The sequence below is a fragment of the Brevibacterium sp. S22 genome (genome assembly GCF_004745485.1).
Taxonomy (GTDB): Bacteria; Actinomycetota; Actinomycetes; order Actinomycetales; family Brevibacteriaceae; genus Brevibacterium.
The window spans coordinates 1-55331 of record NZ_RHFG01000015.1 but is presented as its reverse complement, the minus strand read 5'-3'; the positions used below and the strand labels follow the sequence as shown (position 1 = coordinate 55331).

The 55331-nt window shown below is 63.5% G+C and carries 63 protein-coding genes (1 of these 63 running past the window's edge); 45 read left to right on the top strand and 18 right to left on the bottom strand.

Annotated features, from left to right (window positions below):
- From EB835_RS13030 to EB835_RS13010, 5 genes are all read left to right on the top strand, one after another.
- On the top strand, positions 1-791 hold the 3' portion of the coding sequence (locus EB835_RS13030) for a glycosyltransferase (RefSeq protein WP_135809896.1). It extends 490 nt beyond the left edge of the window; only the last 791 of its 1281 coding nucleotides appear in the window; its start codon lies off the left edge, out of view; it ends in the stop codon at positions 789-791.
- The gene (locus tag EB835_RS13025) at positions 784-2802 is read left to right on the top strand and encodes an ArnT family glycosyltransferase (protein ID WP_168216728.1); all 2019 of its coding nucleotides are present in this window, start codon (positions 784-786) and stop codon (positions 2800-2802) included. Before EB835_RS13030 ends, EB835_RS13025 begins: the two co-directional genes overlap by 8 nt.
- Positions 2803-2817: 15 nt before the next feature.
- Positions 2818-3534, top strand: a complete 717-nt coding sequence (locus tag EB835_RS13020; RefSeq protein WP_135809894.1) for a response regulator transcription factor — start codon at positions 2818-2820, stop codon at positions 3532-3534.
- Complete coding sequence (locus EB835_RS13015) at positions 3531-5081, top strand: sensor histidine kinase (RefSeq protein WP_135809893.1); 1551 nt, start codon at positions 3531-3533, stop codon at positions 5079-5081. The genes EB835_RS13020 and EB835_RS13015 overlap by 4 nt, the downstream gene beginning before the upstream one ends.
- A 154-nt stretch (positions 5082-5235) precedes the next feature.
- Positions 5236-5655, top strand: coding sequence for a hypothetical protein (locus tag EB835_RS13010; RefSeq protein ID WP_135809892.1), 420 nt, complete (start codon positions 5236-5238; stop codon positions 5653-5655).
- Between the two features lie 211 nt (positions 5656-5866).
- Here the strand turns inward: EB835_RS13010 and katG are convergent, their stop codons facing one another.
- Positions 5867-8074, bottom strand: coding sequence for a catalase/peroxidase HPI (gene katG, locus EB835_RS13005; RefSeq protein WP_135809891.1), 2208 nt, complete (start codon positions 8072-8074; stop codon positions 5867-5869).
- A 121-nt stretch (positions 8075-8195) separates the two neighbouring features.
- Positions 8196-8672: a Fur family transcriptional regulator gene (locus EB835_RS13000; protein WP_135809890.1), complete on the bottom strand. Its 477-nt coding sequence runs from the start codon at positions 8670-8672 to the stop codon at positions 8196-8198.
- Between the two features lie 532 nt (positions 8673-9204).
- On the opposite strand from EB835_RS13000, the gene rpsL reads away from it, so the two are divergent.
- From rpsL to map, 27 genes are all read left to right on the top strand, one after another.
- Positions 9205-9579, top strand: a complete 375-nt coding sequence (gene rpsL / locus EB835_RS12995; protein WP_025777935.1) for a 30S ribosomal protein S12 — start codon at positions 9205-9207, stop codon at positions 9577-9579.
- Positions 9579-10049 carry a 30S ribosomal protein S7 gene (gene rpsG, locus EB835_RS12990; RefSeq protein ID WP_039206341.1) on the top strand — a complete coding sequence of 157 codons (471 nt, stop codon included), beginning with the start codon at positions 9579-9581 and terminating at the stop codon, positions 10047-10049. Before rpsL ends, rpsG begins: the two co-directional genes overlap by 1 nt.
- Positions 10050-10148: 99 nt before the next feature.
- Positions 10149-12254 (top strand): elongation factor G, encoded by a 2106-nt coding sequence (gene fusA / locus EB835_RS12985; protein WP_135809889.1) that lies wholly within the window; start codon positions 10149-10151, stop codon positions 12252-12254.
- Positions 12255-12370: 116 nt separating this feature from the next.
- Entirely contained in the window at positions 12371-13564 is a 1194-nt protein-coding gene (gene tuf, locus EB835_RS12980; protein WP_135809888.1) for an elongation factor Tu, read from the top strand.
- Positions 13565-14072: 508 nt separating this feature from the next.
- Positions 14073-14381, top strand: a complete 309-nt coding sequence (rpsJ, locus tag EB835_RS12975; RefSeq protein WP_009379191.1) for a 30S ribosomal protein S10 — start codon at positions 14073-14075, stop codon at positions 14379-14381.
- Between the two features lie 11 nt (positions 14382-14392).
- Positions 14393-15067 carry a 50S ribosomal protein L3 gene (gene rplC, locus EB835_RS12970; protein ID WP_135809887.1) on the top strand — a complete coding sequence of 225 codons (675 nt, stop codon included), beginning with the start codon at positions 14393-14395 and terminating at the stop codon, positions 15065-15067.
- 5 nt (positions 15068-15072) lie between these two features.
- Positions 15073-15726 carry a 50S ribosomal protein L4 gene (rplD, locus tag EB835_RS12965; RefSeq protein ID WP_135809886.1) on the top strand — a complete coding sequence of 218 codons (654 nt, stop codon included), beginning with the start codon at positions 15073-15075 and terminating at the stop codon, positions 15724-15726.
- Positions 15723-16022, top strand: coding sequence for a 50S ribosomal protein L23 (gene rplW, locus EB835_RS12960; RefSeq protein WP_135809885.1), 300 nt, complete (start codon positions 15723-15725; stop codon positions 16020-16022). The genes rplD and rplW overlap by 4 nt, the downstream gene beginning before the upstream one ends.
- 30 nt (positions 16023-16052) lie before the next feature.
- Positions 16053-16889, top strand: coding sequence for a 50S ribosomal protein L2 (gene rplB / locus EB835_RS12955; RefSeq protein ID WP_135809884.1), 837 nt, complete (start codon positions 16053-16055; stop codon positions 16887-16889).
- A 15-nt stretch (positions 16890-16904) separates the two neighbouring features.
- Positions 16905-17186, top strand: a complete 282-nt coding sequence (gene rpsS, locus EB835_RS12950) for a 30S ribosomal protein S19 (protein WP_025777927.1) — start codon at positions 16905-16907, stop codon at positions 17184-17186.
- A 42-nt stretch (positions 17187-17228) separates the two neighbouring features.
- Complete coding sequence (gene rplV, locus EB835_RS12945) at positions 17229-17615, top strand: 50S ribosomal protein L22 (RefSeq protein WP_025777926.1); 387 nt, start codon at positions 17229-17231, stop codon at positions 17613-17615.
- The gene (gene rpsC / locus EB835_RS12940; RefSeq protein ID WP_135809883.1) at positions 17615-18430 is read left to right on the top strand and encodes a 30S ribosomal protein S3; all 816 of its coding nucleotides are present in this window, start codon (positions 17615-17617) and stop codon (positions 18428-18430) included. The genes rplV and rpsC overlap by 1 nt, the downstream gene beginning before the upstream one ends.
- 3 nt (positions 18431-18433) lie before the next feature.
- Positions 18434-18850, top strand: a complete 417-nt coding sequence (gene rplP / locus EB835_RS12935; RefSeq protein ID WP_025777924.1) for a 50S ribosomal protein L16 — start codon at positions 18434-18436, stop codon at positions 18848-18850.
- Positions 18851-18852: 2 nt separating this feature from the next.
- Positions 18853-19104 (top strand): 50S ribosomal protein L29, encoded by a 252-nt coding sequence (rpmC, locus tag EB835_RS12930; protein WP_135809882.1) that lies wholly within the window; start codon positions 18853-18855, stop codon positions 19102-19104.
- Positions 19104-19391 (top strand): 30S ribosomal protein S17, encoded by a 288-nt coding sequence (gene rpsQ, locus EB835_RS12925; protein WP_092015652.1) that lies wholly within the window; start codon positions 19104-19106, stop codon positions 19389-19391. The genes rpmC and rpsQ overlap by 1 nt, the downstream gene beginning before the upstream one ends.
- Before the next feature lie 144 nt (positions 19392-19535).
- A complete protein-coding gene (gene rplN, locus EB835_RS12920; RefSeq protein WP_025777921.1) occupies positions 19536-19904 on the top strand; it encodes a 50S ribosomal protein L14 in 369 nt (122 codons plus the stop codon).
- A 2-nt stretch (positions 19905-19906) separates the two neighbouring features.
- Positions 19907-20275: a 50S ribosomal protein L24 gene (gene rplX, locus EB835_RS12915; protein ID WP_135809881.1), complete on the top strand. Its 369-nt coding sequence runs from the start codon at positions 19907-19909 to the stop codon at positions 20273-20275.
- Positions 20275-20844 carry a 50S ribosomal protein L5 gene (gene rplE, locus EB835_RS12910; protein ID WP_135809880.1) on the top strand — a complete coding sequence of 190 codons (570 nt, stop codon included), beginning with the start codon at positions 20275-20277 and terminating at the stop codon, positions 20842-20844. The genes rplX and rplE overlap by 1 nt, the downstream gene beginning before the upstream one ends.
- Before the next feature lie 67 nt (positions 20845-20911).
- On the top strand, positions 20912-21310 hold the full coding sequence (gene rpsH, locus EB835_RS12905) for a 30S ribosomal protein S8 (protein WP_135809879.1): 399 nt from the start codon (positions 20912-20914) through the stop codon (positions 21308-21310).
- A 17-nt stretch (positions 21311-21327) separates the two neighbouring features.
- Complete coding sequence (gene rplF, locus EB835_RS12900) at positions 21328-21864, top strand: 50S ribosomal protein L6 (protein ID WP_135809878.1); 537 nt, start codon at positions 21328-21330, stop codon at positions 21862-21864.
- 2 nt (positions 21865-21866) lie between these two features.
- Positions 21867-22247 carry a 50S ribosomal protein L18 gene (rplR, locus tag EB835_RS12895; RefSeq protein ID WP_135809877.1) on the top strand — a complete coding sequence of 127 codons (381 nt, stop codon included), beginning with the start codon at positions 21867-21869 and terminating at the stop codon, positions 22245-22247.
- Positions 22244-22927: a 30S ribosomal protein S5 gene (rpsE, locus tag EB835_RS12890; RefSeq protein ID WP_240688729.1), complete on the top strand. Its 684-nt coding sequence runs from the start codon at positions 22244-22246 to the stop codon at positions 22925-22927. Before rplR ends, rpsE begins: the two co-directional genes overlap by 4 nt.
- A complete protein-coding gene (gene rpmD / locus EB835_RS12885; protein ID WP_025777914.1) occupies positions 22927-23109 on the top strand; it encodes a 50S ribosomal protein L30 in 183 nt (60 codons plus the stop codon). Before rpsE ends, rpmD begins: the two co-directional genes overlap by 1 nt.
- A gap of 1 nt (position 23110) precedes the next feature.
- Positions 23111-23563, top strand: coding sequence for a 50S ribosomal protein L15 (gene rplO, locus EB835_RS12880; RefSeq protein ID WP_135809876.1), 453 nt, complete (start codon positions 23111-23113; stop codon positions 23561-23563).
- Between the two features lie 281 nt (positions 23564-23844).
- A complete protein-coding gene (gene secY, locus EB835_RS12875; protein WP_135809875.1) occupies positions 23845-25146 on the top strand; it encodes a preprotein translocase subunit SecY in 1302 nt (433 codons plus the stop codon).
- Between the two features lie 49 nt (positions 25147-25195).
- On the top strand, positions 25196-25762 hold the full coding sequence (locus EB835_RS12870; protein WP_135809874.1) for an adenylate kinase: 567 nt from the start codon (positions 25196-25198) through the stop codon (positions 25760-25762).
- On the top strand, positions 25759-26595 hold the full coding sequence (map, locus tag EB835_RS12865) for a type I methionyl aminopeptidase (RefSeq protein ID WP_135809873.1): 837 nt from the start codon (positions 25759-25761) through the stop codon (positions 26593-26595). The genes EB835_RS12870 and map overlap by 4 nt, the downstream gene beginning before the upstream one ends.
- Positions 26596-26604: 9 nt before the next feature.
- Here map and EB835_RS12860 read toward each other — a convergent pair whose 3' ends face one another.
- A complete protein-coding gene (locus EB835_RS12860) occupies positions 26605-26844 on the bottom strand; it encodes a hypothetical protein (RefSeq protein WP_135809872.1) in 240 nt (79 codons plus the stop codon).
- A gap of 78 nt (positions 26845-26922) precedes the next feature.
- Here EB835_RS12860 and EB835_RS12855 point away from each other — a divergent pair, with 78 nt between their 5' ends.
- Positions 26923-27807 carry a PaaX family transcriptional regulator gene (locus EB835_RS12855; RefSeq protein WP_135809871.1) on the top strand — a complete coding sequence of 295 codons (885 nt, stop codon included), beginning with the start codon at positions 26923-26925 and terminating at the stop codon, positions 27805-27807.
- Between the two features lie 35 nt (positions 27808-27842).
- On the opposite strand, the gene EB835_RS12850 is transcribed toward EB835_RS12855, so the two are convergent.
- The gene (locus EB835_RS12850) at positions 27843-28988 is read right to left on the bottom strand and encodes a MalY/PatB family protein (RefSeq protein WP_135809870.1); all 1146 of its coding nucleotides are present in this window, start codon (positions 28986-28988) and stop codon (positions 27843-27845) included.
- 368 nt (positions 28989-29356) lie between these two features.
- On the opposite strand from EB835_RS12850, the gene infA reads away from it, so the two are divergent.
- The 6 genes from infA (at position 29357) to rplQ (ending at position 32535) form a co-directional block, all read left to right on the top strand.
- Positions 29357-29578, top strand: a complete 222-nt coding sequence (gene infA, locus EB835_RS12845; protein ID WP_009379245.1) for a translation initiation factor IF-1 — start codon at positions 29357-29359, stop codon at positions 29576-29578.
- A 59-nt stretch (positions 29579-29637) separates the two neighbouring features.
- Entirely contained in the window at positions 29638-29751 is a 114-nt protein-coding gene (gene rpmJ, locus EB835_RS12840; RefSeq protein WP_009884960.1) for a 50S ribosomal protein L36, read from the top strand.
- A gap of 215 nt (positions 29752-29966) precedes the next feature.
- Positions 29967-30335: a 30S ribosomal protein S13 gene (gene rpsM / locus EB835_RS12835; RefSeq protein ID WP_025777905.1), complete on the top strand. Its 369-nt coding sequence runs from the start codon at positions 29967-29969 to the stop codon at positions 30333-30335.
- Positions 30336-30386: 51 nt separating this feature from the next.
- Complete coding sequence (rpsK, locus tag EB835_RS12830) at positions 30387-30791, top strand: 30S ribosomal protein S11 (protein WP_025777904.1); 405 nt, start codon at positions 30387-30389, stop codon at positions 30789-30791.
- A 152-nt stretch (positions 30792-30943) separates the two neighbouring features.
- On the top strand, positions 30944-31942 hold the full coding sequence (locus tag EB835_RS12825; protein WP_135809869.1) for a DNA-directed RNA polymerase subunit alpha: 999 nt from the start codon (positions 30944-30946) through the stop codon (positions 31940-31942).
- A 23-nt stretch (positions 31943-31965) separates the two neighbouring features.
- Positions 31966-32535 carry a 50S ribosomal protein L17 gene (gene rplQ / locus EB835_RS12820; protein WP_135809868.1) on the top strand — a complete coding sequence of 190 codons (570 nt, stop codon included), beginning with the start codon at positions 31966-31968 and terminating at the stop codon, positions 32533-32535.
- A 542-nt stretch (positions 32536-33077) separates the two neighbouring features.
- Here rplQ and putP read toward each other — a convergent pair.
- The 6 genes from putP to purU form a co-directional block, all read right to left on the bottom strand.
- Entirely contained in the window at positions 33078-34598 is a 1521-nt protein-coding gene (gene putP, locus EB835_RS12815) for a sodium/proline symporter PutP (protein WP_135809867.1), read from the bottom strand.
- 119 nt (positions 34599-34717) lie between these two features.
- Complete coding sequence (locus EB835_RS12810) at positions 34718-35971, bottom strand: hypothetical protein (RefSeq protein WP_135809866.1); 1254 nt, start codon at positions 35969-35971, stop codon at positions 34718-34720.
- Positions 35968-37119, bottom strand: a complete 1152-nt coding sequence (locus tag EB835_RS12805) for a GNAT family N-acetyltransferase (RefSeq protein ID WP_135809865.1) — start codon at positions 37117-37119, stop codon at positions 35968-35970. The genes EB835_RS12810 and EB835_RS12805 overlap by 4 nt, the downstream gene beginning before the upstream one ends.
- An 11-nt stretch (positions 37120-37130) precedes the next feature.
- Positions 37131-37553, bottom strand: coding sequence for a hypothetical protein (locus EB835_RS12800; protein WP_135809864.1), 423 nt, complete (start codon positions 37551-37553; stop codon positions 37131-37133).
- Complete coding sequence (locus tag EB835_RS12795; RefSeq protein WP_135809863.1) at positions 37540-39153, bottom strand: phenylacetate--CoA ligase family protein; 1614 nt, start codon at positions 39151-39153, stop codon at positions 37540-37542. Before EB835_RS12795 ends, EB835_RS12800 begins: the two co-directional genes overlap by 14 nt.
- A gap of 205 nt (positions 39154-39358) precedes the next feature.
- Positions 39359-40210, bottom strand: a complete 852-nt coding sequence (gene purU / locus EB835_RS12790) for a formyltetrahydrofolate deformylase (RefSeq protein WP_135809862.1) — start codon at positions 40208-40210, stop codon at positions 39359-39361.
- Positions 40211-40378: 168 nt separating this feature from the next.
- On the opposite strand from purU, the gene glyA reads away from it, so the two are divergent.
- Positions 40379-41653, top strand: coding sequence for a serine hydroxymethyltransferase (gene glyA / locus EB835_RS12785; protein WP_135809861.1), 1275 nt, complete (start codon positions 40379-40381; stop codon positions 41651-41653).
- Positions 41653-42531: a bifunctional methylenetetrahydrofolate dehydrogenase/methenyltetrahydrofolate cyclohydrolase gene (locus EB835_RS12780; protein WP_135809860.1), complete on the top strand. Its 879-nt coding sequence runs from the start codon at positions 41653-41655 to the stop codon at positions 42529-42531. Before glyA ends, EB835_RS12780 begins: the two co-directional genes overlap by 1 nt.
- An 83-nt stretch (positions 42532-42614) precedes the next feature.
- Here EB835_RS12780 and EB835_RS12775 read toward each other — a convergent pair whose 3' ends face one another.
- Entirely contained in the window at positions 42615-43103 is a 489-nt protein-coding gene (locus EB835_RS12775) for a GNAT family N-acetyltransferase (protein ID WP_135809859.1), read from the bottom strand.
- A gap of 86 nt (positions 43104-43189) precedes the next feature.
- Here EB835_RS12775 and EB835_RS12770 point away from each other — a divergent pair, with 86 nt between their 5' ends.
- Positions 43190-44005 (top strand): exodeoxyribonuclease III, encoded by an 816-nt coding sequence (locus EB835_RS12770; RefSeq protein WP_135809858.1) that lies wholly within the window; start codon positions 43190-43192, stop codon positions 44003-44005.
- Positions 44006-44204: 199 nt separating this feature from the next.
- Here EB835_RS12770 and EB835_RS12765 read toward each other — a convergent pair whose 3' ends face one another.
- Both EB835_RS12765 and EB835_RS12760 read right to left on the bottom strand, forming a co-directional pair.
- Complete coding sequence (locus tag EB835_RS12765; RefSeq protein ID WP_135809857.1) at positions 44205-44441, bottom strand: CstA-like transporter-associated (seleno)protein; 237 nt, start codon at positions 44439-44441, stop codon at positions 44205-44207.
- Positions 44438-46660 carry a carbon starvation CstA family protein gene (locus EB835_RS12760; RefSeq protein WP_135809856.1) on the bottom strand — a complete coding sequence of 741 codons (2223 nt, stop codon included), beginning with the start codon at positions 46658-46660 and terminating at the stop codon, positions 44438-44440. The genes EB835_RS12765 and EB835_RS12760 overlap by 4 nt, the downstream gene beginning before the upstream one ends.
- A gap of 222 nt (positions 46661-46882) precedes the next feature.
- On the opposite strand from EB835_RS12760, the gene trpS reads away from it, so the two are divergent.
- Entirely contained in the window at positions 46883-47881 is a 999-nt protein-coding gene (trpS, locus tag EB835_RS12755) for a tryptophan--tRNA ligase (protein WP_135809855.1), read from the top strand.
- 2 nt (positions 47882-47883) lie between these two features.
- On the top strand, positions 47884-48933 hold the full coding sequence (locus tag EB835_RS12750; protein WP_135809854.1) for an App1 family protein: 1050 nt from the start codon (positions 47884-47886) through the stop codon (positions 48931-48933).
- A 101-nt stretch (positions 48934-49034) separates the two neighbouring features.
- Here the strand turns inward: EB835_RS12750 and EB835_RS12745 are convergent, their stop codons facing one another.
- From EB835_RS12745 to EB835_RS12725, 5 genes are all read right to left on the bottom strand, one after another.
- Complete coding sequence (locus EB835_RS12745; protein ID WP_240688728.1) at positions 49035-50006, bottom strand: NAD(P)H-dependent flavin oxidoreductase; 972 nt, start codon at positions 50004-50006, stop codon at positions 49035-49037.
- 242 nt (positions 50007-50248) lie between these two features.
- Positions 50249-51025, bottom strand: a complete 777-nt coding sequence (locus tag EB835_RS12740) for an enoyl-CoA hydratase (protein WP_135809852.1) — start codon at positions 51023-51025, stop codon at positions 50249-50251.
- A complete protein-coding gene (locus EB835_RS12735) occupies positions 51022-52077 on the bottom strand; it encodes an enoyl-CoA hydratase/isomerase family protein (RefSeq protein WP_135809851.1) in 1056 nt (351 codons plus the stop codon). The genes EB835_RS12740 and EB835_RS12735 overlap by 4 nt, the downstream gene beginning before the upstream one ends.
- 1 nt (position 52078) lies before the next feature.
- Positions 52079-53245, bottom strand: a complete 1167-nt coding sequence (locus EB835_RS12730; RefSeq protein WP_135809850.1) for an acyl-CoA dehydrogenase family protein — start codon at positions 53243-53245, stop codon at positions 52079-52081.
- A gap of 196 nt (positions 53246-53441) precedes the next feature.
- Positions 53442-53957, bottom strand: coding sequence for a MarR family winged helix-turn-helix transcriptional regulator (locus EB835_RS12725; protein WP_135809849.1), 516 nt, complete (start codon positions 53955-53957; stop codon positions 53442-53444).
- Between the two features lie 34 nt (positions 53958-53991).
- On the opposite strand from EB835_RS12725, the gene EB835_RS12720 reads away from it, so the two are divergent.
- Positions 53992-54684 carry an SOS response-associated peptidase gene (locus EB835_RS12720; RefSeq protein ID WP_135809848.1) on the top strand — a complete coding sequence of 231 codons (693 nt, stop codon included), beginning with the start codon at positions 53992-53994 and terminating at the stop codon, positions 54682-54684.
- Positions 54685-55331 lie beyond the last annotated feature (647 nt).

Below are 55331 nucleotides of genomic sequence, written 5' to 3'. Positions count from 1 at the left end.
ACCGCCTGCTCAGGATCAGCCTCGGCGTCAGATTCAGCGACGCCCAATGCGCGTTCAAAGCGATGTCAGCGCGTGCGGCACAGGAACTTCTGCCACAGATCGAAGACACCGAATGGTTCTTCGACACGGAGCTGCTCACCCGCGCAGAATGGGCCGGATACCGCATCCACGAGTTCGGCACGGATTGGACGGACGATCCGGATTCCTCCGTCGACGTCATCAGCACGGCGTGGAAGGACATCAAAGGCATTGTCAGGCTGCGCAAGGACGACCGTGCCCACGTCTCGGCCGAACCTCCGGCACCGAACACAGGTGCTCAGATCCTCCACTTCATCGACGTCGGAATCATCAGCACCGTCCTCTACGCGATGATTCTCCTCTTCGGCTCCCAGATCGTCTCCGCCGTCACGGCGAACATCATCGCCCTGTTCCTGTCGACGGTGGCCAATACGGCGCTCAATCGCAGCCACACCTTCGGGGTGCGAGCCCCGCACCACCGACTGACCTCCCAGCTCAAAGGCTTGGCGGCCTTCGGTCTGTGCCTGGCCTTCACCTCGGCGGGGCTGGCCGTCGCCGACGGGTTCACCGGTCCGTGGGCGAGCGTCGGCACGCTCGGGGTGCTGACGCTCGCGAACCTCGCCGCCACTGTGGTCCGCTTCGTGCTCATGCGCACCTGGGTCTTCGCCCGGGGAACACGTCTGGGCGCGTCGAATGCTGACAGGCAGACGACGACGTCCGAATCCGGACGCAGCACCGACCACCTCCCGAAGGCAGGACCCGGCCATGACTGAAAGCCGCAAGTCAACGAGTCCGGACGGATCCCACACCGGCAGACTCCGCCGCAGTTGGTACCCGGCGGTGCTGACCACCCTCACCCTCGGCACGATCGCCGCCTTCCTCGCCGACCTCAGTGCCAACGGCTGGGCGAACTCCTTCTATGCGGCGGCCGTGCAGGCCGGCGCGGAGAACTGGGAGGCCTTCCTCTTCGGCTCCCTCGACTCGGCGAATGCGATCACCGTCGACAAACCGCCGGCCGCCCTGTGGCTGATGGCTCTGAGCGCCCGCGTCTTCGGGTTCTCGTCGTTCTCGATGCTTCTGCCCCAGGTCTTGCTGGCCGGAGTGAGCGTGCTGCTCATCGTCCATTCGGTACGGCTGAGCCTGCGTTCTCGCGTCGGACCGGGCATTGAGAAGGCTGCGGCGCTGGGGGCCGGTGGAATCTTCGCCGTCTCCCCGGTGGTGGCACTGATGTTCCGGTTCAACAACCCGGATGCCCTGCTCGTGGTCCTGATGATCGGCGCGGTCGTCGCGACGCAGCATGCACTGCGCGACCTGACCGAAAACCAGCCGCACCGCCATATCGCCGGTTGGCTCGTCCTTGCCGGAGTCTGCCTCGGCCTCGGGTTCCTGACCAAGGCGTTCCAGGTCCTGCTCATCGTCCCCGGCCTCGCCCTGGCCTGGATGTTCTTCGCCCGCACCTCCTGGCCGCGCCGCCTGCTGTGGCTGCTCGTGCCGGTCGGAGCGATGATCGTCAGCGCCGGCTGGTGGATCGCCCTCGTCGAACTCACCCCTGCAGGCTCCAGGCCCTACGTCGGCGGCTCCCAGTCGAACTCGTTCCTCGAGCTCACCTTCGGCTATAACGGCTTCGGACGTCTCACCGGCAACGAGACCGGGTCCGTCGGTGGGGGAGGCGGCGGAGGATGGGGCGAAACGGGCATCACCCGGCTGTTCACCGGCAGCTTCGGCCAGCAGGTGTCGTGGTTCCTGCCCACCGACCTGTTCCTCCTCGTCGTCACGATCGTTCTTCTCATCCTCGCCGAGGTGGCCCGCCGTCGCCGTGTCCCCACCGTCACGGGCGGTGACCGTGCGGTGCCCGCATCCGGGGCCTCCGATACGGCTGACTCATCCGGTGCGGGCAATTTCGGTGCGGGACTGTTCATGTGGAGTGCGTGGCTCGTCATCACCTGGCTCGTGCTGTCGAACATGAATGGGATCGTGCACGAGTACTACACGGTTGCGCTCGTTCCTGCCATCGCGGCCGTCATCGGTCTCGGCTGCGCGGTCCTGCTCGATCGGCCCGGATCCCTCCCGCGACTGCTGCTGGCGGTCGCGTGGGCCCTGACCGGGGCGTGGCAGTTCGTCCTCAGCTCACAGATGACCGGAATCCCGGGTGTCCTGTGCTGGGCTGTGCTCATCGTGGCGATCCTCGGTGCACTGGTTCTCATCATCACCGCACACCGCAGGCTCGGAACGGCGCTCGCCTCGGTGCTCATTGCGCTGGCCGTCCTCGGCAGCGCCGCGATTCCAGCTCAGCTGGCCGTGCGCACAATCGCCGGCACGACGCAGGGATCGATCGTCACGATCGCCGGCACGAGCTCGGGCATGGGCAGTGGGCCCGGCGGCGGAGGAATGCCAGGCGGCGGAGGCGGAATAGGCGGTCTGCTCAACGGCTCCGAACCCTCCGACGAGCTCACAGAGCTGCTCGGACAGGACGCCTCGGACTACACGTGGGTGGCCGCGACGACCGGGGCGAACCAGGCTGCCGGATACCAACTGGGCCTTGACGAGCCCGTCATGGCGATCGGAGGGTTCAACGGCACCGATCCTTCGCCGAGCCTCGCACAGTTCAAACAGCTCGTGGCTGACGGCAAGATCCACTACTACATCGGATCGGGCTCCAGCGGACAGGGCCCCGGCGGTGCAGACTCGGACTCGTCGTCGTCTCAGATCGCAGCCTGGGTCGAGGCGAACTGCGAGGCGACCACCGTCGACTCCGTTTCGCTCTACGATCTCAGCGCCGGATGAGAGGATAATCGACCTATGAACCCGACAGCGAATCCGCCGGCGCGCATCCTCATCGTCGACGACGAGGCGAACCTCTCCGAACTCCTCGTCATGGCCTGTCACGTCAGAGGGTGGGAGGCCGAAGGGGTCGGCACGGGCCGTGATGCCGTCGCGCTGGCCAGGAGTCAGCGCTTCGACGTGATCGTCCTCGACGTCATGCTGCCCGACCTCGACGGGTTCGCCGTGATCGAGAAGATCCGCAGGGAGGGAATCGACACTCCGGTGGTCTTCCTCTCTGCCCGCGACGAGGTCGACGACCGGCTGACGGGCCTGCGGCTGGGCGGGGACGACTATGTGACGAAGCCGTTCAACCTCGATGAGGTCATCGCCCGCATCGAGGTGCGTCTGCGCCGTGGGGCATCGGCCGGTCCGGTCGACGAAGACGATGTTCTGCGCGTGGGCGATCTCGAACTCGACGAACGCTCTCACGAGGTCAACCGCGCCGGACAGCCGATCGAACTCACCGCCCGCGAATACGAGGTGCTGCTGCTGTTCATGCGCAACCCGCGAGCGGTGCTGTCGGAATCCCAGATCCTCGACCGAGTGTGGGACTACGACTTCGGCGGCAACGGCAACATCGTCGAACTCTACGTCTCCTACCTGCGGAAGAAGATCGACACTCCATTCCCGGACCTGCCGAACCTCTTCCACACCAAGCGCGGAGCCGGATACATCCTGCGAGCGCAGCAGTGACACTGCGCCGGTGGCGACTGCAGACGAGGCTCATCGTCCTCGCCGGCCTCGTCCTCCTCCTCGTCGGGGCCGGGATCGGAACCGCCTCTTGGCTGAGCGTACGCAGCTCGCTGATGTCCGACCTCGATGCACGGCTGACGTCGATGACGTCGCATGCGCGTTCGGGCGACGGACCCGGCGCGGGCCCCGTGTCGACCGGGAACCCGGGAACCTCGGGTGGGGGTGACGAACCGTCGGCGGCGGTCGATTCGGCTCTGCGCTACCTCTTCCAGCCGGGGGTCGGCGACGGTGCCCTCGTCGCCGTCGACTCCGGCGATGGGGGAGAAGGACTCATCGCCGAGGCGGGGCTGACCCGCCCGCGGGCCCTGTCCCCGGCGGCGATCGACGCACTGCTCGACGTCGAACACGGCGGGGGTGAGTCCGGCGGCGATGCGTCCGCCCACGAGTCCGTGCGAGTGCCCGGGTTCGGTGCCTACCGTGTCGTCGCTTTCGACGACGGCGGAACCACCACCGTGTATGGCGTTCCACAGGGCAGCGTCGACGGTGCCCTCGAACGCACCGCCTGGACCACCGCGTCTGTGGTCATCATCGGCGTCATCGCCACGGCCGCGCTCATGGCCGTGATCATCCACCGTCAGCTGCGTGACCTGCGTGAGGTCGCCCGCACCGCGAGGGAAGTCACCGATCTCGAGCTCAGCGCCGGCGAACCCGAGCTCGCGCTCCGGGTCCCCGCCGAACTCGCAGAGCCAGGCACGGAGGTCGGCGACGTAGGCGCCTCGGTCAACAGGATGCTCGACCATGTCGGCTCCGCCCTCGAGGAGCGTTATCGGGGCACGGAGCAGATGCGCCGCTTCGACGCCGATGCCTCCCATGAGCTGCGCACCCCGATCGCGACGATCCGCGGCTGGGCCGACCTCACCCGCCCGTACCGCGACGATCTGCCCGCCGAGGTGACCACCTCCTTGGGCAAGATCGATTCCGGAGCGATGCGGATGTCCTCCCTGGTCGATGACCTCCTCCTCCTCGCACGACTCGAAGCCGGCCGCCAGCCGACGAGTGAGGACACCGTTGACGTCTCCTCTCTGCTCGTCGAGCTCGTCGAGGACGCCCATGTGGTCAATCCCGATCACTCGATCTCACTTGATGTCCCTCCGGAGGCTCTCGAAGTGCGCGGCGAGGTCGACCAGGTGCGCCGGGTCGTGTCGATCGTGCTCACGAATGCCTGCGTGCACACGCCCCCGGGCACCAGGGCGCACGTCGAGGCGCAGGTGACGCGCAAGCCGGTCTCGGGGCAGCTGCCCAGCGATATCGTGGCGATCCGCATCAGCGACGACGGGCAGGGCATTCCGCCTGATATCCGCGACAGGGTCTTCGACCGCTTCGTCCGCGGGGACGCCTCGCGGGCGCGGCAGGACGGAGTCAAGGGAGGTTCCTCGGGCCTGGGGCTGGCGATCGCATCCGGCCTCGTCGACCTCATGCACGGCAGCATCGCGATGTCGAGCACGGACGCGGGCACGACCTTCGAACTCCGACTGCCCGCCGTCTGAGCAGAATCGCACAGGTTGACCACAGGTACCGCTGGGAAGGGCTACAGCGCGGGGTCTGAGAGTGGAGTCATCGATAATCAGAGGAGATCCCATGACCGAAAACTAGAACCCCAACGAGAACCTCAACCAGGTCACGCAGTTCGGAAGCACCGCAATGCCGCGAAAGCAGAAGCGTCGCGTCCCGCTGGTTCCCACAGTGCTCGCCGGTTCGGCACTGTTCGTCGTCGGTGGACTCGCTGGGGGAGCGATCGGAGCATCAGCGGCCGATGCGTCGAACGATTCAGGTACGAGTCAGGGTCCGGGTGGCCAGAACGGGCCGGGAGGAATGGGCAGCCAGGAGGGCGGCGGAATGCCTGGCGGGCAGTCGGACGGCGGCGATATGTCCGGTGGCCGATCCAACGGCATGCCGGGCAATCAGAACGGCTCCAGCTCGGACGGAAGCTCCGCTGGTGGTACGAACTCGAGCGAAGACAGCGCCTCGGCGAGCACCGATGACACGACGATCGACAACGCCGCCGTCATGCACTTCGAGCAGATCTTCTCCGGATTCGCCGTCCTCAATCGGGACGAGTGAGACCCCGCTCGCATCCCTGCCGTGCCGGTTCGGACGGGCCTGCCTGGGCCATCGTCGTCCGTGACCTCATTGCCGGCGACAGCACCGCGGTGATGCGAAACCGTCGCAGTGCCTACCGCATTCCGGACACGACGATGCCCCCACCGAAACCGGTGGGGGCATCGTGCTGTCAGCCTGAGAACTCTTCAGATCTCAGAGCTCATCACGCGGTTCAGCGCTGGAGATCGTAGCGATCGGCTTCGACCAGTTTGGTCCAGACCTTGACGAAGTCGGCAACGAACTTGGCCGCGGCATCATCGGAGCCGTAGACCTCGGCGATGGCACGCAGTTCGGAGTTCGCGCCGAAGAGCAGGTCGACGCGGCTGCCGGTCCACAGCTTCTCACCTGCGGGCGAGAAGCATTCGTATTCTTCGGCAGTCTCGGAGTCGCCGACCGGCTTCCACGCGTTGCCGAGCTCGAGGAGGTTGACGAAGAAGTCGTTCGTCAGCTCTCCCGGACGATCGGTGAAGACACCGAGCTCGGAGTCTCCGTAGTTGACGCCGAGGACGCGCAGCCCGCCGATGAGCACGGTCAGCTCCGGCGGGGTCAGCCCGAGCAGGCTGGCCTTGTCCAGCAGCAGGTACTCGGCCTTGAGCGGAAGGCCCTCGGTGAGATAGTTGCGGAAGCCGTCGTGGGTCGGCTCGAGGAATCCGAAGGAATGGACATCCGTCTGCTCCTGGGTGGCATCCCCACGTCCGGTGGACACCGGCACGGTGACCTCATGTCCGGCCGCCTTCGCTGCGGTTTCGACTCCGACGGCACCGGCGATGGCCAGCACATCAGCGAACGAAGCGCCGGTCGACTCGGCGATGCCTTCGAGGACGGGCAGCACCTGCGCCAACTTGGCCGGTTCATTGGCGTCCCAGCTGCGCTGCGGTTCGAGGCGGAGACGTCCGCCGTTGATGCCGCCGCGCATATCCGAGACACGGTGCGATGAGGCGGCTGCCCAGGCGGTCGAGACCAGCTGGGACACCGTCAGACCCGAATCGGCGACTGCAGCCTTGACGGCGGCGAGCCCGGCTTCGTCGAGCGCAGTGCCCGCGGGAACAGGGTCCTGCCAGATGAGTTCTTCGGTGGGAGCCTCGGGCCCGAGATAGCGAGTGGCCGGTCCCATGTCGCGGTGGGTGAGCTTGAACCAAGCGCGAGCAAAGGCGTCCTCGAATGCCTTCTGGTCATCCTTGAAGCGGCGCGAGATCTCTCCGTAGATCGGGTCGAAACGCAACGCCAGGTCGGTCGTGAGCATGCGGGGCTCCCGACGTCCCGTGCCCTGGGCCATCGGCACCATGTCGTCGCCGCCGCCGTCGATGGGGCGCCACTGGAGGTGACCGCCCTCGTTCTCGAAGACCTCCCACTCGTAGGCGAAGAGGATGTGGAAGAACTCGTTGTCCCAGCGCGTGGGATGGTAGGTCCAGGTGACCTCGATGCCGCTTCCGACGGTGTCGTTGCCCTGACCGGACCCGAAGTCGCTGCGCCAGCCCAGGCCCTGCTCTTCGAGGGGAGCTGCCTCGGGGTCGGCCGCCTTGTGGGACTCGGGAGCCGCACCGTGGGTCTTTCCGAAGGTGTGGCCGCCGGCGATGAGAGCGACGGTCTCCTCATCGTTCATCGCCATCCGGCCGAAAGTCTCGCGGATCTCGACCGCCGACTTCAGCGGATCGGGCTCGCCCTCGGGGCCTTCGGGGTTGACGTAGATGAGGCCCATGGTGGTCGCAGCCAGCGGCTTCTGCAGCTCACCGTTGCCGACATAGCGCTTGTCGGTGCCCAGCCACTCGTTCTCCGACCCCCAGTACACGTCGTTGTCGGGCTCCCACACGTCGGTGCGACCGCCGGCGAAGCCGAAGGGTTCGAATCCCATCTGCTCGAGGGCGACATTGCCGGCCAGGATGAACAGGTCGGCCCAGGAGATCTTCTTGCCGTACCTCTTCTTCACCGGCCACAGGAGGCGACGGGCCTTGTCCAGCAGGACGTTGTCGGGCCACGAGTTCAGGGGAGCGAAGCGCTGCTGGCCCTCTCCGCCTCCGCCGCGTCCGTCCTGGACGCGGTAGGTGCCGGCCGAGTGCCAGGCCATACGGATCATGAAGGGGCCGTAGTTGCCGAAGTCAGCAGACCACCACTCCTGGTTCTCCTTCTGCAGCGCTTCGATATCGGCCTTGAGCGCGAAGTAGTCGAGGCTGTTGAACTCCGCTTCGTAGTCGAAATCCAGATCCATGGGGTCGCGAGCCGGCTGGCCCTTGGCGAGGATCTTGAGGTTGAGGCGATTGGGCCACCACTGAGCATTGGCATCGCCCTGGACGGGGTTGACCAGCTGGCCGGAATCCGGCGCCGTCGCCGGCTCCGTGGTGGTGTGGCCGACTGGGCAGCCGCCGGTGGTCGGGTTGGTCATTGTGTTCCTTTCACAGTCGAGCCGCTGTCGACGACTCGGATGACGGGATGGGCCACCCTCGCTAAAAGGGCATAGTCATGTCCTCGCGAGAAGACGGATGGTGTTGAACGGCAGTCGGGAATCACACGACCGATGGCTGGCTGTCGCCGGCCGCCTGTACACCGACATGAGCACAGTCGGGGCACAGGCCCCAGAACGTCACTTCGGCCTGTTCGATGACGAAGCCGGCATCGTGGGACGGAGTCAGGCACGGGGCTTGCCCGATCGTGCAGTCGACATCGACGATGAGATTGCACGATCGGCACACCAGATGGTGATGATTGTCCCCGATCCGACGCTCGTACCGAGCCACGGAGCCCGAAGGCTGGATGCAGCGGACGAGCCCTACCTCGGTGAGTGTGTGCAGCGAGTCATAGACGGCCTGGTGGGAGACCGCCGGCAGCGACTCGCGGACGGAGCGGATGACGGTTTCGGTATCCGCATGCGGGTGGTCCCGCACGGCGTCGAGGACTGCGATCCGCTGTTTCGTCACGCGCAGCGACGTCTGCCGCAGAGCCGCGGCAGCGTCTTCGTCGTGTTCATACTTCGTCCCGTTCACAGCACCAGAATGCCTGGTTCTTTTGAATCAGTCAAGGAAAGGTTCGCGGACCCTCGCCGAGGCGGCCGACCCGATCGCATTGAAGCGGGGCTGATCCGTGAGGTTGGTTCGCGTACGGTTGAGCAGAGTGTTTCCGGCCCGTGATTTCAGGTGATGGGGCGTCCACGTGATTTCAGCAGCGGGGCGAGGTAGGATCGTTGATTGCCATTTTGACCAGACGTGCTCGAGAGAGATATTCTGGTAGGCGACTGATTGTGTTAACTGCGTCGTCGATTGATCCTGCCGGGTGTTCTGTGAGGCCCGGAACCTCTGAGAGAAGTCGTCGCTGCAGGCCGCCGAGAAGTCGTCTCTGCGCTTCCGTGTCCTTGCGACACACCCGGGCGCAGGGGTCGATGACTCGCGTGGTTACTGGCATCGGGAGCCAAGCTTCACCCGGTGTCCGGTCGGATATGTCCCACGGTTCATAGAGGCGACTGCGGTCGTGGCCGAAATTGGGAATTAGGTCTATCGAGAAGCAAATGGAGAACGCTTAGTGCCGACAATCCAACAGCTCGTCCGCAAGGGACGGCATGTCAATACAGCAGGATCGGACGCTCCTGCCCTCAAGGGCAGCCCGCAGCGTCGCGGAGTGTGCACCCGCGTGTACACCACTACCCCCAAGAAGCCGAACTCGGCTCTTCGCAAGGTCGCTCGTGTCAAGCTTTCGAGCCAGATCGAGGTGACCGCCTACATCCCGGGCGAGGGACACAACCTGCAGGAGCACTCGATTGTGCTCGTGCGTGGTGGCCGCGTCAAGGATCTGCCCGGTGTTCGCTACCGGATCGTCCGCGGTTCGCTCGACACCCAGGGCGTCAAGGGTCGCCAGCAGGCCCGCAGCAAGTACGGTGCGAAGAGGGAGAAGAAGTAATGCCACGTAAAGGTCCTGCACCCAAGCGACCGATCGTCGTTGACCCGGTCTTCAGCTCACCGCTCGTCACGCAGCTGATCAACAAGATCCTGCTCGACGGCAAGCGCTCGACCGCCGAGCGGATCGTCTACGGTGCCCTCGAAGGCACTCGTGAGAAGAACGGCAACGATCCCGTTGTCAACCTGAAGAAGGCTCTCGACAACATCCGTCCGTCCCTCGAAGTCCGCTCCCGCCGTGTCGGCGGTGCGACCTACCAGGTGCCGATTGATGTTCGTCCGGCTCGTTCGACCACCCTGGCTCTGCGGTGGCTCGTGGGATACTCCCGCCAGCGTCGTGAGAAGACCATGACCGAACGACTCATGAATGAGATCCTCGATGCCGGCAACGGCCTCGGTGCAGCAGTCAAGCGCCGCGAGGACACTCACAAGATGGCCGAGTCCAACAAGGCCTTCGCCCACTACCGCTGGTAATCGCCTGCCCTGGCCTCTGGCCGGCGGAACTCGTGCGCGAGTTCTGCCGACCGGCAGTCCGGGGGAGTCGAGCAAATCATCGATTGAGAGAGAGACACCGTGGCACTTGACGTGCTCAGCGACCTGAACAAGGTCCGTAATATCGGCATCATGGCCCACATCGATGCCGGTAAGACAACGACGACCGAACGCATCCTCTTCTACACCGGCGTCAACTACAAGATGGGCGAGACCCACGACGGCGCCGGCACCATGGACTGGATGGACCAGGAGAAGGAGCGCGGCATCACGATCACGTCCGCCGCGACGACCTGCTACTGGCACGACAACCAGATCAACATCATCGACACCCCCGGCCACGTCGACTTCACGGTCGAGGTCGAGCGCTCCCTGCGCGTCCTCGATGGTGCCGTTGCTGTGTTCGACGGCAAGGAGGGCGTTGAGCCCCAGTCCGAGACCGTGTGGCGTCAGGCCGACAAGTACGACGTTCCGCGCGTGTGCTTCGTCAACAAGATGGACAAGCTCGGTGCCGACTTCTACTTCACCGTCGACACCATCAAGGAGCGCCTCGGCGCGAAGCCGCTGGTCATCCAGCTGCCGATCGGTGCCGAAAGCGAATTCGCCGGTGTCGTCGACCTGCTTGAGATGAAGGCCTACACCTGGCCCGACGAATCCAAGATGGGCCAGGACATGACCGAGATCGAGATCCCCGATGATCTCAAGGAGAAGGCTGTTCAGTACCGTGCGCAGCTCGTCGAGGACGTCGCCGAGAGCTCGGAAGAGCTCATGGAGAAGTACCTCGAAGGCGAAGAGCTCACGACCGCCGACGTCAAGGCCGGTATCCGTGAGCTCGTCATCAAGTCCGAGGCCTTCCCGGTCATGTGCGGTTCTGCGTACAAGAACAAGGGTGTGCAGCCCATGCTCAACGCGGTCATCGACTACCTCCCCTCGCCGCTCGATGTGCCTCCGATGATCGGACACAGCCCGAGCAACGACGAAGAGGAACTGACCCGCAAGCCTTCGACGGACGAGCCGTTCTCGGCTCTGGCCTTCAAGGTCGCCTCTCACCCGTTCTTCGGATCGCTGACCTACGTGCGTGTGTACTCCGGTCATGTGAAGTCCGGTGAACAGGTGCTCAACACGACCTCGGGCAAGAAGGAACGCGTCGGCAAGCTCTTCCAGATGCACTCCAACAAGGAGAACCCTGTCGAAGAGGCATTCGCCGGCCACATCTACGCCTTCATCGGTCTCAAGGAGACCACGACTGGCGATACCCTCAGCGACCCCGCGAACCCGATCGCTCTCGAATCGATGACCTTCCCGGAGCCTGTGATCTCCGTTGCCATCGAGCCGAAGACGAAGAGCGACCAGGAGAAGCTGTCCACGGCTATCCAGAAGTTCGTCAAGGAAGACCCGACGTACCAGGTCGAACTTGACGAGGAGACCGGCCAGACCGTCATCCGCGGAATGGGCGAGCTCCACCTCGACATCCTCGTCGACCGCATGCGTCGCGAGTTCAAGGTCGAGGCGAACGTCGGCAAGCCGCAGGTCGCTTACCGTGAGACCATCCGTCGCACTGTCGACAAGTACGACTACACCCACAAGAAGCAGACGGGTGGATCGGGACAGTTCGCGAAGGTCCAGGTCACCTTCGAGCCTCTCGAGGTCGAAGGCGATACGATTTACGAGTTCGAGAATGCCATCACGGGCGGACGCGTTCCGCGCGAGTACATTCCGAGCGTCGATGCCGGCATCCAGGACGCCATGCAGCTCGGTGCCCTTGCCGGTTACCCGATGGTCGGTGTCAAGGCCACTCTGGTCGACGGCGCCTACCATGATGTCGACTCTTCGGAGATGGCATTCAAGATCGCCGGTTCGATGGTCTTCAAGGAGGCCGTCCAGCGGGCGAACCCGGTTCTGCTCGAACCGGTCATGGACGTCGAGGTGCGTACCCCTGAGGAATACATGGGTGACGTCATCGGCGACCTGAATTCCCGGCGTGGACAGATTCAGTCGATGGACGATGCTTCCGGTGTGAAGGTCGTCAAGGCTGTGGTCCCGCTCTCGGAGATGTTCGGTTACATCGGTGATCTGCGGTCGAAGACCCAGGGCCGTGCGGTGTACACGATGACTTTCTCCAGCTATGCGGAGGTCCCGAAGGCTGTTGCCGAGGAGATCGTCCAGAAGGTGCGCGGCGGAGAGTAATCTCCGAATTCCGGTCGCCCCGGTGATCAAGAACATGGTCGCCGGAATGAAAGATAATCAACAGAAGGTCTAAGATATGAACCGCATATCTTTTGACAACCACGAGGAGGAACCCAGTGGCAAAGGCTAGTTTCGAACGGAATAAGCCGCACGTCAACATCGGCACCATCGGCCACGTTGACCATGGAAAGACCACCCTGACCGCCGCGATCACCAAGGTCCTGGCGGATCAGTACCCGGATCTCAACGAGGCTCGCGCCTTCGACCAGGTCGACAACGCACCTGAGGAGAAGGAGCGCGGCATCACCATCAACGTCTCGCACGTTGAGTACCAGACGGAGAAGCGTCACTACGCTCACGTCGATGCCCCGGGCCACGCCGACTATGTCAAGAACATGATCACCGGTGCCGCTCAGATGGACGGTGCGATCCTCGTCGTCGCCGCCACCGACGGTCCGATGCCCCAGACCCGTGAGCACGTGCTGCTCGCGCGTCAGGTCGGCGTCCCCTACATCGTGTGCGCGCTGAACAAGTCCGACATGGTCGATGACGAGGAGCTCCTCGAGCTCGTCGAATTCGAGGTCCGCGACCTGCTCTCGAGCCAGGACTTCGACGGCGACAACGCCCCGGTCATCCCGGTCTCCGCTCTCAAGGCGCTGGAAGGCGACGAGAAGTGGGTCAAGAGCGTCCAGGATCTGATGGCTGCTGTCGATGACAACGTTCCGGAGCCGGAGCGCGACGTCGACAAGCCGTTCCTCATGCCCGTCGAGGACGTCTTCACGATCACCGGTCGTGGAACCGTCGTCACCGGTCGTGTCGAGCGCGGCGTGCTCCTGCCGAACGACGAAATCGAAATCGTCGGCATCAAGGAGAAGTCGTCCAAGACGACCGTCACCGCCATCGAGATGTTCCGCAAGACCCTGCCGGACGCCCGTGCAGGTGAGAACGTCGGTCTGCTGCTGCGCGGCACCAAGCGTGAGGACGTGGAGCGCGGTCAGGTCATCGTGAAGCCGGGTTCGATCACCCCGCACACCAAGTTCGAAGCCCAGGTCTACATCCTGAGCAAGGACGAGGGCGGACGTCACAACCCGTTCTACTCGAACTACCGTCCGCAGTTCTACTTCCGGACCACGGACGTCACCGGCGTCATCACGCTGCCCGAGGGCACCGAGATGGTCATGCCCGGCGACAACACCGATATGTCGGTCGAGCTCATCCAGCCGATCGCCATGGAGGACGGCCTCCGCTTCGCTATCCGCGAGGGCGGCCGCACCGTCGGCGCCGGTCGAGTCACCAAGATCAACGCCTGATCTGACTTACTGAGCACCACCAGGCAAGGGCCGCAGTTCTTCGGAACTGCGGCCCTTGTCGCATGTCCGGACTCCGCGCGTGGATGTCCGGTCGGAGGCTGCGACTGGGGGACTCGAAGGTTGCCAGGTGCCAGATGCGTACAGATCGAGGACACCTGAACATTGAGAGTTCCCTCACAGGCACGGTTCACGGAATTGCGCGGGTTCAGTGCTATGTGACAAGATAGTGAGGTTGCGTTTTGGGCGTTGACCCCTGCACTGCGGTAGTGATACCGCGAACTGCCCGAAACACTATCGGATCGATGAATCTGCGCCACGCGGGTTCGGACCGAGCAGCCAATGAGTAGAAGCGCCGTCGGTGCTTGGGGGAGAAGTGAGAAATTCTCCGCCAGGATCAGCCGACACGCCCGACCTCGGGGGTCGGTCATGGTCAGCCGGCACAGACCGCAGACATCTCTGATGCTCTGCAGGTTGATGGCCGGAAGTTACTGAAGAAAGAGACGACGCCATGGCGGGACAGAAGATCCGCATTCGGCTCAAGTCGTACGACCACGCTGTGATTGACAGTGCCGCACGCAAGATCGTGGACACCGTCACTCGCGCAGGTGCGACTGTTGTGGGCCCCGTGCCGTTGCCGACGGAGAAGAACGTGTACTGCGTCATCCGTTCGCCGCACAAATACAAGGACAGCCGTGAGCATTTCGAAATGCGCACGCACAAGCGTCTGATCGACATCGTCGACCCGACGCCGAAGGCAGTTGACTCGCTGATGCGTCTCGACCTCGCTGACGACGTCAACATCGAGATCAAGCTCTAAGGGAGGCAGCAATGGCGAACACTCGTTCATCCGCTCTCCCGACCACCCGCAAGGTCAAGGGCCTTCTGGGAACCAAGCTGGGCATGACCCAGGTCTGGGATGAGCAGAACAACCTCGTTCCGGTGACCGTTGTGGCCACCGGGAACAACGTCGTAACTCAGGTCCGCAACGAGGAAACCGATGGTTACCCCGCTGTGCAGATCGCGTTCGGCGAGATCGATCCTCGCAAGGTCAACAAGCCGACTGCAGGCCACTTCGAGAAGGCCGGTGTGACCCCACGCCGTCACCTCGTCGAACTGCGCACTGCAGATGCTGCTGACTACGAGCTCGGCCAGGAACTCGGTGTCGACACGTTCGAAGCCGGACTCAAGGTCGACGTGACCGCTAAGACCAAGGGCAAGGGAACCGCCGGCGTCATGAAGCGTCACGGCTTCGCCGGTGTCGGTGCCTCCCACGGTCAGCACCGCAACCACCGCAAGCCAGGTTCGATCGGCGGAGCCGCGACACCTGGTCGCGTGTTCAAGGGTATGCGCATGGCCGGCCGTATGGGCGCTGTCAAGCACACCACCCAGAACCTCACGATCCACGCCGTGGACAACGAGAACCACTTCCTGCTCATCAAGGGCGCCGTTCCCGGCCCCAAGGGTGGAGTCGTCCTCGTTCGCTCGGCCGTGAAGGAGGCCTGAACGTAATGACTGATGTCAAGACAGTCGACGTCATCGACGCCGCTGGTGCGAAGGCCGGCTCAGTTGATCTGCCCGCCGAGGTCTTCGGCGTGCCGACCAACGTGCCCCTGATCCACCAGGTCGTCGTCGCACAGCTGGCTGCGGCCCGCCAGGGCACGCACAAGACGAAGACCCGCTCCGAAGTTCGCGGTGGCGGTCGCAAGCCCTACCGTCAGAAGGGAACCGGCAACGCCCGTCAGGGTTCGATCCGCGCTCCTCAGTACAACGGTGGCGGAATCGTGCACGGACCGGTCCCGCGTGACTACTCGCAGCGGACCCCCAAGAAGATGAAGGCCGCCGCTCTGCGTGGTGCTCTGTCTGATCGTGCACGCCTCGACCAGGTCTTCGTGATGAAGAACCTGGTCACCGGCGATGCCCCGTCGACCAAGCAGGCGAAGGCCGCACTGGCCGGCCTGTCCGAGCGCAAGAACACTCTCGTGGTGCTCGAGCGCGACGACGAGCTCAATTACCTGAGCGTGCGCAACCTGCCTCACGTCCACGTGCTCACCTCCGATCAGCTCAACACCTATGATGTGCTGCTCGCCGATGACATCGTGTTCACCGAGGCGGCTCTGGCCGCGTTCCTGAGCGGAAACCGCAAATCGGAGGACGCATCATGAGTCTGAACTTCAAGGACCCGCGCGACATCATCGTCGCACCGGTCGTCTCGGAGAAGACCTACAGCCTGATGGACGAAGGCAAGTACACCTTCCTCGTCGACCAGGACTCGAACAAATCCGAGATCAAGCAAGCCATTGAAACGATCTTCGATGTGCAGGTCGCAAAGGTCAACACCCTGAATCGTCAGGGCAAGCGCCGCCGCACCCGCACCGGTTGGGGGAAGCGCAAGGACACCAAGCGTGCCATCGTTGCCCTCAAGGACGGATCGATCGACATCTTCGGTGGATCGCTCTAAGCGATCCTTCGTCAAAGAAGGACAAGACTCATGGGAATCCGTAAGCACAAGCCGACGACCCCGGGCCGCCGTGGCTCGTCGGTCGCCGACTTCGTCGAAGTGACCCGGTCTACACCGGAGAAGTCGCTTCTGCGCCCGCTGCCCAAGCGCGGCGGCCGCAACAGTCAGGGACGCGTGACCACCCGCCACCAGGGCGGCGGTCACAAGCGTCAGTACCGTGTCATCGACTTCCGCCGCCATGACAAAGATGGCGTTCCGGCGAAGGTCGCACACATCGAATATGACCCGAACCGTACGGCTCGCATCGCTCTGCTGCACTATGCAGACGGAGAGAAGCGCTACATCATCGCCCCGCAGAACCTCAAGCAGGGCGCACAGGTGGAAGCCGGTTCGGGTGCAGACATCAAGCCGGGCAACAATCTTGCCCTGCGCAACATCCCGGTGGGCACCGTTGTGCACGCAGTTGAAATGCGTCCCGGCGGCGGTGCCAAGATCGCTCGTTCTGCAGGTTCGTCCGTGCAGCTCGTGGCGAAGTACGGCCGTTTCGCTCAGCTGCGGATGCCTTCGGGCGAAATCCGCAATGTGGATGCGCGCTGCCGTGCGACGATCGGCGAGGTCGGCAATGCCGAGCAGTCGAACATCAGCTGGGGCAAAGCAGGCCGCATGCGTTGGAAGGGCAAGCGCCCCTCCGTCCGCGGTGTCGTGATGAACCCGATCGACCACCCGCATGGTGGTGGCGAGGGCCGTACTTCGGGTGGTCGTCACCCAGTCAGCCCGTGGGGTCAGTTGGAGGGCCGCACACGCCGGCCGAACAAGGAGAGCGACAAGTACATCGTGCGCCGTCGCCGGACCGGCAAGAAGCGCTGATTGGAGTACTGACTTATGCCTCGTAGCCTCAAAAAGGGTCCTTTCGTCGACGAACACCTCTTCCAGAAGGTGGCTCGTCAGAACGAGAAGAACACCAAAAATGTCATCAAAACATGGTCTCGTCGCTCGATGATCATCCCGGACTTCCTGGGACACACCATCGCAGTACATGACGGACGCAAGCATGTCCCCGTCTTCATCACTGAGTCGATGGTCGGACACAAGCTCGGCGAGTTCGCACCGACACGGACGTTCCGTGGCCACGAAAAGGACGATCGCAAGGGGCGCCGCCGCTGAGGCGGGGCACTCTTTCGATCCTAGAGAAGAGAGAAGGAAGCGATGGAAGCCAAGGCTAAGGCGCGGTACCTGCGCGTTACGCCTCGCAAGGCTCGGCGCGTCATCGACCTCATTCGTGGTCAGCAGGCGACCGAAGCACTTGCAGTGTTGAAGTTTGCAGAACAGTCGGCATCAGATCCGATTTACAAGCTCGTGGCCTCCGGCATCGCCAATGCGCGTGTCCGGGCCGACGAGGAAGGCGTTGCGTTCGACGAGAACGAACTGGTCATCTCCGAAGCCTTCGTGGATGAGGGGCCGACCATGAAGCGGTTCCGTCCGCGTGCCCAGGGTCGCGCTTTTCGCATTGAGAAGCGCACCAGCCACGTGACAGTGGTCCTGGCCAGCGGTGACGACCTGCCTCAGCGCAAGAGCCGGAAGGGGAACCGTTAATGGGCCAGAAGATCAATCCGAACGGATTCCGACTCGGAATCACCACGGATCACAAGTCAAAGTGGTTCGCTGACTCGACCAAGCCGGGGCAGCGCTACAAGGACTACGTGCTCGAAGATGTGAAGATCCGCCAGATGATGAACACCGGTCTCGAACGGGCCGGCATCTCGAAGGTCAACATCGAACGCACACGTGACCGTGTCCGCGTCGACATCCACACCGCACGCCCGGGCATCGTCATCGGTCGTCGCGGAGCAGAAGCGGACCGCATCCGCAGTCAGCTCGAAAAGCTCACCGGCAAGCAGATTCAGCTCAACATCCTTGAGGTGAAGAACGCCGAGGTCGACGCACAGCTCGTCGCCCAGGGTGTTGCCGAACAGCTCGCCAGCCGTGTGGCCTTCCGCCGCGCGATGCGCAAGGCGATCCAGAGCGCCCAGCGCGCAGGTGCCAAGGGCATCCGTGTGCAGTGCTCCGGCCGCCTCGGCGGTGCTGAGATGAGCCGGTCCGAGTTCTACCGCGAAGGTCGTGTGCCGCTGCACACCCTGCGTGCGAACATCGACTTCGGCGTTCACGAAGCCCACACCACTTTCGGACGCATCGGCGTCAAGGTGTGGATCTACAAGGGCGACATGACCGACAAGGAGCTTGCTGCCGAGCAGGCCAAGGCTCCTGCTGCTCGTGGCCCACGTGGCCGTGGGCGTGGTCGTGGAGGCCGCGGACGTGGTCAGGAAGGCGCACCGCGCCGCGGCGACCAGGCCCGTAATACTGAGAACAGTGCCGAAGCCCCCGCGGCTGAGGCCGGATCGGAGGGCTGAGATATGCTGATCCCTCGTCGAGTGAAATTCCGCAAGCAGCACCATCCCAACCGGGGCGGCGCCGCCAAGGGAGGCACGACGGTGTCCTTCGGTGACTACGGCATCCAGGCTCTCGAGCCGGCTTATGTCACCAACCGTCAGATCGAGGCCGCACGTATTGCCATGACCCGCTACATCAAGCGCGGTGGCAAAGTGTGGATCAACATCTACCCTGATCACCCGCTGACGAAGAAGCCTGCCGAGACCCGCATGGGCTCCGGTAAGGGTTCGCCGGAGTGGTGGATCGCCAATGTCAAACCCGGTCGAGTCATGTTCGAACTCGGCGGTGTGTCCGAGGAAGTTGCTCGCGAGGCTCTGCGCCTGGCGATCCACAAGCTTCCGCTCAAGGCCCGTATCGTGGCCCGCGAAGGTGGTGAGTGAGAATGGCTATCGGTTCGAAGAACCTTTCCATCGACGCGCTGGACGGTTACGACAACGAGCGTCTGGCCGAAGAGCTCAAGAAGGCCAAGGCCGAGCTGTTCAACCTGCGATTCCAGTCGGCCACGGGCCAGCTGGAGAGCCACGGTCGCCTCAAGGCCGTGCGTCGAGACATCGCTCGTATCTACACCGTGCTCAACGAACGGGAGCTGGACATCCGTCCGAACCCCGCTGATGCCAAGGAAGAGAGCAAGTGATGGCGGAGACCACGAACACCGAGGCCACTGCTGCGGAACGCAACTCCCGCAAGACAGCACGTGGTTACGTCGTATCCGACAAGATGGACAAGACCATCGTCGTCGAGGTCGAGGAGCGCATGAAGCACCGCCTCTACGGCAAGGTCATGCGTAAGTCGGTCAAGTACAAGGTTCACGACGAAGAGAACACCGCCGGCATCGGCGATCTCGTCCTCGTGGCCGAGACGCGGCCCCTTTCGGCCGCGAAGCGTTGGCGGCTCGTCGAGATCATCGAACGCGCCAAGTAGTCAACGCCACCCCACCCACCCGGTCCCGCCCGCGGCCTCTTGGAGGTCGCGGGCGGCTACCGGGAACGGGGTGAAATGTCAATGAATCCGTTCCGCAAGGCTCGCGCTCAGGCGTGAGAACCAGCGCGACGACAGGAGAAAATAGTGATTCAGCAAGAGTCGCGACTCAAAGTCGCCGACAACACTGGCGCCAAGCAGATCCTGGCAATCAGGATCCTGGGTGGCTCCGGTCGGCGCTACGCCTCGATCGGTGACACCATCGTGGCAACCGTCAAGGATGCAATCCCGGGCGGCAACGTGAAGAAGGGTGACGTCGTCAAGGCCGTCATCGTTCGCACTGCCAAGGAACGCCGTCGTCCCGACGGTTCCTACATCAAGTTCGACGAGAATGCAGCCGTCATCCTCAAGAATGATGAGGAACCACGCGGAACCCGTATCTTCGGGCCCGTAGGACGCGAACTCCGCGACAAGAAGTTCATGAAGATCGTCTCCCTGGCACCGGAGGTGTTGTGAGCATGGCGAACAAGCTCAAGATCAAGAAGGGCGACCTCGTCCAGGTCATCGCCGGCGCTCGTGAGTCCCGTGGCGGCGATCGTGGGAAGCAGGGCAAGGTCCTTGCCGTCTACCCCGAACGCAACCGCGTCCTCGTCGAGGGCGTCAACCGCGTGATCAAGCACAAGAAGGCTACGCAGACTCAGGCCGGCGGCACCGCTGGTGGCCGTGAGACCCACGAAGCCCCCATCCACGTGTCCAACGTGGCGCTCGTTGACCCCAAGGACAACAAGCCTACCCGCGTCGGATACCGCGAGGAGAGCGTCGAACGCGACGGTCGCACCAAGACCATTCGGGTTCGCTTCTCGCGTCGCACCGGGGAGGAGATCTGATGACGGAAACAACCACCAGCCGTCCCGCACCGCGTCTCAAGCAGATTTACCGCGAAGAGATCGTTGCGAAGCTGCAGGAAGAGTTCAACTACGCCAACCCCATGCAGGTTCCCGGACTGACCAAGGTCGTCGTGAACATGGGTGTGGGTGACGCAGCGCGCGATTCCAAGATGATCGAAGGCGCGATCAACGACCTGACTCTGATCACCGGTCAGAAGCCCGTCGTGACCCGTGCTCGGAAGTCCATCGCCCAGTTCAAGCTGCGCGAAGGTCAGCCCATCGGTGCACACGTGACCATGCGTGGAGCACGGATGTGGGAGTTCATCGACCGCGTCATCACTCTGGCACTGCCGCGTATCCGCGACTTCCGCGGACTCTCGGATCGTCAGTTCGACGGAAACGGTAACTACACCTTCGGTCTCACGGAGCAGTCCATGTTCCACGAGATCGACCAGGACCGGATCGACCGAGTCCGCGGTATGGATATCACCGTCGTCACCACCGCGACAACCGACGACGAGGGACGCGCACTGCTGCGTCACCTCGGGTTCCCGTTCAAGCAAAAATAATCGCTACGTTGCAGGTCCAAGCACAGTATGTGGGCGGAAACCGTAACGAGGAAGGGCAAGTGCCCAAATGACAATGACTGATCCAGTCGCAGATATGCTTACGCGTCTGCGCAACGCCAACTCGGCTTATCACGAGGACGTCACCATGCCGTTCTCGAAGCTCAAGTCGAACATCGCCGAGATCCTCAAGACCGAGGGCTACATCACTGGCTGGAGCGTCGAAGACGCCGAAGTCGGCAAGACGCTGCTCCTGGACCTGAAGTTCGGACCCAACCGGGAACGTTCGATCGCCGGCCTGCGCCGTGTGTCGAAGCCGGGACTGCGCGTCTACGCGAAGTCCACGAACCTGCCCAAGGTTCTCGGCGGCCTCGGCATCGCCATCCTGTCGACTTCGTCAGGCCTCCTGACGGACCGTCAGGCCGCCAAGAAGGGTGTGGGTGGGGAAGTCCTCGCCTACGTCTGGTAAAGGAAGGAGAGAAGAACATGTCACGTATTGGCAAGAACCCGATCTCCGTTCCCAGCGGCGTCGAGGTCAAGGTCGACGGCCAGGCTGTCGCCGTGAAGGGACCTAAGGGTGAACTGTCCGTCACCATCCCCGAGCCGATCGCCGTTGCGTTCGACGACGGTGTCATCACGGTGGCCCGTCCGGACGAAGAGCGCGAATCGCGTTCGCTGCACGGACTGTCTCGGACGCTCGTCAACAATATGATCGTCGGTGTGACCGAAGGCTATTCCAAGGCCCTCGAGATCGTCGGTACCGGTTACCGTGTCCTGGCAAAGGGATCGAACCTGGAGTTCGCCCTCGGCTACAGCCACCCCATCGTCGTTGAACCGCCGGAGGGTATCTCCTTCAGCGTCGACGGTCAGACCAAGGTTGCTGTCCACGGAATCGACAAGCAGCTCGTCGGTGAGACCGCTGCGAACATCCGGAAGCTGCGTAAGCCCGAGCCCTATAAGGGCAAGGGTGTGCGCTACGCCGGCGAAATCGTCCGTCGCAAGGTCGGAAAGGCTGGTAAGTAACGATGGCCTTTGGCAAAAAGGAAAGCTACGGCAAAGGCAGGGCAGCTGCTCGCAAGCGTCGTCACGCTCGTCTGCGCAAGCATGTCAGCGGCACGACCGAGCGCCCTCGCCTCTCAGTGACTCGCTCCACGCGCCACGTCTTTGTCCAGGTCATCGACGACACCGTCGGCAAGACCCTGGTGTCGGCCTCCACCATGGAAGCCGACCTGCGGACATTCGAGGGCGATAAGACCGGCAAGGCCCGCAAGGTGGGCGAGCTGGTTGCTCAGCGCGCCAAGGACGCCGGAATCGAAGCCGTCGTCTTCGACCGTGGAGGCAATGCCTACCACGGCCGCGTGCAGGCAATCGCCGAAGGTGCCCGTGAAGGAGGATTGGCCCTATGAGCACTGAAGAGAACAAGGAACAGCAGCCAGCTGCTGAGACCCCCACCGACAACAGCGGTGACCGCTCCTCCCGTGGCCGCGGCCAGGGTGGACAGGGCGGCCAGGGGCGCGGACGCGGCGAAGGCCGTGGACGCGGCGGTCGCAACGACCGTGAAGACAAGAACCAGTTCATCGAACACGTCATCACGATCAACCGCGTGTCGAAGGTCGTCAAGGGTGGACGTCGGTTCTCCTTCACGGCTCTCGTCGTGGTCGGAGACGGCGACGGCATGGTCGGCATGGGCTATGGCAAGGCAAAGGAAGTTCCTGCCGCCATCGCCAAGGGTGTCGAGGAAGCGAAGAAGAACTTCTTCCGCGTTCCCCGTATCCAGAAGACCATTCCGCACCCGATCCAGGGCGAGGAGGCCGCAGGCGTCGTCCTGCTGCGTCCGGCCGCTCCTGGTACCGGTGTCATCGCCGGTGGACCCGTTCGTGCGGTCCTCGATGCGGCAGGCGTCCAGGACGTCCTGTCCAAGTCGCTGGGTTCCGCGAACGCGATCAACATCGTGCACGCTGCGATCACCGCGCTGAAGGGCCTCGAGCGTCCGGAAGAGGTCGCGGCTCGCCGTGGTCTGCCGGTCGACGAGGTTGCTCCGCACGCACTGCTGCGGGCAGCTGCTGAAAGTGGGGCGAAGTCCTGATGGCAAAGCTCAAGATTACTCAGCGCAAGTCCGCAATCGGATACCGTCAGAGCCAGCGTGACACGCTGCGTTCGCTCGGTCTCAAGCGGACCAACGACGTTGTGGTGCAGGAAGATCGCCCCGAGATCCGGGGAATGATCAACGCTGTCCGCCACATCGTGACTGTGGAAGAGGTCGATTGATATGTCGAACAACGACTCACTGAAGCTGCATGATCTGCGCCCTGCCCCGGGAGCCAAGACCTCCAAGACCCGCGTCGGTCGTGGTGAGGCTTCGAAGGGTAAGACCGCCGGTCGCGGAACCAAGGGCACGAAGGCCCGTTACCAGGTTCCGCACGGCTTCGAGGGCGGCCAGACTCCGATGCACATGCGTCTGCCGAAGCTGCGCGGGTTCAAGAACCCCGCCAAGGTGGAGTTCCAGGTTGTCAACCTCGACAAGCTGTCCAGCCTGTTCCCCGAGGGCGGAGACGTCACCGTCGCCGATCTCGTGGAGAAGGGCGCTGTGCGTGCAAAGCAGCCCGTCAAGGTTCTCGGCACCGGTGAGATCACCGTGGCCCTGAACATCACTGCAGACAAGTTCTCCGGCTCTGCGGCCGAGAAGATCAAGGCTGCAGGCGGAAGCACCAACGAGGCCTGATCCGTTCCACTCGGAACGGTTTACCGGCTTCAACGCTGGTGCGGGGGCGGTCACTATCGTGGCCGCCCCCTTCTGCATCTCCGAGACCGTGATGGAGACTGGCTCAGGACCTGTCGGGGACGACTCGGAAGCCACCCGGATCACAGGCTGTGACGAGCCTGAATCGGCCTTCGCCGGTTTCGGCCTGGAGGGCATACCCTGATAGTCTTTTGCAGGTATTTGTCTCAATCGCCAGGTCGCGACCACGACTCTGACTTTTCATCCCCCAACGAGGAGGACGCTTGATCGGCGCAATCCGGAGGGCCTTCAGAACGCCCGACTTGAGGAACAAACTCCTCTTCACCCTGGGCATTCTTGTCATCTTCCGACTCGGCTCGTTCATTCCTTCGCCCGGCATCGATTACACCCAGGTGCAGGAATGCGTGGCTTCGCCTCAGCTCAATGAGGGCGGATTCGCCATGATCAACCTCTTCAGCGGCGGCGCTCTGCTGCAGCTGTCGATCTTCGCCCTGGGCATCATGCCCTATATCACCGCGAGCATCATCGTCCAGCTGCTTCGCGTGGTCATTCCGCGCTTCGAAGCTCTGCACAAGGAAGGCGCATCCGGCCAGGCGAAGCTGACTCAGTACACCCGCTATCTCACCATCGGCCTCGCGGTCCTCAACGCGACCACGCTCGTGGCCACCGTCCGCTCCGGCGCGCTCTTCGGGCAGGTCGAAAACTGCCAGGACCTCATCGCCAACGACACTTGGTGGGGGATTGCGGTCCTCGTGGTCACTCTCACCGCCGGCACCGGCCTGATCATGTGGCTGGGCGAGCAGATCACCGAACACGGTGTGGGCAACGGAATGTCGCTGCTCATCTTCACCTCCGTCGCATCCGCCTTCCCCTCCTCCCTCGGAGCGATCTTCCGGGAGCAGGGCGTCGACATCTTCCTCATCGTCTTGGCCGTCGGGCTCGTCCTCGTCGCCCTCGTCGTGTTCGTCGAGCAGTCGCAGCGCCGGGTCCCCGTCCAGTACGCCAAGCGCATGGTGGGTCGTCGCATGTTCGGCGGAACCTCGACCTATATTCCGATCAAGGTGAATATGGCCGGTGTCATCCCCGTCATCTTCGCCTCCTCGGTGCTCTACCTGCCGAGCCTGATCTCGCAGTTCTTCGATCCGGAATCCAATGTGGTCGAATGGATCAACACCTACTTCACCCGCGGTGACCATCCGCTCTACATCACCGTGTACGCGCTGCTGACGATCTTCTTCGCCTACTTCTACGTCGCCATCACCTTCAACCCTGAAGAGGTTGCGGACAATATGAAGAAGTACGGCGGCTTCATCCCTGGTATCCGCGCAGGTCGCCCAACTGCCGAATACTTGAGCTACGTACTCGGCCGCATCAACTTCCCCGGCTCGCTCTATCTTGCCTTCGTCGCCCTCATCCCGCTGATCGCGCTGGTGCTCATCAACGCGAACCAGAACTTCCCGTTCGGCGGCACCTCGCTGCTGATCGTCGTCGGAGTCGGGCTCGAAACGGTCAAGCAGATCGACGCGCAGATGCAGCAGCGCCACTATGAGGGCCTGCTGCGCTGATTCGACCGGACGCTGACGATCAGCGGACATCCCATTGGAAGGACACCTTATGAGTTCACGCATCATCCTGATCGGCCCTCCCGGCGCCGGCAAGGGCACCCAGGCCGCTCGCCTGTCCGAGGCGCTCGGCGTCCCGGCCATCTCCACCGGAGACATCTTCCGGGCGAATGTGAAGGGCGAGACCGAGCTGGGCAAACTGGCCAAGCGCTATATGGATGCCGGAGAATACGTGCCCGACGAGGTCACCAACTCAATGGTCGCCGATCGTCTGGCACAGGATGATGCTGCCGAAGGGTTCCTCCTCGACGGATATCCCCGCACCAGTGCTCAGGTCGATGAGCTCGACAGAATCCTCGCGGCCGAGGACAAGGCCATCGAACACGTCGTCGAACTCACGGCTGACACCGACGAGGTCGTGGCGCGCCTGCTCGCTCGTGCTCAGACCGAGGGCCGCGCCGATGACAGCGAAGACGTCATTCGCCACCGTCTTGATGTCTACGAAGAGCAGACTCAGCCGCTGACCGACATCTATCGCAGCCGCGGACTGCTGCGCCAGGTCGACGGTCTCGGCGAGGTCGACGACATCACTGAACGCATTCTGTCGACCATTCGATGATCTTCGGACCTCGTATCGAGCTGAAGACTCCTGCGGAGCTTGAGCTCATGCATCGGGCCGGGCAGCTGACTTCTCAAGTACTCTCAGCGGCCCGGTCCGCGGCCGTTCCCGGGGCCACCACCGCCGAGGTGGACGCCGCCGCCGAAGCTGTGATCGACTCCGCCGGCGCCTGTTCGAACTTCAAGGGCTATCAAGGATTTCCTGCGGTCGTGTGCATCTCCGTGAACGAGGAGATCGTCCACGGCATCCCGGGATCACGTGTGCTCGAAGCCGGCGATATCGTCTCGATCGACGGCGGTGCCATCGTCGAAGGCTTCCACGGGGACTCAGCGATCACGATGATCGTCGGCGGCGATTCCGCGGGCACTGCTGCCGATCGCGAGCTGTCATCTGCCACTGAGGCTGCCATGTGGACAGGCATCGCCGCGTTCGCGACCGGCGCGAAGGTCAGCGACATCGGAGACGCCATCGATGACTTCGTCACAGAGTCCTTCCCGCATCTGGGCCTCGTCGAGGAATTCACCGGTCACGGTATCGGCACCTCCATGCATATGGCACCCGAGGTGCTCAACTACCGTGCACGCTCCAACGGCCCGAAGATCAAGCCCGGAATGTGCCTGGCCATCGAACCGATGCTCACCACGGGCGGTGCGGACACCCGCACTCTGGCCGACGACTGGACGGTCGTGACGGCGGATGGTTCACGGTCAAGCCACTGGGAACACAGTGTGGCTCGCCATGACGGGGGAGTCTGGGTACTCACAGCCGTCGACGGGGGAGCGGCCGGATTGGCGCCGTTCGGAATCACTCCCGTGCCTCCGAAGGGCGCCTGAGGGGAGAATTCAGGTCGCCGGCATCTGCCTCTTCAACGCCGACCTGCCGACGAAGTAGACCGCCGCGAAAGTTCCCGACGCCGCCATCAGCGCGAGCGCGAACATCCATGTCGCGGTCTCGGCGATGGTGAACCCGAAGATCTGGAATGCGCAGAAGGCGATGAAAGCCGTGATGGCTCCCGCCAGCAGTCCCGATGTTCGAGACATCTCATACGCACGCTGCTCGATTGTGCTGTTCTCGTCATCCATGTCGTGGCTCCTCGTCGCGTCGTTGCGATCTCGGTCCTGTCGGCACCGATCCTTGTGTTGTCACGGTAAGATCTGGCCATGACGAGTGTCCACGATGTCCCGAAACGTCGGACAGATGTGGGTGATCGATATCGGATGACTCGGATCGCCTTCGACGTGATCTCCGCGTTCGGGTGTCTGCAGGCGAGCGGACTGCCGGGTCCTGTCATCGTCAGTGTGTTGGGTGAACACGGGTATTCGTCCTCGAGTGTGCACAACCAGCTTGTGCGGATGGTCCAGCGAGGCATCATCAGCAGCGAGAGAGCCGGGCGGGTCTCCGTCTATCGCCTGAGCGAACACATCCTCGCAGACTTCGGCGACATCGCGGGGGACCATGTCTTTCCCGACTATGAGGGACACTTCCACGCCATCGTGTATTCGGTTCCGGAAGCCGAGCGTGCTCTGCGCGACCGACTGCAGTACATCGCCAGGAGCCTCGGATACCGGCAGCTGCGACCCGGAATCCTCATCGGCTTCTCAGACCGGTCCACTCAGCTCCTGGCGCGGCTGCCCGAGATCCCCGGCCCGAGCTGGTCTGAGGCGGGGGTTCTGACACCCGACTCCATCGCGGCAGCACGGAGGATGACGACTCGGGCCTTCGAGCTCGACGCAGCCCTCGCCCATCTGCCTCCGTTGGAGGAGCGCATGAACGCGCTGAGTGCGGGAGGGTCATTCCCAGGCACCGGATGTGCTGGCCTGAGCCTGGGAGGCTTCTTCGATCTGTACTACGACGTCGCCCGTGCCGTCATGACCCACCCGCTTCTGCCCGAAGACCTTGTCGACGGCAGGCAGCCGGCCCTGCGGTTCCGTGCCCTGATGCAGCAGTGCAATCTCGAATACTATCTGCGCTTCGATCAGCAGATGCGCGAGTCGGCGGCGGCCAGTTCATCCTTCGACCTCATCGAATGGCTGCCCGAGCGCTGAGTCGTCGGATGTCGAACTGCCCGCGGGCATGAAGCTCAGAGGATGCGAGCGATCCTCTCGACCGCCTCGGTGAGCAGGGGGCGGGGGAGTGCGAAGTTGAACCGGATATGCCCGGCCCCGACCTCACCGCACAGTCGGCCTTCGGTCACTGCCACCTCGGCGCGGGAGCGGATGTGATCGGACAGGCCCGCCTCCAGACCGTAGCCGCGCAGATCCAACCACGCCAGATATGTGCCCTCCGGTTCGATATAGGCGGCGTTGGGCAGCAGCGAGCTGACAAGGTCGGTGAAGTGATCACGGTTGCCCTTGAGATAGCCGTTGACCTCACGCAGCCAGTCGTCCGCCCTAGTGTACGCAGCGGTGGTCGCCAGAATTCCCGGGTTGGAGGCCGCTCCGGAGACGAACTGTCCCTTCTTCGCCCAGACCTCACGATCTGCAGCGGAGGTGAGGATGAGCTGAGCGCATTTGAGGCCGGGGATGTTGAAGGCCTTCGACGCTGCCGTTGCGGTGGCGGTGTGGGCGGCGGTCGCCTCGGTGAGGGCGGCGTAGGTGGTGTGCTGAGAGGGGGCATAGATGACGGGAGCGTGGATCTCATCGGAGAACACGCGGGCTCCGGCCTCCTCGATGACGTCCGCGAGGGCGAGCAGCTCGGCTTCGGTGTAGACCTTGCCGATCGGATTGTGCGGATTGCACAGGACGAACGTCGCGCCGGGTGTGAGGGCCGAGGCGATGGCCTCGAGGTCGAGGGACCAGCCGGTTTCCGACCGCAGCATCGGAACCTCGATGAGTGTGCGTCCGGTCACGCGCGCGACATCGAAGAAGGGCATATAGGCCGGCGTCGGCAGCACGATCGGAGAGTCGGCCGGGGTGAGGTGGGCGAGCACGCCGAGAAAGGCGGCCAGCACATCACTGGCCGGTTCGATGTGATCGACGGGAACCTGCCAGCCGTAGTGCTCGGCGCAGAAGTCCGAGGTGGCTGTTTTGAGTTCGGTGACCAGATCGGCGGGAGCATATCCGTAGAGGTCGCGATCATCGATGGTCTGAAGCGACTGACGCACCGCGGGAGCGACACCGAAGTCCATCTCGGCGATGAAGGCGCCGATGGAACCGGGGAAGGATGACCATTTGCGGCCGCCTTTCGCGACCAGAGACTCTTCGGAGATGGCATCGAAATCGGACATCTGTGTGCTCCTCATCGGGGACTGCGTCGGCTGGGATTCTCACGCTAGCAGTCGGGGTGCCGATGGCGGGCTCCGAACGTAGTCCGGGGTCACGGGAAATGCGGGCCGCCTCGGCGGAGATGGGATTGTAAGGGACTTCACGCCCAGAAGCGAACACCGTGTGGAAGATTCTTTCCCTGTGGTGTAGGGTTGATGATTGGTCTGTTCTCATTCAACTCACCCTTTTTCAGATGTGGGCGGCTTCTGCCATCCACTTCTTTTCATGTGGTGACGAGGACCGCAGGCCGAGGGGTCACCGGCATTGAGTCGGTGATACACGATTACGTCGAACGCGAAGGTTTCGCGGGAATACGAGGTTAGCGAACGATATGGCCAAAAAAGAAGGGGTCATTGAGATCGAAGGCACCGTTGTCGAAGCTCTGCCGAACGCATCGTTTCGGGTTGAGCTGAGCAACGGGCACAAGGTGCTCGCGCATATCTCCGGAAAGATGCGTCAGCACTACATCCGCATCCTTCCCGAGGACCGGGTCATTGTGGAGCTGTCTCCATACGATCTCTCGCGCGGACGAATCGTTTACCGCTACAAGTAAGGATCTTCGATCATTCGCGTCCTGCTCCGCCGGGGCAGGGACCGAAAGAAGGAAAAACGATGAAGGTTAAGCCCAGCGTCAAGAAGATCTGCGAGAACTGCCAGATTACCCGCCGTCACGGTCGGGTCATCGTCATCTGCTCCAACCCGCGCCACAAGCAGCGCCAGGGCTGAGCAGCTCGTTCCGAGCAGATCGAGGCTCCTCTGCGGAGGAGCTTCAGCAGCACCACACCCGCGCAAACCTCGCCATCTGCGTTCGGAGCCAAGGGAAGTGAGAGCTTCCAGGCAGCGAACACAGGACGATACCTCCGGTCGGGGGCCGGAGACCTAGGGAGACCAAGGACAGGTTTGCATCAGCACCTCCGAAACAACAACAGGAGACAGTACCCATGGCACGACTTGCCGGAGTCGACATCCCGCGTGAAAAGCGCGTGGAAGTCGCCTTGACTTACATCTATGGTGTGGGCCGCACCCGTGCGCGCCAGACCCTGACCGAAACGGGAATCAGCCCTGATACCCGTGTGAAGGACTTGAGCGACGCAGAGCTCGTCCAGCTGCGTGACTACATCGAGGGCACATTCCAGGTTGAGGGTGACCTCCGTCGTGAGGTGGCCGCCGATATCCGCCGCAAGGTCGAAATCGGAAGCTATGAAGGCCTGCGTCACCGCCGCGGTCTCCCGGTTCGCGGTCAGCGGACCAAGACGAATGCGCGTACCCGCAAGGGACCCAAGCGCACCGTGGCCGGTAAGAAGAAGTAACTCGCTCACCCGGTTGGCCAGACCCAACCACCTCGATCAGGAGTAGGACATATGCCTCCCAAGTCACGCGCCGCTACAGTGCGCAAGCCTCGCCGCAAGCTGAAGAAGAATATCGTTGCCGGTCAGGCTCACATCAAATCAACCTTCAACAACACCATCGTGTCGATCACCGATCCGACCGGTGCTGTCATCTCCTGGGCCTCCTCAGGTGAGATCGGCTTCAAGGGTTCGCGCAAGTCGACCCCGTACGCCGCTCAGATGGCTGCTGAATCGGCTGCTCGCCGGGCGCAGGAACACGGCCTGAAGAAGGTCGACGTGTTCGTCAAGGGACCGGGTTCGGGCCGCGAGACGGCGATCCGTTCGCTGCAGGCCGCCGGTCTGGAACTGGGAACCATCCAGGATGTCACCCCGGTTCCGTTCAACGGCTGCCGTCCTCCCAAGCGCCGCCGCGGCTGATCCTTCCGTGGAACTGCAACGGATGACGGGCACGAGCCCGACATCGGTCGCAGAACGGATTCCCAGATAACCCGAACCGTTCTTCATGGCCCTAAGGCCATGACGTGCAGTGCGAACGTCATATAGCGGATGTTCGCTGAAAGGAAGCCCACGTGCTCATTGCACAGCGCCCAACGCTCACGGAAGAAGTCGTCTCCGATAACCGCTCACGGTTCGCCATCGAACCGCTCGAGCCCGGATTCGGCTACACCCTCGGCAACTCGCTTCGCCGGACCCTGCTGTCCTCGATCCCAGGGGCCGCCGTCACGTCCATCCGGATCGACGGAGTGCTCCACGAGTTCAGCACCGTGCCGGGAGTCAAAGAGGATGTCACCGAGTTCATCCTCAACCTGAAGTCCCTGGTCGTATCGTCCGAATTCGACGAACCGGTCGTTGCCTACCTGCGCAAGCAGGGACCTGGCACCGTGACCGCTGCCGATGTCTCTGCTCCTGCTGGGGTCGAGATCCACAATCCGGACCTGCACATCGCCACGCTGAATGGTGAGGGTCGTCTGGACATGGAACTGACCATCGAACGCGGACGCGGATACGTTTCGAGCGCTCAGAACAAGAATGCGGATGCAGAGATCGGCCGGATCCCGGTCGATTCGATCTACTCCCCGGTTCTCAAGGTCACCTACAAGGTCGAAGCCACGCGTGTCGAACAGCGCACCGACTTCGATCGTCTGGTCCTCGACGTCGAAACCAAGCCCTCGATGACCCCGCGCGATGCCATCGCATCTGCGGGCAAGACCCTGGTCGAGCTCTTCGGCCTGGCTCGAGAGCTCAACGTCGAAGCTGAAGGCATCGAGATCGGGCCCTCGCCAGTGGATGCGGCTCTGGCCGCGGACCTGGCGCTGGCGATCGAAGATCTCGACCTGACCGTGCGCTCCTACAACTGCCTCAAGCGCGAAGGCATCCACACCGTCGGTGAGCTCGTTGCTCGCAGCGAAGCCGATCTGATGGATATCCGCAACTTTGGTTCGAAGTCGATCGACGAGGTCAAGGCGAAGCTCAACGAGCTCGGCCTGAGCCTCAAGGACAGTCCTGCCGGATTCGATGCCGGCCTCGTTGATGAGGACCAGTCCTTCGTCGAAGACGAACAGTACTGATTAAGACCTAGGAGTAACTGACAATGCCAACCCCAACCAAGGGCCCGCGCCTCGGCGGTTCGCCCACACACGAGCGTATGATGCTCAACAACCTGGCTGCCCAGCTGTTCGAGCACAAGCAGATCAAGACGACCGTGACCAAGGCCAAGCGCCTGCGTCCGGTCGCCGAGCGGATGATCACGAACGCCAAGAAGGGTGACCTGGCTGCACGTCGTCGCGTGCTCGGCCAGATCTCCGACAAGTCGATCGTGCACGAGCTCTTCACCTCGATCGCTGAAACGATGGCCGAGCGTCCCGGTGGATACACCCGGATCACCAAGATCGGTCCTCGTCCCGGCGACAACGCTCCGATGGCCGTCATCGAACTGGTCCTCGAGCCCTACTCGCCGAAGCAGGCGACCGTGAAGGAAGCCGAGCAGGCGACCGCCGCTGCTGCCGCTCCGGCAGAAGAGGCACCGGTCGAGGCCGAGGCCGAGGTCGTCGAGTCCGAAGAGGTCGTCGACGAGGCTCCGGCCGAGGCTTCGGAAGAAGCCGCTGTCGAGGCCGACGCCGAGACCGCTGAAGAGCCCACCGAGGCTGCCGAGGAGAAGTAACCTCGCCGGCTCGGAGCTTACGCAGCCGCACACTTCAGGCGGGCACCCAGGTGGGTGCCCGCCTGAAGTCTATTCACAGTCGGCTCAATGCGCGGCGCAAGGGTACGGAGGCATGGCGCACATACGGATCTCTCGACGGCCGCCCCGGCACATCCGCGTGGACCTCCCAACCGCCGCCTCGGCGCCGGGTACCACTTTTCGTTCCCTGCATCTGTTTCGATCCCGATGGTATGTCCACGAAGTGGTCGACGTGGGACGAAAAGTGGTCAGGGAGTGACGAAACGTGATGGCGGCCGGATGGAATGTGATGCCGACCCTGGGCCGCGAAGGGCAGCGAGGAACGCGACGAACGGGAACCGCCGCGAGGAACGTGATGAACGCGAAGGGCCACGAATAACGGGAACCGCCGCGAGGAACGGGAAGAACACCGGGAACGCGACGAACGGGAACCGCTGCGAGGAACGCGACGAAGGCCGGGGCATCGTCGTGCCCCGGCCTTCGTCGCTGAATTCGCGTCGGCGGTGTCTGCTTCGCGCCTGTGCTTACTTCACACGTGAAAGCGCCACGGACTCGTCGAACTCGATGTCGGAGGCCTCATCGTGTTTGTAGGTGAAGCGGCTGACGACGACGGCCACGATGAGGTTGACGATGAAGCCGGGGATGATCTCGTAGATCGCATCCGTCATCGGAGTGCTCACCTGGCCCCAGACGAAGGCGACGACGGCACCGGAGAGCAGACCGAACAGGGCGCCCCAGTTGCTCAGACGCTTCCAGAATAGAGTGAGCAGGACGATCGGGCCGAACGACGCCCCGAATCCTGCCCACGCGAACGCCACGAGGTCGAGGATGCTGTTCGACGGCGAGATGGCCAGCACCACCGCGATGACCGCGACCACGAGCACACCGAGGCGGCCGAGCAGCACATAGGTCTTATCGTGCAGCGTGCGCGTCGATCCGGTGCGCAGGGCCACGATCTTGAAGAGGTCTTCGATGAGTGCCGACGAGGTGACGACGAGCTGGGAGGAGACCGTCGACATGATCGCTGCCAGCACCGCAGCCAGCACGAGTCCGGCGATGAACGGGTGGAAGAGGATCTGCGCGAGGTCGAGGAAGACGGTCTCGGCGTCGGCGGGTTCCATATCCGCGTGCTGGGAGAAGTAGGAGATGCCGACGATGGCGGTGGCGACGGCGCCGAGGGCGGAGATCCCCATCCAGCCGACGCCGATGCGACGCGCGACACCGGCATCGGCGGGGGAGCGCAGAGCCATGAAGCGGACGATGATATGCGGCTGCCCGAAATAGCCCAGGCCCCAGGCCAGCGCAGAGACGATGGATGCGATCGTCGCAAACGTCCAGAAGTCCCCGGAGCCGAAGAGGCTGAGCAGCCCGGGATCGATGTCGGAGACGTTCTTGATCACGGTCGATGGCCCACCGGCGTTGATGACGGCGACGATCGGCACGGCAACCAGGGCGGCGAACATCAGCAGCCCCTGGGCGACGTCGGTGAGGGTCGCACCGAGGAAGCCGCCGAAGAGTGTGTAGAGCATCGTGACTGCGGCGACGAGGAGCATTCCTGCGAGGTAATTGAGCCCGAAGCTCGACTCGAAGAACTTGCCCGCCGCCACCATGCCGGACGAGACATAGAAGGTGAAGAACACGAGGATGATGACGCCGCAGACGATGCGCAGCAGTCGCGTCCTATCCTTCAGCCGCTGTTCGAAGAAGCTGGGGATCGTGATCGAGTCGCCGGCCTTCTCCGTGAAGGCGCGCAGTCGAGGGGCGACGAGCTTCCAGTTGATCCATGCACCGACGGTGAGGCCGATGGCGATCCAGGCTTCGATGAGTCCGGAGACGTAGATGGCGCCGGGCAGACCCATCAGCAGCCAGCCGGACATATCCGATGCCCCGGCACTCAGAGCCGCAACGCTGGGTCGCAGTCCACGCCCCGCGAGCATATAGTCATCGAGGTTGTTCTTCGTCCTGCGGTAGGCAAACCAGCCGATGGCCAGCATGCCGATGAAGTAGAGGACGATCGCGATCGTGCGGAAGGTGGTTTCCGACATCTGAGCACAGCTCCTTTAATAGGCCGAGCCGACCTTAGCGCACAAGAGGTCGGAGGTGTGAATTGCCTGAGTGACTGCCTGCTGTGAGGATACACCTCGACCTGCCGCCGGCGGCAGGGCTAGAGCGGTGACAGTCGGGGTGCACGGGGGACCGGCTTTGTGGAGACTCCCACCGTGAATGCGGCGATCGGTCGGTCGAATCCCTGATCGACGAGGCGGTCGCCTCCCGATTCCTCGTCGAGGCTCTTCCGGGGCTGGTCACCGTCTGGAGTCTGCGCGCTGTCCCGATCCTTTGCCGAATCGCGAAGGTGGCTCGCCAGTTCGCTTCGGACCGTCGGGCTGTCTTTGAGTTCGGAGTGGACATCGACGCGCAGCCCGTGCCGGTCGAGCGTCAGCCAGATCCTCAGTAAGATCCGACCGATCTCCACCTCGTCCGCGGCCGACAACGCTGGTTGGTCGATGACGGAGAGGACCAGATGATGAGGGGTCCGTGCGGCCGTCGAGGGGTCCGTCGCCGCAGACGCCGAGAGCAGTCTGCCACGCAGCTCATGGGGAAGCGCTGCGAGACGCGAGCCCAGCTCTGTACGCGCGAACGACCTCTTCGCCGTTCCTGCCAACGAGACAGGTGTGAGAGCCGCCGATGCGAGGCCGACGATCCAGGGATGCAGCCATGGTCGATCGAGAACGGCCGCGGCTCGAGCCGCGGCCGTGGGCAGGCGCAGGCACTCGGCGGTGAGTCCGTCCTGGTGGTAGTGCGGATCGCGAGCATCGAACCGCAGCCAGCGCAGAGTCTCTGCGAACACCGACCGGTCACCATAGGAATGCAGTGTGGCACGACGCAGCCATGCCCGCCAGGTGCGGTCGGGGATCTCCACCAGGCGGACCCCTGTTTCGGCCATGGCGGTGCGGCAGATCGCGGTGGCCTCAGCGATGCGGGAATCAGCGGGGTCCAAGGGCCCGCGATCGACCTGACGATGGTGGAGGTCGGCGACCGTGAACCTCGGCCAAACACTCCCCTCCGCCGCGGCTGAGTCCGACCCCGTTGGGTCTGCCGCGGCTTCCGCGGCGGCGAGGCGCAGCCGGATGTCCAAGGTGGGACCATGTCCGCGGACGGTGACCGATTCGGTGCGCACCCCCGCCTCGGCGGCGGCGATCGTCAGCGATTCGACCCAACAGCCCATGCTCAGGTGGAGATCCTCGCTGCGCGGGTCCCCGTGCGGCAGCGCACGTGCGGGATCGACACAGACCCGCACCTCGGCGGCCGCAGGCGTGCAGTCAGTGATTTCGGGGACCCATGGCTGCGTGTTGTGGGCAGACGGTGCGGAAGCGGCGATCGCGAAGAGCGACTCGATGCCAGAGGTGGTCAGCGTCATCGGCGCTCCTGAGACGGGGTCGGGGTCAGAAAGCGGTCGACGAACACGAGCCGGTGCATCTCCCTGCCGCCGGAGCGGGCGAAGACCGCCGCCGAGGCGGGATTGTCCTCGGCGATGAACGTGACCCGCAGCCGTCGATATCCATTGGCGACCAGTGCCGAGTTGAGTTCGCGGATGGCCAGGCTGAGCAGACCCGACCCTTGGTGGCTGGGGTCGGTGCCCTGGATGATGAGCACGGCGTCTGTCATCGTGCGACGACGCCGGAGCAGGTCGAGAACGGTGCGGACACCGAGCCGGCCGCCATGGCGGCGCAGGATCGGAACCGGGTCGGGGATGACGAGTGCGAAGCAGCGAGGAGGGGCGTCGGCAGGATCGTCTGCACCAGCGATATCGATGATGAGATCAGGATCCATCAGGGCAGACAGGCCCTGCATCTGTGAACGCAGCTGCTCGGGCGAGATCTCGGTGTAATAGGGCAGATCGGAGAAGGCCGCATTGAGAGTCGGCAGCAGCCGGTCGCGGAAGCGGTGCAGGCCGAATCGAGAGACATGGCGGCGACGCAGACCTCGTGTGTGCCATTCGGCAGCGGTGATGGCGGTGGCTCGGCTCGCGGGAATGGAGCCGACAGGCACCTCCCACGTGTGTGCCGGACCCCAGGCAGCGAACCCGGCCTCGGCGAAAGCCGGCCAATAGAAGTCGGGATTCCAAGCGGTGTCGAAGAATCCGGGACGGTGCTGACCATCGGTGAGCAGACCGCCGGTGACGTTCGGCAGGGGCGAGACCGGGCCGAAGATCCGTGATGCTCCTACGTGCCCGGCCCGCTCGATGAGAAACGCGATCACCTCATTGAGCGCCTTCGTGTCAGCGGCTTCGACGGCACCGAAGAACAGAGGAGGTGCGGAAGCCTCATCGGGGTGGAGCTCGGCGGCCAGGGCCGCAGACCGGTGGCACATGACTCGAGCCTCAGCTTCTCCCGAACCGTCGTCGAACAGCCACAGCTCGACGGGTTCGTCGAACCACCCTCGCCCAGTGAACCAGTTGCGGAGATCGGCAGCGAAGAGAGGGACATGATGGTCGTGCTCACCTCGCGCCCGCGCCAGGCGCGGGGCCAGGTCGATGAACTCCGCGAGGTCGGCACGGGAGCTCACCTGCCGCGGTCTCATTCGGAACTGAGCTTCGTGAACTCGTCGATCATGCCCAGCCGACCGTCTTCGGCCCGGTACTCACCATTGGTGTATCCCCATTCCTCCGCGGCGAGGATCCGGATGAAGCCGCCTCGGGCCGGGGAGTCCTTGCCCTTGCCGACCAGCCACTGCATGATCTCCCGGTGCTCGGGTGTGCGCGCGTAGGCCAGAAGGTCGTCCTGAGTGGCGAAGGCGACCATCAGCCCGATCCGGTCGGGGAACTCATAATAGCTGCGATGCCACAGGTAGCCGGCGGAGTTCTTCAGCCCCTTGGCCACCCGCGGCCATCGCCGCAGCTGGCCGACCATCGCCAGCGGATTGCGGTAGCGGTTCGCACCGAGGAAGAACGCCTCGGCGCGGGCCTGAGGCGGGGCCTGGGAGAAATCATTCGATCGCATTGTCGCCCTCCTGCGTTCTCTGCACATAGACGTTCTTGATCTTCGTGTTCCCCGTTTCGAACGGGCCGGTGGCATGGTCGTGGATCTCGACGTGGATCTCCGCGGTGGTCGGGTCCTCCTCCATGCTCTGTGCGAAGTCTCTCGACACGGAGGCCAGGTGCCCGAGCACTCCGGCCTGGATCGTCTCCGCGAGCTCCTGCCGCGTAGCAGAGTCCATGGTCGGTGCTTCCTCCCGCAGCTGGATGTGCAGAGCAGGGCGCTGTTCATGACCGGCGATCTCGCGCAGCTCGATGCGGAAGGACTCGATGAGGTGAGCCTGCGGATTGTCACGGTAGAGCCCGTTCTCGATGTCGAGGGGGTAGATGTTGGCGCCCATATACGAGATCGTCGAATCAGCCCGCCCGAACAGCAGCACGAACGGCAGCTTCATCCCATTGTCGGCGAATGCCGCCGAACAGGCCCGCGCCAAGTCCGGATGGCGGCGGGTCAGAGCGACCATGGTGGGGAAGTCGATGAGCGTGGCCTCGTCGCCGATGTTGTAGCGCAGTCGCGGGCTCATCACCGCGGCCGAGTTGATCGTGGCGACCAACTCGCCCTCAGCCGTAGTCTCCAGGTAGGTCTCCAGGGGGTTGTACTGGAAGACCATCGGCACACGCGACTCGTCAGGGCCGAGCACATCGGCACGGAAGTCGAGATCGTGGGCCAGCGCCCGGCGGATGACGACGGAGAGGTCGGTCTCGCCGGCCATCCCGATCGTCAGATCGCTGGCCCCGTATCCGGAGTACACCCGGTCGAAACGCACCTCGAGGTAGTCTCGCAGACCTTCCGTCATCGCCTCTCCGCCGACGAATCCGTTGAGCCGGTAGCCTGCCCATCTCTCGGGTTCGGAGTCCATCCGGTCGACGAGATGTTTGAGGAACGGTGGGTAGGCGCTGATGAGGTAGGTGTGGTTCGGCCCGAAGTGCTGCATCGTGTCGAGGATCTTTTCGAGATCCGGACCCGTGTTCTTCACCATCGCCACTTTGGCCATGGCGAGGCCTGTGTTCGTCCCCGTCGCCCAGGCTCCCATCGAGAAGGCATTGATGCAGAACAGATCCTTGTGGTCGAAGAGCATCGTGACGTAGCCGGCGACGTTCTTGTGGACGGTGTCGAGTTCCTTCTTCGACCGCATCCAGTTGAATGGGGTGCCGGAGGACCCTGAGGACTCGTCGACGACGGTGCCGATGCGGTCGATCCGACCGTCCCAGCAGCGATGTTCCTCGCTGTAGCGGCGAACGAATTCATCTTTCGACGTCGGTGTGTAGGCCTCGAGGTCCCACCATCGGAACTCGAATCCGGTGCGCGCCAGGAAGTCCTGGTACGCGGGCACATCGAGGGAGGCCTGTTGGCAGATCATCCACGCGTTGAGCTTCGCGAAGGGTTCGAGTCTCGGACTGTAGTGGCGGGCGGTGAAGCGCCAGATCGCCGGGTGCGCCCGGTAGGCGCCGTACGCGGCGGTGAGACCGACGTTCGCCAGGCGCAGCACGGCCTGCCGGGTCAGATTCACAGGACCGCGGGGGATGGGCAGACGGCGGAGTTCGGCGAGGCGGGTCTCTCTCATGGTTCGAGGCTAACCCAGCCGCCGGGCCGGGGATACGGAAAATCAGGAGATGTGTCAGAACCGCATCAAACGACGGCACGTTCCCCGACCATCACCGAGGCGGCCCGGTGAGTGACGGAGCACCTCGGCGAGGTGCTCCGCAACGGCTGATCCTCGCACCGAGGCGGTCCGGTGAGAGGATCAGCCGTTGCGGCGGGGCGATGCTTCAATCGAAGACGACCGTACGGTGACCGTCCATGAGGACCCGGCCCTCCGCATGCCAGGCGACGGCCCGAGCGAGCACGGCCGCCTCGACGTCCTGACCGTGTCGGACGAAATCGGTGATCGCCTGATTGTGATCGACCCGGGCCACATCCTGTTCGATGATGGGCCCTTCGTCGAGGTCGCTGGTGACATAGTGCGCGGTCGCGCCGATGATCTTCACGCCTCGGGCATGTGCCTGATGGTACGGTTTCGCACCCTTGAAGCTGGGCAGGAACGAATGGTGGATGTTGATGACCCGACCTTCGAGGCGGTCACAGAGTTCGGGGGAGAGGATCTGCATATAACGGGCCAAGACGATGAGTTCGACATCGAGCTCGTCGACGAGGGCCGAGAGCCTCGCCTCGGCTTCGGCCTTCGTATCGCCGGTGATCGGAATATGGTGGAAATCATGGCCGTGGAACTCGGCGAGCGGGCGCAGATCATCATGGTTGCCGGCTATGCCGACGATGTCGATGGGCAGCTGACCGGCCGAATGCCGGAACAGCAGGGTATTGAGGCAGTGCGCGGCCTTGGACACCATGATCAGGGTGCGGGTCTTCTTCTCCACCGGCTGCAGACTCACGGTCATTGCGAACCGGGGAGCCACCTCGGCGAGGGCGTCTTCCACGGTCCGGGCCGTGATCTGAGCAGGCGTCGAGAACTGCAGGCGCAGGAAGAACTGACGGGAATCGGGGGAGGAGAACTGCTGAGATTCGGTGATGTTGCCGCCGAACCCTGCCAGTGCTCCGGTCACGGCATGGACGATGCCGGTCGAATCGGGGCAGGTGACTCTCAGGATCCATTCGCAGCTCATGGTCTCGATCCTAATCGGTGGGTGCGGATTTCACCGATCCGGTGTCGGCATCCGGATAGCGGTCGCGGCCCCGGAACACGGGGGCGTCGCTGTTAGCATGGTCCCGGGTGACGGCGCCAGTTTGCGCGCTGCCTCGCTCACATCATCGGATGCCACAGGAGAGTACTCATGACCGAAAACTCGATGCAGGCTTCGCTTGCCGACATCGACCCGCAGATTGCCGAAGTCCTCGACCTCGAGCTGGGCCGCCAGCGTTCGACGCTTGAGATGATCGCCTCGGAGAATTTCGTGCCCCGCGCCGTGCTCGAAGCACAGGGGTCGGTGCTGACGAACAAATACGCCGAGGGTTATCCCGGTAAGCGCTACTACGGCGGCTGCGAGTACGTCGACGTCGCGGAGAACCTCGCCATCGACCGTGCCAAGAGCCTCTTCGGAGCCGAATACGCCAATGTCCAGCCTCATTCGGGCGCTTCGGCCAACGCCGCGGTCATGCACGCTCTGGCACGTCAGGGCGACAAGATGCTCGGTCTGTCCCTGGCTCACGGCGGTCACCTCACCCATGGCATGAAGATCAACTTCTCCGGTCGGCTCTACGATGTCGCCTCCTACGAGGTCGACCCCGACACCTACCGCATCGATATGGACAAGGTGCGCGAGAAGGCGCTCGAGCACCGTCCCGATGTCATCGTCGCCGGCTGGTCGGCCTATCCCCGTCAGCTGGACTTCCAGGCTTTCCGCGATATCGCCGACGAAGTCGACGCGAAGCTGTGGGTCGATATGGCCCACTTCGCCGGACTCGTCGCCGCCGACCTGCACCCGAACCCGGTGCCTTTCGCCGATGTCGTGTCCTCGACGGTGCACAAGACCATCGGCGGACCCCGCTCCGGTTTCATCCTCGGCAAGCAGGAATACGCGAAGAAGCTCAACTCCGCCGTCTTCCCCGGCCAGCAGGGCGGACCGCTCATGCACGTCGTCGCCGCCAAGGCAGTGGCCTTCAAGCTCGCGGCCTCCGCGGAGTTCAAGGAACGCCAGGAACGGACTGTGCGCGGTGCTCAGATCCTGGCCGAACGACTTCTGGCCTCCGACGTCGCCGAAGCCGGAGCCACTGTGCTCACCGGCGGCACCGATGTCCACCTCGTGCTCGTCGACCTGCGCAATTCTGCCCTCGACGGCCAGCAGGCTGAGGATCTTCTCCACGCGGTCGGCATCACCGTCAACCGCAATGCTGTGCCCTTCGACCCGCGCCCGCCGATGGTCACCTCGGGGCTGCGCATCGGCACGCCGGCCTTGGCCACCCGCGGATTCGGCGACGACGAGTTCGCCGTGGTCGCAGACGTCATCGCGGAGGCGCTCAAACCGGGAGCCGACGTCGAAGCGCTCGCCGCCCGCGTGAAGAAGCTCAGCGACGACTTCCCCCTCTACGAAGACTTGGAACAGTACTGATGAGTGCACAGATTCTCGACGGCAGAGCCTGTGCGAAGCAGATCAAGGCCGAACTCACCGAGGCGGTGGCGGCCCTGGCGGAGTCCGGGATCATCCCGGGCCTCGGCACGGTCCTCGTGGGGGAGGACCCCGGATCGAAGTGGTACGTCGCCGGCAAGCACCGTGACTGCGCCGAGGTCGGAATCAACTCGATCCGCCGTGATCTTCCGGAATCGGTGAGCCAGGACGAGCTGTTGGCCGTCATCGACGAACTCAACAACGATGATGCCTGCACCGGCTACATCGTGCAGCTTCCGCTGCCGGACCATATCGACACGGACACCATCCTCGAGGCCATCGATCCGGCCAAGGACGCCGACGGTCTGCACCCGACCAATCTGGGGCGACTCGTGCTCAACGTCAATTCGGAGATCACCACACCGCTGCCGTGCACTCCGCGCGGGGCCATCGAACTGATCACGCGAAACGGCATCGATCTGGCCGGCAAGCATGTCGTCGTCATCGGTCGCGGGGTCACTGTGGGGCGGTCCATCGGTGCGCTGCTGACCCGGCGTGAGCACAACGCGACCGTGACGCTGACGCACACCGGCACTCGCAACCTCGATGAGCTGCTGGCGCAGGCCGATGTCATCGTCGCGGCCGCCGGCGCCGCCCGCATCGTGAAGGCGGAAGCGGTCAAGCCCGGAGCCGTCGTCCTCGATGTGGGAGTCTCCCGTGAGGAGGATCCGGAGACGGGGAAGTCGAAGATCGTCGGAGATGTGGATCCGGCGGTCGCCGAGGTGGCGTCTTGGGTCTCACCGAACCCGGGAGGAGTGGGACCGATGACGAGGGCCCTGCTGCTCAAGAACGTCGTCGACACCGCTCAGCGCACTTCCTGATTACTACCTGACGGCGGCTCAGCAACCTCGCGCGAGGTTGCTGAGCCGCCGTCAGGTAGTTGTGGGAGGTTGGTGTCGGGTGATCAGTCCTCAGCGAGCTTGAGCTCGAAGAAGACACGCGGGTTGCCCGGTCCGGCATAGTCCTCGATGAGTTCACCGCTGAAGCCCATTGAGGAGTGGAAGGAGATCGCACCCGAGGACTCCGGCAACGTCGTCGCCTGCACCGAGGAGACGCCGAGCTGACGGGAACGGTCGATGAAGTGCTTGTAGAGGTGACGGCCGATGCCCTGGTGACGGAAATCGGTGCGCGCCGCCACCAGGTGGATGTAGGCGGGTCCGTCGTGCGGAATGACCCCGAGCAGGTAACCGACGATCTCCGAACGGTAGCGGGCCACGAGCCCCGAGGTCACGAACTGACGGAACCAGTAGGCATCATGGTCACCGCTGAGGTCGCGGTCTCCCCAGAACTTCTCTTGGGCGTCGAGCAGGAATTCGCGCATCTCGCGGGCGTCGACCTCATCGAGCGGACTGATGCTCAGCTGCTCGGTTTCGATAGTTTCGTCAACGGCCATTGCGCCTCCTGATGTGTTCGTTCTTACCCTCACTCTATAACGCCCTGTCCCGGAAGAATAGTGCGCTTCATGTCATCATAGATCACATGATTCGGATTGCTTCAGTCAACGTCAACGGAGTCCGCGCAGCATGGCGAAAGGGGATGCCCACCTGGATCGATGCGGCGAAACCCGACTTCATCACCCTCCAGGAGGTGCGCGCCGCCAACGATATCGCGCACAGTGTCCTTGCCGACACCGGCTACACCACTGTCAGCCACGACGCCGAGGCCAAGGGCCGCGCCGGCGTCGCCGTGTTGGCCCGCACAGAGCCGGAAGCCGTGCGGGAAGGACTCGGCGACGACGGCTACTTCGACCGTGCGGGGCGGTGGGTGGAGACGGACTTCCGCCTCGGCGACGGATCACTGCTGACCCTCGTGTCCGCGTATGTCCATTCCGGTGAGGCCGACACTCCCAAACAGGATGACAAGTACCGGTTCCTCGACCGCATGATCGAGCGGATGCCGCAGCTGGCCGAGACCGCCGACCATGTGCTCATCACCGGCGACCTCAACGTCTGCCACACCGAGCGCGATCTGAAGAATTGGAAGGCGAACCGGAAGAAGTCGGGATTCCTGCCCGAAGAACGCGCCTACTTCGACAAGTTCTTCGGCGAGATCGGCTACTCCGACGTCCACCGCCAGCTCAGCGGCGACGTCGACGGCCCCTACACCTGGTGGTCGATGCGCGGGAAGGCCTTCGACAATGACACCGGATGGCGCATCGACTATCAGATGGCCACTCCCGGCCTGGCCGGCACTGCGGTCAAGGCCACCGTGGACAAGGCCGACAGCTGGGCCGAACGCTGGTCGGACCATGCTCCGCTGGTCATCGACTACGACCTCCCGGCCGTCAAGGCCTGACACAGACAGGCCCTCACCGAGGCGGCTGCTCGAAATCTGTCCCCCGACAGCGGCACCGGGGCCTTTCCGCGGGTCCCCGGCACAGCCTCGGACCGGTCCGCGACACGCAGAGAGCCCGGATGCTCAGGAAGTTTCGTCCTGTGCATCCGGGCTCTTCGTCGGCTGGTCGGCCGTTCAGAGGCGCCGGCGAAAGCGCACCTCAGCAGCAGCGGGCCTTGGGATTGCGGTCCTGCTCATCGGTGAGATCACGCCAGAAGGCCTTCTCCTCCATCGCTCCCTCACGGGTGCCGTGGCGGCGTTCGTAGGATTCGAGGTAGTGGAGGTAGGCGTTCTCGCCCATGATCTCCTTGAGGTACCAATGCAGCCAGGAGGCGCCTGCGCGCACCGACCCCCATGGATCGCTTGCGATGCGACTGAGCGGATGTGCGGTGCTCATTCCTTCTGCCTTCCTGCCTCGTGTTCGTCCCACTGCGCCTGCAGCTCACGCTCGGGCTTGCGAGCGATGAGACCCGCCGGGGCGAACATCTTCGTCTCGACGAGAGGTTCCTCCGTCGTCGGCAGGGAACCCTTCTTGACGGCCTGGATGGACTTCCAGACTGCCATGACGACGACCATTGCGACAAGGAGCGCGAAGACGATCGACAGGGTGCCCTGGACGAAGGTGTTGCGCACGACGGCGCTCATGGCCTCCACGCCCTCGGTGTTGCCCATCGAGGTCTCGCCGGCCGCCAGCGCGTCCTTGTACGCGAAGTGCTGAGCCCAGTAGCCGAGCTTCGGGTCGGACGAGAAGATCTTCTGCCACGAGGCGACCATCGTGACCAACAGGTCCCAGACGAGAGGAATGCCGGGGATCCACGCCCACTTGGCCAAACCCATCTTGCACACGATGGCGAAGATGACGGCCAGAGCGATCGCGGCGAGCAGCTGGTTCGAGATGCCGAAGAGCGGGAACAGCGTGTTGATCCCGCCGAGGGGGTCGGTGACACCCATGAGCAGAATCGATCCCCAGGCGGCCACCATGATCGCGGTCGTCAGCCACGCTCCCGGTGTCCAGGACGGGTCGCGGAACTTCTTCGAGAAGTTGCCGAGCGCATCCGAGAGCATGAAACGGGCGACGCGGGTACCTGCATCGATCGTGGTCAGGATGAACAGCGCCTCGAACATCACGGCGAAGTGGTACCAGAAGGACATCCACGCCGGTCCGCCGAAGACGTTGTGGAGGATGTGCGCCATCCCCATGGCCAGCGTCGGGGCACCGCCTGTGCGCGAGACGATGCTCTCCTCGCCGACATCCTTGGCCGCCTGGTCGAGGACTTCCGGACTCGTCTCGACCCCGGACATGCCCAAGGAGTTGTTGATGAAGTCCGAGGCTCCCTGCACCGTACCGCCGGTCAGCGGTTCGGCGGCGTTCATCGCGAAGTAGAGACCCTTGTCGAGGCAGATCGCAGCCACCAGAGCCATAATCGCGACGAAGGACTCCATGAGCATTCCGCCGTAGCCGATGAGGCGTGCCTGCGTCTCCTTCTCGATGAGCTTCGGTGTCGTACCCGAAGAGATGAGGGCGTGGAAGCCCGACAACGCTCCACAGGCGATGGTGATGAACAGGAACGGGAACAATGCCCCGGCGAAGGCCGGACCCTCTGAGTTGAATGCGAACTCGGTCAAGGCAGGCATCTGCACGGTCGGATTGACGATGAGGATGCCCACGGCCAGCAGCACGATGGTGCCGATCTTCATGAATGTCGACAGGTAGTCGCGTGGGGCCAGCAGCACCCACACGGGCAGCACGGCGGCGAGGAAGCCGTAGATCATCAGACACCACGCCAGCGTCACCTTGTCCAGGTGGAAGACCTCAGACCAGAACGGCGAGCTGTGGACCCAGCCGCCGGCGATGATGGCGACGACGAGGAGCACGATGCCGATGACGGAGGTCTCGATGACCTTGCCGGGACGCAGGTAGCGCATGTAGATGCCCATGAACACGGCGATCGGAATGGTCATGGCGATGGAGAAGACGCCCCAGGGGCTTTCGGCCAGTGCATTGATGATGACGACGCCGAGGACCGCGATGAGGATGACCATGATGAGGATGATGCCGATGGAGGCGATGATCCCGCCGGTGCGGCCGAGCTCGTCACGGGTCATCTGTCCCAGGGAGCGGCCGTTGCGGCGCATGGAGAAGAACAGCACCATATAGTCCTGGACACCGCCGGCGAGGATGACGCCGAAGACGATCCACAGGGTTCCGGGAAGATAGCCCATCTGTGCGGCGAGGATCGGCCCCACGAGCGGGCCTGCACCGGAGATCGCAGCGAAGTGGTGGCCGAACAGGACACGGCGGTCGGTCGGCGCAAAGTCGCGGCCGTTGTCGTTGAGCTCTGCGGGGGTGGCGCGCTTCGGGTTCGGACGGCAGATCTTCCATTCGATGAGCTTCGCGTAGAAGCGGAAGCCGATGAGGTAGCTGCCGACGGCCGCAGCGACGAACCAGCTGGCGGACAGCTCTTCACCGCGGACGAACGCGATCATCGACCAGCCCGCACCGGCGATGAGGGCGATGACCACCCACAGCACGATCTTCGCCGGCGTCCAGCGTGGCTTCTCGACCACGGCGACCGGCGGCAGGTCGTCCTCGGTCTTGATGTATTCGACCGACATAGTCCTCCTCCTTGAGAGATGACGCATCAGGGTTATTGAGTGCTCAGCATGATCGGACCGTCGCTGGCCACCGCTCGAGAGATGTTCGAGGACTGGGAGACACCTTGGTGAATCATGTGATCTGCTACGTCACTATACCGCTGGTCCGCATGTCTGCGTGAGCCTTGGCACCAGACTGGACGGCTGATCAGACCCCGACAGGGGAGATGGCATCATAGGACTATGACGAACTCTTCACAGCCGCGCACTGTCTCAGGTATCCAAGCCACCTCCGATTCCCTTCATCTCGGCAACTACATCGGAGCCCTGCAGCAGTTCGTGACTCACCAGGAGTCGCACGACGCCTTCTACTTCATCGCGAACATGCACGCGATCACCGTCGAGCAGGATCCTGCGGAGCTGCGGGAGCGCACCCTGCGCACGGCCGCGCAGTTCATCGCCGCAGGCCTCGATCCGGAGAAGTCGACGATCTTCGTCCAGTCCCAGGTGCCTGCCCATTCGCAGCTGTCCTGGGTCCTCGAATGCACCACCTCGATGGGTGAGGCGAGCCGGATGACTCAGTTCAAGGACAAGTCCTCGAAGCAGGAGCATGTGTCCCTGGGTCTGCTCACCTACCCGGCGCTGATGGCCGCGGACATCCTTCTGTACAACCCGCAGCTCGTTCCCGTCGGTGAGGACCAGCGCCAGCACCTCGAACTGACCCGCAACCTTGCCGAACGCTTCAACTATCGTTTCGGCAGGACCTTCACCGTGCCCGAGGCCCAGATCCTCAGAGCGACTGCGAAGATCTATGACCTGCAGAACCCGGGCGCGAAGATGTCGAAATCCCAGCCGAGCCCGCAGGGCCGCATCGACATCCTCGATGATGCGAAGGCGCTGACGAAGAAGATCAAGTCTGCCGTGACCGACGACGGCACCCAGATCGCCTACGACCCGGAGAGCAAACCGGGAGTGTCGAACCTGCTGACGATCTACTCATCCCTGACCGCGCGTCCGGTCGACGACATCGTCGCCGAATACGAAGGGAAGATGTACGGACATCTCAAGGTCGACCTCGCCGAGGTGGCCGTGGAGACCCTGACGCCCGTGCGGGAGCGGACGGTGGAACTCCTCGAAGACCGGGCTCAGCTGCAGACGATCCTCGATCGCGGGGCCGAGAAGGCCGGCGCCATCGCCGAGGCGACTCTGCGCGAGGTCTACGACAAGATCGGCTTCATCTGATCGTGGCGAAGAAGAAACCCGACGAGGGGCCGCTCAACCTCACACCGGATATGCTCCACACCGCTGCGCGGGTGGAGGACCGGTTCAACGGGTGGATCCAGAATCGGGCCACCGACCACGCCTACCATCGCACCGTCATCGCCTACGACACGTACGGCGGGACCGGTTGGGTTCGGGTGCTTGGGCGTCTGGTGCTCACTCCGAACGGCCAGCCGGCCGCTGATGTCCACGCGAGCATTCGCGGGTGGAAGTCCTTCGTCAGTGTGCCCCTGCCCAATGACACCGCATGGGTGCGCGTCAACGACGAAGAGCATATGGTGACCTCCGACCGCGGCGGCATCATCGACACCGTGATTCCCGGCGACTTCGAACCGGGAGAGACGGAGATCGAACTGTGGACGGACGGTTCGCTCGTCGATTCTGCGGCGGTGCGCATCATCGGAGAGGACTCGACCTTCGGCATCATCTCCGATATCGATGACACGGTCATGGTCACCTCTCTGCCCCGGCCTTTCCTCGCCGCATGGAACACCTTCGTCCTCAGCGAGCATGCGAGGTCTCCGGTGGCGGGAATGGCCGTGCTCTATGACCGGATCACCTTTATGCGCCCGGACACTCCGATGATCTATCTGTCGACGGGTGCGTGGAACTCGGCGCTGACCATCAAGCGGTTCCTCTCCCGCAATCTCTACCCGATGGGCCCTCTGCTGCTCACGGACTGGGGACCGACGACGACGCGCGTCTTCCGCTCGGGCAAGGAACACAAACGCAACATGCTCGAGCGCCTGTCCCGGGAATTCCCATGGATGAAGTGGCTGCTCATCGGTGACGACGGCCAGAAGGACGAGGAAGTCTACGGTGAGTTTGTCGAGAACCATCCGAAGAATGTCGCCGCTGTCGCGATTCGGCAGCTCACCGTCGGCGAGGCGGTGTGGGCCGGCGGTCGGTCGAAACGTCATGGTCGCGGCCAGGGCGTGCCGTGGATCTATGCTCCCGACGGCGCGGGCCTGGCCTCCCGCCTGACTGAACGTGGAATCATCTCGACCATCTGACCCGCCCCTCAATTGCTACGTGACGGCGGCTCAGCAACCTGGCGCCAGGTTGCAGAGCCGCCGTCACGTAGCAATTGAGGGGCCCAGGTGGTCTTGTCGGCTCAGCCCAGGCGGCTTTTGAGCTCCTGCTGCGCCACTTCGTACTGGACGGCGAAGGTCTCGACGAGCTTAGCGGTCGTCCGCTGCTGGCCGAGTGCACCGATGCCTTGGCCCGAACCCCAGATGTCGCGCCAGGCCTTCGAATCCGAACCCGGAGCGGAGCTGAAGTCCATCTTCGTCGGATCGGCATCGGGCAGATCGTCCGGGTCGAGGCCCGAAGCGACGATGGACCCGCGCAGGTAGTTGCCCTTGACCCCGGTGAAGTAGTTCGAGTAGACGACGTCATCAGCACCGGATTCGACGATCATCTGCCGGTAGTCGTCGACGACATTGGCCTCGGGGGTGGACAGGAACGCCGAACCGACGTAGGCGAGGTCGGCACCGGCAGCCAGAGCAGCGAGGATCGAACGGCCGTGCGCGATGGCGCCCGACAGCAGCAGGGGGCCGTCGAACCAGGAACGGATCTCCTGCACGAGCGCGAACGGCGACTGTGCTCCGGCGTGGCCGCCGGCTCCGGCGGCCACGGCGATGACGCCGTCGGCGCCCTTCTCGACCGCCTTGTTGGCGAAGCGGTTGTTGATGACGTCGTGGAGGACGACGCCGCCGTAGGAATGGACGGCTTCGTTGACCTCTTCACGGGCGCCGAGGGAGGTGATGACGATCGGCACCTGGTGGCGGACCACCTCGGCGAGGTCCTCCTCGAGACGGTTGTTCGAACGGTGGACGATGAGGTTGACCGCGAACGGCGCGGCAGGGTGCTGAGGATCGGCCTCGGTGTGCGCTGCGTTCGATTCGGTGATCTCATCGAGCCAGTCGGTCAGCTGCGAAGCAGGACGGGCGTTGAGCGAGGGGAAAGATCCGACGATTCCGGCTTGGCACTGAGCCTTGACGAGTTCGGGTCCCGAAGCGATGAACATGGGGGAGCCGACGACGGGCAGGCGGAGTTGGGAGAGCAGATCGGTGAAAGTTGTCACGGTGCCTCCTTGCGATGATGAATGCATATTCCCACTCTAACCGAACGTTTGTTAAATGGGATATGCAGCACATTGTCCGGTGCTGTCTCCCGGTGCTGATTCCTCAGTTGATCGCCGAGTTCGCCCCCGCGCCGGATGTACTTGCCTTTCTTCGCAGAAACGACAGCGGCGCAGACTCCGCGATGGAGTCTGCGCCGCTGTATTCGCAGACGGCCGAGGCTCGAATGGCCTCTGCGATGAACTCAGGAATCCGTGAAGTTCGGGTCCCGCTTCTCGACGAAGGCGGCCATGCCCTCGGTCTGATCGTTGGTGGCCAGGGTGGAGTGGAAGAGGCGACGCTCGTAGCGCAGGCCCTGCTCCAGGGTCGTCTCGAACGCGGTGTTCACCGCTTCCTTGACCATCGCCGAGGCGATTCGGGACTTGCCCGCGATCGTCTGCGCGATCTCGTTGGCCGTTGTCAGGAGCTCCTCGGGTTCGACGACCCGAGCGACGAGACCGGAGCGTTCGGCCTCCTCAGCGCCCATCATCCGCCCGGTCAGGCACATGTCCATCGACTTCGCCTTGCCGATCGCGCGGGTCAGGCGCTGTGATCCGCCCATACCCGGCAGCACGCCGAGGTTGATCTCGGGCTGGCCGAACTTCGCCTTCGTCGAGGCGATGAGGATGTCTCCCATCATCGCCAGCTCGCAGCCGCCGCCGAGAGCGAAGCCGCCCACCGCGGTGATGACCGGTTTGCGCACATCGGTCAGCCGGGTCCATCCGGCGAACCAGTCGGCCTTGTACGCGGTGGCGAAGTCGAGGCTCGACATCTCCTTGATATCAGCGCCGGCGGCAAAGGCCTTGTCGCTGCCGGTGATGATGATCGCCTTGACCGAGTCATCTGCGTCGAAGGCGGTCGCGGCATCGGTGATGTCGGTGAGCACCTGCAGGTTGAGGGCATTGAGCGCCTTGGGGCGGTTGAGGGTGATGGTGGCGACGCCGGAGTCGACGGCGGTGAGGATGGTTTCGAATTCGCTCATGAGAACACCTTGTCTTCGTGATCGGTGGTGAGGATGGACTGGACCTGCTCGTCGCTGACCTCGGCCAGCGAGGCGGGGTTCCACTGCGGATTGCGGTCCTTGTCGATGACCTGTGCGCGGATGCCTTCCTTGAGGTCCGGCAGTCCGGTCAGGGTGACCGCGACGCGATAGTCCTGTTCGAGGACTTCGGCCAGGGTCATGGACGCGGCCTTGCGGACCGCGGCCAGGGTCACCTTCACCGAGGTTGGGGCCTTCGTTCCGATGAGCTCCGCTGTGGCCTGAGCATCGGGGTTCTCGTGCGCGGCGAGAGCCGCGACGATGGCCTCGGCGTCATCGCCGACGTAGCAGGCATCGATCCAGTCGGCCGCCTCGGCGAGATCATCGGCAGGAGCCTCTTCTGTGTACCTGCCGAGGACGGACTCGAGATCCTCACCGGCAGTGAGGTCGGCGATGAGATCGGGGATCTGCGCATCGGGGACGAAGCGGTCGGCGAGCCCGAGGCTGATCGCGGTGCCCGCACCGACGGGCTGTCCGGTGAGCGCGAGGTGCGTGCCGAGCTCTCCGGGACTGTTGGCCAGCAGGTGGGTGCCGCCGACGTCGGGGAAGAGCCCGATTCCGGTCTCCGGCATCCCGACTTTCGTCGACTCGGTGACGATGCGGTGCGAGCCGTGTCCGGAGATGCCGACTCCGCCGCCCATCGTGATCCCATTCATGATCACGACGTAGGGCTTGGGGAACTCGGAGATCGCGTGGTTCATCTTGTATTCGCGGTTCCAGAACTTCGCGTTCTCGTCGCTGCCGGCCACGATGTCGTTGTACACGGCCTTGATGTCACCGCCCGCGCACAGTCCGCGTTCGCCGCGGCCGGTGACGAGGACGAGCTTGACCGCGTCATCGTCACGCCAGGCCTTCAGGGCGTCATCGATGCGTGCGACCATGTCTTGGCTGAGCGCATTGATCAGCTTCGGTCTGTTGAGTTCGATTCGGCCGACCCCGTTGGATACCGAGGTGATGACGGAGGCGTCCGCCTGCTCTGCCGAAGGTTCTGTCATATCAGCCCACTCCTGTGCTCTTGCGCGAGATGATCACGCGCATGATTTCGTTGGTGCCTTCCAGAATCTGGTGGACTCGCAGGTCACGAACCAGCTTCTCAATTCCATACTCTGTCAGATAGCCGTAGCCGCCGTGCAACTGGAGTGCCCTGTTCGCGACGTCGAAGCCGGTGTCGGTGGCCTTGAGCTTGGCCATGGCCGAGAGCAGAGAGGTGTTCGGATCTCCTGCGTCATAGGCACTCGCCGCCCGCCACAGCAGGGACCTGGCGCCTTCGAGATCGGCCTGCATCTGAGCGACCTCGAAGCGCAGCGCCTGGAATCCCGAGAGCTCGCTGCCGAAGGCCTGACGTTCGCCCATATAGACGATGGCCTTCTCCAGCGCCGCCTGTCCGCCGCCCAGCGAGCAGGCACCGATGTTGAGGCGTCCGCCGTCGAGTCCGGACATCGCGATTTTGAAGCCCTGGCCGGGTTCGCCCAGCATGTTCTCCTTGGGCACACGCACGTTTTCCATGATGACCTGGCGGGTCGGCTGGGCACGCCAGCCCATCTTCTGCTCGTCGGGGCCGAAGCTCAGGCCTTCCATGCCCTTCTCCAGGATGAAGGCGGAGATTCCGCGCGCACCTTCCTGTCCGGAACGTGCCATGACGAGGTAGGTCTCGGACGTGCCGGCGCCGGAGATGAATTGCTTGGCGCCGTTGAGAACATAGTGATCACCGTCCTCGCGGGCGGACGTGCGCAGTGCAGCGGCGTCGGAGCCCGCATTGGGTTCGGTCAGGCAGTAGCTGCCGAGGTGCTCCATGGAGACGAGCTTCTCGAGGTACTTCGCCTTCTGGTCGTCATTGCCGAACTGGTCGATCATCCACGCGACCATGTTGTGGATGGAGATATAGGCGGCGACGGACGGGCACCCGGTCGACATCGCTTCGAAGATGAGAGCGGCATCCATCCGGCCCATTCCGGTGCCGCCGGCTTCCTCGCTGACGTAGATTCCGCCCATCCCGAGGTCGGCGGATTTCCTGATCACATCGACGGGGAAGAAGTGCTCGGCGTCCCATTCGAGGGCGTGCGGGGCGATCTCGGTATCGGCGAACTCGCGCACCATCCCGGAGACGGTCTGCTGTTCGTCGGTGAGACCGAAAGGTAGGGCAGCGGCTGTACTGCGGGACATGGTTCCTCCAAGAATCGGACACGTATCTGGTGATCGACACCACGATACGTCCTTATTACTTGGACATCCAACTAATTTCTCGCCGAGGCGGCCGACCGTCGGTGTGCCGGCCGGCGGTGGGCAGTGGAGCAGGCTCCGGGTCAGCGTCGGTGTTCGTTTCCGCCGCCGCAGCCGACGCCGTCCGCGGCGAGCCGGCTCAGTTGTCGGCTTCGAGGCCCGAGCGCAGCGTTTCGAGGTGGGGGAGGAGGGAGTCGAGGTCGATGCCGGCGAAGTCGGAGGAGGAGAAGACCTCGTCGTTGAGTGCCGTCGTCGCTCGAGTGGCGAGCTCGCGTCCGGCATCCGTGAGGTCGACTAAGGTCGTCCGGCGATCATCGGGATGGCTGCGCCTGGCAACGAGTCCGGCCTTCTCCAGCCGATCGACCGAGTTCGTCGTCGACGTCGCATGCACCTGCAGGCGAGCCGAGATCTTCGACATCGGCAGGGTGCCGGCCCTGGTGAAGGACAGCAGGGTGAGGACTTCATAGCGCGAGAACGTCAGTGCGAAGGGCTTGAGGGCCGTGTCGACGCGAGCCAGGAACAGCTGGTGGATCCTCATCACCGAGATCACCGTCGTCATTCCGTCGGCTGCGTCGTCCCACCCGTGGGCCAGCCACTGCCGACGGGACTCTTCGATCGGGTCGAACCCGGTGCCTGTATTCTCTTCTGCCGCCATTGTCGACAGTGTAGTGAAGTGAGAAGATGGGCGCATGTGCGGTCGACTCAATATGTCTCTCGATCCGGCAGATCTCGCCGATGAGCTGCGGTTGGATGTCATCTCCTATGACTTTGCGCCGCGCTTCAATGTGCCTCCGGGGTCATTCGTGCCGATCGTCGTCGAACGCCTTGATGAGGACGGTCAGCTCCATCGTCGGCTCGAAACCGCCTCCTGGGGATTGGTCCCGGCCTGGGCCAAAGACCCAAAGATCGGTTTCAAAGCATTCAATGCCCGTTCCGAGACCGTGCTCGAGAAGCCGATGTTCCGGCAGGCCAGCAGGCGCCGACGTTGCGCTCTGCCGATCCCGGCCTACTACGAATGGGAGAACAGAGAGGACGGCAAGCAGCCGTGGATGATGACCGCCGCTGGTGAGGACCCTCTCTTCATGGCCGGACTCTTCGAGTTCTGGAAGCAGCCGGATGAGACCTGGCTGGTTTCCACGACAATACTGACCATGGAGTCCGCAGGGCACCTCAGCGAAGTCCACCACCGGATGCCGGTGTTCCTCGGGCGCGACCAGATCAGTGACTGGATCGACCCGGGAGTGCTGACGAACGATGTGCCGGAATTGCTGGCGGCGACTCTCGACCAGGTCGATCCTGCGAGCGTCACTCGGCACAAGGTGGGCACAGCAGTGGGCAACGTCCGCAACGATTCACCGGAGCTCGCAGAACCCGTGGCGTAGATCACTCCACCGGTCACCCCTGACCCTCAGGCAGCTGTGTTCGGGAAGATTCGGCGCGGAATTGTTTGTTCCGGTGCTGATTTCAACCTCGCATGGACCTGAGGCCGAGCGATCCGAGGCTGTGGTTCTGCCCTGAGATATCGGGAGTCTGCGCGTGTGCTGTCGAGGTGGTTTTGCAGGGGACCGCAGATGTGTGTATCGTTGTCCAGGTTGCCAGGACGCAAGGAACGGCAACAGTCGCTCTGATCGGGGACGATGCGAGCAAACCGAAGATGAACTTCGAGTTGCGCGGATCGGAACAACCATGTAGAGTAGACATCCGCTGGCACAGCGAGTCGCAAGACGGAAAGTGCACATAGAAGCTGATACCCCCAGTGAACACGCCTGCTTGTGTGTGGTGTGGTGATGGGTGTGTGTTTGTGGTTTGAGAATCCAATAGCGTGTTTGTTTGAACAAGTTGTGATGCCAGAACATTTAATATTTCTGGTGAGACAATCACACGATCAGGCATCCGGTTCACCCTGTGTGGGTGGTTCTTCGCCGAACCATTCATCGTGGTGGGTGTTGTGGGTGTGTGGTCGTTTTTTTTGGTCAACCTTCTCACCCCTGTGAGGGGTTGGCTGTCTTGCTGGGATTCATACTGCAAC

Bases quoted from the DNA above. Each gene is read 5' to 3' on its own strand.
- EB835_RS12720 (WP_135809848.1), top strand. From the start codon at position 53,992: ATGTGCGGTCGACTCAATATGTCTCTCGATCCGGCAGATCTCGCCGAT.
- EB835_RS12760 (WP_135809856.1), bottom strand. From the start codon at position 46,660: ATGTCGGTCGAATACATCAAGACCGAGGACGACCTGCCGCCGGTCGCC.
- putP (WP_135809867.1), bottom strand. From the start codon at position 34,598: ATGTCGGAAACCACCTTCCGCACGATCGCGATCGTCCTCTACTTCATC.
- rplB (WP_135809884.1), top strand. From the start codon at position 16,053: ATGGGAATCCGTAAGCACAAGCCGACGACCCCGGGCCGCCGTGGCTCG.
- rplV (WP_025777926.1), top strand. From the start codon at position 17,229: ATGGAAGCCAAGGCTAAGGCGCGGTACCTGCGCGTTACGCCTCGCAAG.
- EB835_RS12740 (WP_135809852.1), bottom strand. From the start codon at position 51,025: ATGAGCGAATTCGAAACCATCCTCACCGCCGTCGACTCCGGCGTCGCC.
- EB835_RS13020 (WP_135809894.1), top strand. From the start codon at position 2,818: ATGAACCCGACAGCGAATCCGCCGGCGCGCATCCTCATCGTCGACGAC.
- rpsS (WP_025777927.1), top strand. From the start codon at position 16,905: ATGCCTCGTAGCCTCAAAAAGGGTCCTTTCGTCGACGAACACCTCTTC.
- EB835_RS12730 (WP_135809850.1), bottom strand. From the start codon at position 53,245: ATGTCCCGCAGTACAGCCGCTGCCCTACCTTTCGGTCTCACCGACGAA.
- rplP (WP_025777924.1), top strand. From the start codon at position 18,434: ATGCTGATCCCTCGTCGAGTGAAATTCCGCAAGCAGCACCATCCCAAC.
- rpsK (WP_025777904.1), top strand. From the start codon at position 30,387: ATGCCTCCCAAGTCACGCGCCGCTACAGTGCGCAAGCCTCGCCGCAAG.
- EB835_RS12870 (WP_135809874.1), top strand. From the start codon at position 25,196: ATGAGTTCACGCATCATCCTGATCGGCCCTCCCGGCGCCGGCAAGGGC.
- glyA (WP_135809861.1), top strand. From the start codon at position 40,379: ATGACCGAAAACTCGATGCAGGCTTCGCTTGCCGACATCGACCCGCAG.
- rpsJ (WP_009379191.1), top strand. From the start codon at position 14,073: ATGGCGGGACAGAAGATCCGCATTCGGCTCAAGTCGTACGACCACGCT.
- rpmC (WP_135809882.1), top strand. From the start codon at position 18,853: ATGGCTATCGGTTCGAAGAACCTTTCCATCGACGCGCTGGACGGTTAC.
- EB835_RS12810 (WP_135809866.1), bottom strand. From the start codon at position 35,971: ATGACGCTGACCACCTCTGGCATCGAGTCGCTCTTCGCGATCGCCGCT.
- EB835_RS12780 (WP_135809860.1), top strand. From the start codon at position 41,653: ATGAGTGCACAGATTCTCGACGGCAGAGCCTGTGCGAAGCAGATCAAG.
- infA (WP_009379245.1), top strand. From the start codon at position 29,357: ATGGCCAAAAAAGAAGGGGTCATTGAGATCGAAGGCACCGTTGTCGAA.
- katG (WP_135809891.1), bottom strand. From the start codon at position 8,074: ATGACCAACCCGACCACCGGCGGCTGCCCAGTCGGCCACACCACCACG.
- EB835_RS12855 (WP_135809871.1), top strand. From the start codon at position 26,923: ATGACGAGTGTCCACGATGTCCCGAAACGTCGGACAGATGTGGGTGAT.
- rplC (WP_135809887.1), top strand. From the start codon at position 14,393: ATGGCGAACACTCGTTCATCCGCTCTCCCGACCACCCGCAAGGTCAAG.
- rplR (WP_135809877.1), top strand. From the start codon at position 21,867: ATGGCCTTTGGCAAAAAGGAAAGCTACGGCAAAGGCAGGGCAGCTGCT.
- trpS (WP_135809855.1), top strand. From the start codon at position 46,883: ATGACGAACTCTTCACAGCCGCGCACTGTCTCAGGTATCCAAGCCACC.
- purU (WP_135809862.1), bottom strand. From the start codon at position 40,210: ATGAGCTGCGAATGGATCCTGAGAGTCACCTGCCCCGATTCGACCGGC.
- EB835_RS12735 (WP_135809851.1), bottom strand. From the start codon at position 52,077: ATGACAGAACCTTCGGCAGAGCAGGCGGACGCCTCCGTCATCACCTCG.
- map (WP_135809873.1), top strand. From the start codon at position 25,759: ATGATCTTCGGACCTCGTATCGAGCTGAAGACTCCTGCGGAGCTTGAG.
- rpmJ (WP_009884960.1), top strand. From the start codon at position 29,638: ATGAAGGTTAAGCCCAGCGTCAAGAAGATCTGCGAGAACTGCCAGATT.
- rplX (WP_135809881.1), top strand. From the start codon at position 19,907: ATGGCGAACAAGCTCAAGATCAAGAAGGGCGACCTCGTCCAGGTCATC.
- EB835_RS12765 (WP_135809857.1), bottom strand. From the start codon at position 44,441: ATGAGCACCGCACATCCGCTCAGTCGCATCGCAAGCGATCCATGGGGG.
- rplQ (WP_135809868.1), top strand. From the start codon at position 31,966: ATGCCAACCCCAACCAAGGGCCCGCGCCTCGGCGGTTCGCCCACACAC.
- EB835_RS12725 (WP_135809849.1), bottom strand. From the start codon at position 53,957: ATGGCGGCAGAAGAGAATACAGGCACCGGGTTCGACCCGATCGAAGAG.
- rplW (WP_135809885.1), top strand. From the start codon at position 15,723: ATGAGTCTGAACTTCAAGGACCCGCGCGACATCATCGTCGCACCGGTC.
- rpsC (WP_135809883.1), top strand. From the start codon at position 17,615: ATGGGCCAGAAGATCAATCCGAACGGATTCCGACTCGGAATCACCACG.
- EB835_RS12800 (WP_135809864.1), bottom strand. From the start codon at position 37,553: ATGCGATCGAATGATTTCTCCCAGGCCCCGCCTCAGGCCCGCGCCGAG.
- EB835_RS12850 (WP_135809870.1), bottom strand. From the start codon at position 28,988: ATGTCCGATTTCGATGCCATCTCCGAAGAGTCTCTGGTCGCGAAAGGC.
- rpsQ (WP_092015652.1), top strand. From the start codon at position 19,104: ATGGCGGAGACCACGAACACCGAGGCCACTGCTGCGGAACGCAACTCC.
- EB835_RS13010 (WP_135809892.1), top strand. From the start codon at position 5,236: ATGCCGCGAAAGCAGAAGCGTCGCGTCCCGCTGGTTCCCACAGTGCTC.
- rpsH (WP_135809879.1), top strand. From the start codon at position 20,912: ATGACAATGACTGATCCAGTCGCAGATATGCTTACGCGTCTGCGCAAC.
- EB835_RS12795 (WP_135809863.1), bottom strand. From the start codon at position 39,153: ATGAGAGAGACCCGCCTCGCCGAACTCCGCCGTCTGCCCATCCCCCGC.
- rpmD (WP_025777914.1), top strand. From the start codon at position 22,927: ATGGCAAAGCTCAAGATTACTCAGCGCAAGTCCGCAATCGGATACCGT.
- EB835_RS13025 (WP_168216728.1), top strand. From the start codon at position 784: ATGACTGAAAGCCGCAAGTCAACGAGTCCGGACGGATCCCACACCGGC.
- rplE (WP_135809880.1), top strand. From the start codon at position 20,275: ATGACGGAAACAACCACCAGCCGTCCCGCACCGCGTCTCAAGCAGATT.
- rplO (WP_135809876.1), top strand. From the start codon at position 23,111: ATGTCGAACAACGACTCACTGAAGCTGCATGATCTGCGCCCTGCCCCG.
- rpsG (WP_039206341.1), top strand. From the start codon at position 9,579: ATGCCACGTAAAGGTCCTGCACCCAAGCGACCGATCGTCGTTGACCCG.
- rpsE (WP_240688729.1), top strand. From the start codon at position 22,244: ATGAGCACTGAAGAGAACAAGGAACAGCAGCCAGCTGCTGAGACCCCC.
- rplF (WP_135809878.1), top strand. From the start codon at position 21,328: ATGTCACGTATTGGCAAGAACCCGATCTCCGTTCCCAGCGGCGTCGAG.
- EB835_RS12770 (WP_135809858.1), top strand. From the start codon at position 43,190: ATGATTCGGATTGCTTCAGTCAACGTCAACGGAGTCCGCGCAGCATGG.
- rpsM (WP_025777905.1), top strand. From the start codon at position 29,967: ATGGCACGACTTGCCGGAGTCGACATCCCGCGTGAAAAGCGCGTGGAA.
- rplD (WP_135809886.1), top strand. From the start codon at position 15,073: ATGACTGATGTCAAGACAGTCGACGTCATCGACGCCGCTGGTGCGAAG.
- EB835_RS12860 (WP_135809872.1), bottom strand. From the start codon at position 26,844: ATGGATGACGAGAACAGCACAATCGAGCAGCGTGCGTATGAGATGTCT.
- EB835_RS12775 (WP_135809859.1), bottom strand. From the start codon at position 43,103: ATGGCCGTTGACGAAACTATCGAAACCGAGCAGCTGAGCATCAGTCCG.